General features: G+C 62.3%; 52 protein-coding genes, 1 pseudogene and 1 riboswitch (1 of these 54 running past the window's edge). Of the genes and pseudogenes, 25 read left to right on the top strand and 28 right to left on the bottom strand.

The genetic code is table 11. The annotated features are described in order from the left end of the window. The 5 genes from AC1DCM_RS24495 to AC1DCM_RS24475 form a co-directional block, all read right to left on the bottom strand. Positions 1-824: the beginning of a hypothetical protein gene (locus tag AC1DCM_RS24495; protein ID WP_477520066.1), read on the bottom strand. The gene continues 1,114 nt to the left of window position 1, outside the view; only the first 824 of its 1,938 coding nucleotides appear in the window; the start codon lies at positions 822-824; its stop codon lies beyond the left edge, outside the window. Positions 825-886: 62 nt separating this feature from the next. After that, positions 887-1,687 (bottom strand): hypothetical protein, encoded by an 801-nt coding sequence (locus AC1DCM_RS24490; RefSeq protein WP_477520065.1) that lies wholly within the window; start codon positions 1,685-1,687, stop codon positions 887-889. Between the two features lie 951 nt (positions 1,688-2,638). Beyond that, positions 2,639-2,878, bottom strand: a complete 240-nt coding sequence (locus AC1DCM_RS24485) for a hypothetical protein (protein WP_477520076.1) — start codon at positions 2,876-2,878, stop codon at positions 2,639-2,641. Then, positions 2,871-4,355: a flotillin family protein gene (locus AC1DCM_RS24480; protein ID WP_477520064.1), complete on the bottom strand. Its 1,485-nt coding sequence runs from the start codon at positions 4,353-4,355 to the stop codon at positions 2,871-2,873. The genes AC1DCM_RS24485 and AC1DCM_RS24480 overlap by 8 nt, the downstream gene beginning before the upstream one ends. A gap of 315 nt (positions 4,356-4,670) precedes the next feature. Further along, positions 4,671-5,141: a DUF4383 domain-containing protein gene (locus AC1DCM_RS24475; RefSeq protein ID WP_477520063.1), complete on the bottom strand. Its 471-nt coding sequence runs from the start codon at positions 5,139-5,141 to the stop codon at positions 4,671-4,673. Between the two features lie 130 nt (positions 5,142-5,271). On the opposite strand from AC1DCM_RS24475, the gene AC1DCM_RS24470 reads away from it, so the two are divergent. Beyond that, positions 5,272-6,603: a cell division protein PerM gene (locus tag AC1DCM_RS24470; RefSeq protein ID WP_477520062.1), complete on the top strand. Its 1,332-nt coding sequence runs from the start codon at positions 5,272-5,274 to the stop codon at positions 6,601-6,603. Positions 6,604-6,612: 9 nt separating this feature from the next. On the opposite strand, the gene AC1DCM_RS24465 is transcribed toward AC1DCM_RS24470, so the two are convergent. Next, positions 6,613-7,062, bottom strand: coding sequence for a hypothetical protein (locus AC1DCM_RS24465; protein WP_477520061.1), 450 nt, complete (start codon positions 7,060-7,062; stop codon positions 6,613-6,615). A gap of 11 nt (positions 7,063-7,073) precedes the next feature. On the opposite strand from AC1DCM_RS24465, the gene purN reads away from it, so the two are divergent. After that, on the top strand, positions 7,074-7,658 hold the full coding sequence (gene purN, locus AC1DCM_RS24460) for a phosphoribosylglycinamide formyltransferase (protein WP_477520060.1): 585 nt from the start codon (positions 7,074-7,076) through the stop codon (positions 7,656-7,658). Positions 7,659-7,729: 71 nt separating this feature from the next. Here purN and AC1DCM_RS24455 read toward each other — a convergent pair whose 3' ends face one another. From AC1DCM_RS24455 to AC1DCM_RS24445, 3 genes are read right to left on the bottom strand one after another with little or no spacing between them, the layout of a single operon-like run. Then, entirely contained in the window at positions 7,730-9,082 is a 1,353-nt protein-coding gene (locus AC1DCM_RS24455) for an MFS transporter (protein ID WP_477520059.1), read from the bottom strand. Between the two features lie 51 nt (positions 9,083-9,133). Further along, positions 9,134-10,093: an N-acetylmuramic acid 6-phosphate etherase gene (gene murQ, locus AC1DCM_RS24450; protein ID WP_477520058.1), complete on the bottom strand. Its 960-nt coding sequence runs from the start codon at positions 10,091-10,093 to the stop codon at positions 9,134-9,136. Continuing rightward, a complete protein-coding gene (locus AC1DCM_RS24445) occupies positions 10,068-11,015 on the bottom strand; it encodes an N-acetylglucosamine kinase (RefSeq protein ID WP_477520057.1) in 948 nt (315 codons plus the stop codon). Before AC1DCM_RS24445 ends, murQ begins: the two co-directional genes overlap by 26 nt. A gap of 121 nt (positions 11,016-11,136) precedes the next feature. Here AC1DCM_RS24445 and purH point away from each other — a divergent pair, with 121 nt between their 5' ends. Next, positions 11,137-12,807 carry a bifunctional phosphoribosylaminoimidazolecarboxamide formyltransferase/IMP cyclohydrolase gene (gene purH / locus AC1DCM_RS24440; RefSeq protein ID WP_477520056.1) on the top strand — a complete coding sequence of 557 codons (1,671 nt, stop codon included), beginning with the start codon at positions 11,137-11,139 and terminating at the stop codon, positions 12,805-12,807. A 120-nt stretch (positions 12,808-12,927) separates the two neighbouring features. Here purH and AC1DCM_RS24435 read toward each other — a convergent pair whose 3' ends face one another. The 3 genes from AC1DCM_RS24435 to AC1DCM_RS24425 all read right to left on the bottom strand — a co-directional run bounded on the left by AC1DCM_RS24435 (position 12,928) and on the right by AC1DCM_RS24425 (position 16,051). Next, positions 12,928-13,929: a trypsin-like serine peptidase gene (locus tag AC1DCM_RS24435; protein ID WP_477520055.1), complete on the bottom strand. Its 1,002-nt coding sequence runs from the start codon at positions 13,927-13,929 to the stop codon at positions 12,928-12,930. A 237-nt stretch (positions 13,930-14,166) separates the two neighbouring features. Next, on the bottom strand, positions 14,167-15,351 hold the full coding sequence (locus tag AC1DCM_RS24430; RefSeq protein ID WP_477520054.1) for a hypothetical protein: 1,185 nt from the start codon (positions 15,349-15,351) through the stop codon (positions 14,167-14,169). Positions 15,352-15,460: 109 nt separating this feature from the next. Beyond that, the gene (locus AC1DCM_RS24425; RefSeq protein ID WP_477520053.1) at positions 15,461-16,051 is read right to left on the bottom strand and encodes a cysteine hydrolase family protein; all 591 of its coding nucleotides are present in this window, start codon (positions 16,049-16,051) and stop codon (positions 15,461-15,463) included. 130 nt (positions 16,052-16,181) lie between these two features. Here AC1DCM_RS24425 and AC1DCM_RS24420 point away from each other — a divergent pair, with 130 nt between their 5' ends. Both AC1DCM_RS24420 and AC1DCM_RS24415 read left to right on the top strand, forming a co-directional pair. After that, entirely contained in the window at positions 16,182-17,159 is a 978-nt protein-coding gene (locus tag AC1DCM_RS24420) for a GlxA family transcriptional regulator (protein WP_477520052.1), read from the top strand. A 179-nt stretch (positions 17,160-17,338) separates the two neighbouring features. Next, positions 17,339-19,558, top strand: a complete 2,220-nt coding sequence (locus tag AC1DCM_RS24415) for an NADP-dependent isocitrate dehydrogenase (RefSeq protein WP_477520051.1) — start codon at positions 17,339-17,341, stop codon at positions 19,556-19,558. Positions 19,559-19,629: 71 nt separating this feature from the next. Here the strand turns inward: AC1DCM_RS24415 and AC1DCM_RS24410 are convergent, their stop codons facing one another. Further along, positions 19,630-20,769 (bottom strand): FAD-dependent oxidoreductase, encoded by a 1,140-nt coding sequence (locus AC1DCM_RS24410; RefSeq protein ID WP_477520050.1) that lies wholly within the window; start codon positions 20,767-20,769, stop codon positions 19,630-19,632. A 54-nt stretch (positions 20,770-20,823) separates the two neighbouring features. Between AC1DCM_RS24410 and AC1DCM_RS24405 the strand changes: the two genes are divergently transcribed. Then, the gene (locus tag AC1DCM_RS24405; protein WP_477520049.1) at positions 20,824-21,264 is read left to right on the top strand and encodes a DoxX family protein; all 441 of its coding nucleotides are present in this window, start codon (positions 20,824-20,826) and stop codon (positions 21,262-21,264) included. Positions 21,265-21,294: 30 nt separating this feature from the next. On the opposite strand, the gene AC1DCM_RS24400 is transcribed toward AC1DCM_RS24405, so the two are convergent. Together AC1DCM_RS24400 and AC1DCM_RS24395 are read right to left on the bottom strand one after the other, a co-directional pair. Further along, positions 21,295-22,365, bottom strand: coding sequence for a Gfo/Idh/MocA family protein (locus AC1DCM_RS24400; protein ID WP_477520048.1), 1,071 nt, complete (start codon positions 22,363-22,365; stop codon positions 21,295-21,297). A gap of 28 nt (positions 22,366-22,393) precedes the next feature. Next, entirely contained in the window at positions 22,394-23,323 is a 930-nt protein-coding gene (locus AC1DCM_RS24395; RefSeq protein WP_477520047.1) for a hypothetical protein, read from the bottom strand. A gap of 184 nt (positions 23,324-23,507) precedes the next feature. Here AC1DCM_RS24395 and AC1DCM_RS24390 point away from each other — a divergent pair, with 184 nt between their 5' ends. The 3 genes from AC1DCM_RS24390 to AC1DCM_RS24380 are packed head-to-tail and all read left to right on the top strand — an operon-like array spanning position 23,508 to position 26,535. After that, complete coding sequence (locus AC1DCM_RS24390) at positions 23,508-24,605, top strand: efflux RND transporter periplasmic adaptor subunit (RefSeq protein WP_477520046.1); 1,098 nt, start codon at positions 23,508-23,510, stop codon at positions 24,603-24,605. Positions 24,606-24,610: 5 nt separating this feature from the next. Beyond that, positions 24,611-25,357 (top strand): ABC transporter ATP-binding protein, encoded by a 747-nt coding sequence (locus AC1DCM_RS24385; protein ID WP_477520045.1) that lies wholly within the window; start codon positions 24,611-24,613, stop codon positions 25,355-25,357. Next, entirely contained in the window at positions 25,354-26,535 is a 1,182-nt protein-coding gene (locus tag AC1DCM_RS24380) for an ABC transporter permease (RefSeq protein ID WP_477520044.1), read from the top strand. Before AC1DCM_RS24385 ends, AC1DCM_RS24380 begins: the two co-directional genes overlap by 4 nt. Here the strand turns inward: AC1DCM_RS24380 and AC1DCM_RS24375 are convergent. From AC1DCM_RS24375 to AC1DCM_RS24345, 7 genes are all read right to left on the bottom strand, one after another. Next, positions 26,513-27,205, bottom strand: coding sequence for an ABC transporter ATP-binding protein (locus tag AC1DCM_RS24375; protein WP_442002593.1), 693 nt, complete (start codon positions 27,203-27,205; stop codon positions 26,513-26,515). The two genes, AC1DCM_RS24380 and AC1DCM_RS24375, sit on opposite strands and share 23 nt — an antisense overlap. Positions 27,206-27,207: 2 nt before the next feature. After that, a complete protein-coding gene (locus AC1DCM_RS24370; protein WP_477520043.1) occupies positions 27,208-28,632 on the bottom strand; it encodes an ABC transporter permease in 1,425 nt (474 codons plus the stop codon). 200 nt (positions 28,633-28,832) lie between these two features. Continuing rightward, the gene (locus AC1DCM_RS24365; RefSeq protein ID WP_477520042.1) at positions 28,833-30,242 is read right to left on the bottom strand and encodes an MFS transporter; all 1,410 of its coding nucleotides are present in this window, start codon (positions 30,240-30,242) and stop codon (positions 28,833-28,835) included. A gap of 394 nt (positions 30,243-30,636) precedes the next feature. Further along, positions 30,637-31,734 carry a substrate-binding domain-containing protein gene (locus AC1DCM_RS24360; protein ID WP_442002705.1) on the bottom strand — a complete coding sequence of 366 codons (1,098 nt, stop codon included), beginning with the start codon at positions 31,732-31,734 and terminating at the stop codon, positions 30,637-30,639. A gap of 52 nt (positions 31,735-31,786) precedes the next feature. Further along, a complete protein-coding gene (mmsB, locus tag AC1DCM_RS24355) occupies positions 31,787-33,055 on the bottom strand; it encodes a multiple monosaccharide ABC transporter permease (RefSeq protein WP_477520041.1) in 1,269 nt (422 codons plus the stop codon). 45 nt (positions 33,056-33,100) lie between these two features. Then, positions 33,101-34,660 (bottom strand): multiple monosaccharide ABC transporter ATP-binding protein, encoded by a 1,560-nt coding sequence (mmsA, locus tag AC1DCM_RS24350; RefSeq protein WP_477520040.1) that lies wholly within the window; start codon positions 34,658-34,660, stop codon positions 33,101-33,103. 129 nt (positions 34,661-34,789) lie between these two features. Then, the gene (locus AC1DCM_RS24345; RefSeq protein ID WP_477520039.1) at positions 34,790-35,980 is read right to left on the bottom strand and encodes an ROK family transcriptional regulator; all 1,191 of its coding nucleotides are present in this window, start codon (positions 35,978-35,980) and stop codon (positions 34,790-34,792) included. 253 nt (positions 35,981-36,233) lie between these two features. On the opposite strand from AC1DCM_RS24345, the gene AC1DCM_RS24340 reads away from it, so the two are divergent. Beyond that, complete coding sequence (locus AC1DCM_RS24340; protein WP_477520038.1) at positions 36,234-37,040, top strand: carbon-nitrogen hydrolase family protein; 807 nt, start codon at positions 36,234-36,236, stop codon at positions 37,038-37,040. Here AC1DCM_RS24340 and AC1DCM_RS24335 read toward each other — a convergent pair. Together AC1DCM_RS24335 and alr are read right to left on the bottom strand one after the other, a co-directional pair. After that, positions 37,037-38,656, bottom strand: a complete 1,620-nt coding sequence (locus AC1DCM_RS24335) for a PucR family transcriptional regulator (RefSeq protein ID WP_477520037.1) — start codon at positions 38,654-38,656, stop codon at positions 37,037-37,039. The genes AC1DCM_RS24340 and AC1DCM_RS24335 overlap by 4 nt on opposite strands. Then, positions 38,646-39,893, bottom strand: coding sequence for an alanine racemase (alr, locus tag AC1DCM_RS24330; RefSeq protein WP_477520036.1), 1,248 nt, complete (start codon positions 39,891-39,893; stop codon positions 38,646-38,648). Before alr ends, AC1DCM_RS24335 begins: the two co-directional genes overlap by 11 nt. 140 nt (positions 39,894-40,033) lie before the next feature. Here alr and AC1DCM_RS24325 point away from each other — a divergent pair, with 140 nt between their 5' ends. Together AC1DCM_RS24325 and AC1DCM_RS24320 are read left to right on the top strand one after the other, a co-directional pair. Beyond that, on the top strand, positions 40,034-41,515 hold the full coding sequence (locus tag AC1DCM_RS24325) for an amino acid permease (protein WP_477520075.1): 1,482 nt from the start codon (positions 40,034-40,036) through the stop codon (positions 41,513-41,515). Further along, on the top strand, positions 41,515-43,221 hold the full coding sequence (locus tag AC1DCM_RS24320) for a flavin monoamine oxidase family protein (protein WP_477520035.1): 1,707 nt from the start codon (positions 41,515-41,517) through the stop codon (positions 43,219-43,221). The genes AC1DCM_RS24325 and AC1DCM_RS24320 overlap by 1 nt, the downstream gene beginning before the upstream one ends. 120 nt (positions 43,222-43,341) lie before the next feature. Here AC1DCM_RS24320 and AC1DCM_RS24315 read toward each other — a convergent pair whose 3' ends face one another. From AC1DCM_RS24315 to purU, 3 genes are read right to left on the bottom strand one after another with little or no spacing between them, the layout of a single operon-like run. Continuing rightward, positions 43,342-43,863, bottom strand: coding sequence for a gamma carbonic anhydrase family protein (locus AC1DCM_RS24315; protein WP_477520034.1), 522 nt, complete (start codon positions 43,861-43,863; stop codon positions 43,342-43,344). A 9-nt stretch (positions 43,864-43,872) separates the two neighbouring features. Continuing rightward, positions 43,873-44,538 carry a class I SAM-dependent methyltransferase gene (locus AC1DCM_RS24310; RefSeq protein WP_477520033.1) on the bottom strand — a complete coding sequence of 222 codons (666 nt, stop codon included), beginning with the start codon at positions 44,536-44,538 and terminating at the stop codon, positions 43,873-43,875. A 21-nt stretch (positions 44,539-44,559) separates the two neighbouring features. Further along, entirely contained in the window at positions 44,560-45,411 is an 852-nt protein-coding gene (purU, locus tag AC1DCM_RS24305) for a formyltetrahydrofolate deformylase (RefSeq protein WP_477520032.1), read from the bottom strand. 35 nt (positions 45,412-45,446) lie between these two features. After that, a riboswitch (ZMP/ZTP riboswitch) is annotated at positions 45,447-45,532 on the top strand. A 115-nt stretch (positions 45,533-45,647) separates the two neighbouring features. Between purU and glyA the strand changes: the two genes are divergently transcribed. From glyA to AC1DCM_RS24240, 13 genes are all read left to right on the top strand, one after another. Then, a complete protein-coding gene (glyA, locus tag AC1DCM_RS24300; RefSeq protein WP_442002606.1) occupies positions 45,648-46,943 on the top strand; it encodes a serine hydroxymethyltransferase in 1,296 nt (431 codons plus the stop codon). A 122-nt stretch (positions 46,944-47,065) separates the two neighbouring features. After that, entirely contained in the window at positions 47,066-47,959 is an 894-nt protein-coding gene (locus tag AC1DCM_RS24295; protein ID WP_477520031.1) for a bifunctional methylenetetrahydrofolate dehydrogenase/methenyltetrahydrofolate cyclohydrolase, read from the top strand. A gap of 170 nt (positions 47,960-48,129) precedes the next feature. Further along, positions 48,130-49,293 carry a sensor histidine kinase gene (locus AC1DCM_RS24290; RefSeq protein WP_477520030.1) on the top strand — a complete coding sequence of 388 codons (1,164 nt, stop codon included), beginning with the start codon at positions 48,130-48,132 and terminating at the stop codon, positions 49,291-49,293. Continuing rightward, entirely contained in the window at positions 49,290-49,955 is a 666-nt protein-coding gene (locus AC1DCM_RS24285; RefSeq protein ID WP_477520029.1) for a response regulator transcription factor, read from the top strand. Before AC1DCM_RS24290 ends, AC1DCM_RS24285 begins: the two co-directional genes overlap by 4 nt. A gap of 150 nt (positions 49,956-50,105) precedes the next feature. Continuing rightward, positions 50,106-50,426, top strand: a complete 321-nt coding sequence (locus AC1DCM_RS24280) for an SHOCT domain-containing protein (protein ID WP_477520028.1) — start codon at positions 50,106-50,108, stop codon at positions 50,424-50,426. 149 nt (positions 50,427-50,575) lie between these two features. Next, positions 50,576-51,505, top strand: coding sequence for an ABC transporter ATP-binding protein (locus tag AC1DCM_RS24275; RefSeq protein ID WP_477520027.1), 930 nt, complete (start codon positions 50,576-50,578; stop codon positions 51,503-51,505). 4 nt (positions 51,506-51,509) lie between these two features. Further along, a complete protein-coding gene (locus AC1DCM_RS24270) occupies positions 51,510-52,361 on the top strand; it encodes an ABC transporter permease (RefSeq protein ID WP_477520074.1) in 852 nt (283 codons plus the stop codon). Beyond that, entirely contained in the window at positions 52,358-53,191 is an 834-nt protein-coding gene (locus AC1DCM_RS24265; protein ID WP_477520026.1) for an ABC transporter permease, read from the top strand. The genes AC1DCM_RS24270 and AC1DCM_RS24265 overlap by 4 nt, the downstream gene beginning before the upstream one ends. 62 nt (positions 53,192-53,253) lie before the next feature. Continuing rightward, entirely contained in the window at positions 53,254-53,820 is a 567-nt protein-coding gene (locus AC1DCM_RS24260) for a hypothetical protein (protein ID WP_477515258.1), read from the top strand. A 10-nt stretch (positions 53,821-53,830) separates the two neighbouring features. Continuing rightward, positions 53,831-54,664, top strand: a complete 834-nt coding sequence (locus AC1DCM_RS24255; RefSeq protein WP_477520025.1) for an exodeoxyribonuclease III — start codon at positions 53,831-53,833, stop codon at positions 54,662-54,664. A gap of 21 nt (positions 54,665-54,685) precedes the next feature. Then, on the top strand, positions 54,686-55,810 hold the full coding sequence (gene trpS, locus AC1DCM_RS24250; RefSeq protein WP_442002614.1) for a tryptophan--tRNA ligase: 1,125 nt from the start codon (positions 54,686-54,688) through the stop codon (positions 55,808-55,810). A 4-nt stretch (positions 55,811-55,814) separates the two neighbouring features. Beyond that, entirely contained in the window at positions 55,815-56,492 is a 678-nt protein-coding gene (locus AC1DCM_RS24245; RefSeq protein ID WP_442002615.1) for a 2'-5' RNA ligase family protein, read from the top strand. Continuing rightward, complete coding sequence (locus AC1DCM_RS24240; protein WP_477520024.1) at positions 56,419-57,504, top strand: YihY/virulence factor BrkB family protein; 1,086 nt, start codon at positions 56,419-56,421, stop codon at positions 57,502-57,504. Before AC1DCM_RS24245 ends, AC1DCM_RS24240 begins: the two co-directional genes overlap by 74 nt. Before the next feature lie 44 nt (positions 57,505-57,548). Here AC1DCM_RS24240 and AC1DCM_RS24235 read toward each other — a convergent pair. After that, a pseudogene (locus tag AC1DCM_RS24235) lies at positions 57,549-57,671 on the bottom strand (IS110 family transposase); the annotation flags it as partial.

Below are 57,671 nucleotides of genomic sequence, written 5' to 3'. Positions count from 1 at the left end.
TTGGCCTTGGCTCCAAGTGTCTGCTGCAGTTTGGCGTTCAGCGCTTCCAAGCCGTCAGCCGCGAAGCTGATCGTGGCCCCGTTGGAACGATCCTTACCCATGACGCCAGCTGTCAGAGTTGCACCTTCAGGTTTGGCCTTGGCGAAGAACTCATCCAGTTTTGCTTGTTGCACCGAACCGATGGGGTCATCTGATGCGTAGGACACAGAGGCTTGGAATCCACCGCTGGGTGTCATTGAGGTGGCTATTCCCACCTGATCAAATCCGTTGTCGACAACATCTGTTGCGGTGATCGCCTGAGAGGACTTATAGACCTTGCCCTTGTAGTGGACTTCGGACTCGCCGACTTCGAAAACGTTCGTCTTGTTCTCGTTCTTAACTACACCATCGGCCACGAGCCCGTCCGCCATCCAACCAAGCAAATCTACGGAACTGAAGTTCTCTTTGACGTTCAAACCCTGAACAAGACCGGATTCGTTGACGGAAAGGTCGATTTGCGGCTTGATGGTGCTGGCACTTGCTTTGAGCAGTGCCGAGACCTTGCTCGTGTACTCCTCAGCCGAACCAAAGGACAACTGGAACACGAGCTGAACCTTGCCGCCAGTTTCCTTGAGGCCTTGATAACTCAGCGACTCTGGAACGTTTTTCCGGATCGATGCCTCTACAGCGGCTGTTCCGCCGTTTAGATATTTTCCAGAATCCGCGGCGTCGATGGTGGCAGTCATGGTCCTGTTGCCCTTCGAGCCGCCATCCAGCGTGAGCAGAGTCGTGACTTTGGCCCCGCACGAGCTCAACGCCAGGGCAAGGACAACCAGGAAGGCCATGAACATCCCTGCTCGTCGCGCCCTACGGTTCGACCGCGTAACTATCTTCTCTTGCATCGTCGTCATGAGCCCAGAAGGCTCTCGGCGAAAATGGCGAACAAGGTGGCATAGACCACCGCGACCAGGACAAGCCACAGGGCGCTAAACAGGACGTGAGGCACTAGTACCGACTTCTCGAACGTAGTGACACGGTTGACGCCAACGTAGATGAGTAATTCCGCGGCGAAATTCAGCAGGGCGAGCAACGCTGCGGCAACTACCGTCACGACAGAGCCGAAGACGGCTCCGGGAACAAACATCAGCACAAAGGCTGCCACGTACACGGCGAGGTGGCCCGAGTAGGCGACAGCAAGTATGTTCGCGCCGACCGAATAAGATTGAGGGCGACGGCGGACAGCGAAGAGCCATTTCAGAGTTGCCGCGCGGAGAATGAAGGCTGCTCCGGCGAAGAGCATTCCGACAAGGACGATTCCTATCCACTGCCCAGGGCTCAACGAAACATACGAAGAACGATGAGCCCCGAATGTGGAGAACAATCCAGCTACTGCGGTGTTCGCAGCTGACACGGTACGGGTCACGGTTGTTGCCGCTGACAGCCCGAAGACCAACGCTGCCATGAGGAAAGATACGAGCCAGAAACGCGGGATCCGTCCCGACAATTGGAATGCCTCCAGCGGATAACCCCGCAATATCATCCTGAATGCGGCCCACTGCCCCAAAATGGCCGTGAGGACTCCATCCTTAGGCGCTCCACTCACGGAGACGTTGACTGCGACGGTTTCATCCGTTCCCTTGGTTGCACCTTCCCCAATCGGATCGTCGGTGTTTGTTGTAGCGGGTTCATCTGCACGAATGTCGTTCATATCTCTCCCCAATGGGTTGTCGTTTTGGCGGCCGCTTCAAGCGCATCACCGCGGTTGGTGGCCTCCGAGGAGGTGCCAGGATCGGAGTCAATGGCAGCGGGGCCCGCAAGAACATCCTCTGACCAGCCGCCAAAGCATGACGACAGCCACAGGCCCTTCCCCGTAACCGGTGGATAAGAAGTGCGTCGGGCGTTCCTAATCGGCCCGTGAGCGAGTCGGTTAAGTATTCGAAAAAGTGTCGACCACACCCAAGGTGCACCTTAGAAACCGTTAGATTTTCGAGGCAGTGGAAGTCGACGCCTCCATCTACGGGGACTCCGAAGGAAAGGCACTCCGCAAGAGCAGTGTCCCGGGAATCGGAATCGTGTTGCGGTTTTCAGAAAATTTCTGCATATCGGATGAGGTGTGGCACCGGCCGGTTTTTGGTCGCCGTCATGAAATGGCGCGTAGGCGGTGTTATAGGAGGTGCCGGCTGATGCCGCGGGCGTTTCAATCCAGACCGGCACACGGCTGAAGGAGAACTATTGAGTCAGTCAATCAACCACCTGGCTGCGCAGCCTGGCTGGTACGCGGATCCGTCAGGAGCGATGAGGCTTCAATGGTGGGATGGCGCTGCACGGTCAGGTACTTCGCCGACTGGCCTGCCCAAGGCCCGAAAAGTAGGCCCCTCCTGCCGCCTGGGACGCGGCGACGGAACGTGGGACAGGATCCTGGCCGGGCTGCTGAAGGTGGCGGATGCCCGCAGTGAAGTGGACTGGTCGATTTCGGTGGACTTAACGGTGAAACGCGCCCACCAGCATGGCACCAACCTTCCCCGCACCACAGGGGGCCCCGTCGAATTACATGAATCTGTTTGCTGCGGGCGGGGATGCGCCGATGTTCACCCACCTCCTTCGACAAAGAGGACTACAAAGCTCGGAACGTCGTCGAACGGAACTTCAACGTCCACGGTCAGAATTCCCGCAGCACATCCGGAAGCTCATCCACATAGACGGTTTGGGGCGGCTCAAAGTAGATCACCAGAACCTTTTCGCCCACAGGAAAGACGCTCGTCTTATCGAACGGGTAGGCAAAAAATGCGCTGGTACCGCCGTGGAAGGGGAGCATGACTTCGCCGATGGTGCCCGGAGCAATCGTCCCGGTTACCCTTCCGATCTTGCCGGTGAGGCTCCGATTGACCTCTCTATGCATCTGAGGCCGCATCTGACGCCTTCGACGGCGGCGACTTCACAGCAGTGGGCCGGGTTGGCTGTGCAGGTGGTCGGCCAGCTCCGTTCCCCTTCAATGCGGAAGCCAGGGAGGGCAGGAAGCTGCCGACCTGGGACAGGATCCCGCCCACCATGCTGTTCAATCCGTCGCCGCCATTGAGGACTGTCAGCTGGCCGATCCGTGAGAAGGGCTCTGCCGCGGCCGAAACGATGGCGGGCATGTTTTCCGCGATCTGTTGGTTGATGACGGCTTCCTGGTTTGTCTCCAACGCTTCACCACGGGCCCTGATACCTTCGGCCTCAGCCAACGCCTTGGCCTTCACTGCAGATGCTGCCGCATTACCGCGGGCAGTCGTTGCAGCTGCCTCGGCCTCGCCTGTCACACGCGTTGCGCCGGCCATTGCCGCCGCAGCTCCGGCGTTGGCTTGGGCCTCGAGTTCGACGCGCCGGGCGTTTGCCTGAGCGTCGAGTTCGATCCGCTTCGCGAGGGCCTCGGCGGCACTGATGTCAGCAGCCTTCTTTGCTTCGGCCTCGGTGCGTTGGGCGTACGCCTTGGCATCCGCGGGCTTGCGGATGGTGGTCTGCAGCTTCTGCTCTTCGCGGTCGGCCTCAAGCTTGGCTACCTCGGTCTCCTGGACCACCACTTGCTGCCGCGCAGTTGCATCGGCCAGCGGTCCGGCCTGAGCAGCGTTGGCACGGGCCTGTTCAGCATTCGCCTGCGCGGCAGATTGCTTGATGGCGGACAGGCTTTGGGCATCAGCAATCAGTGCTGCAGCTTCCGCTTCCTTCTCAGCCGCTTCACGGTTGCGAGTCGCCTCGGCGATGCGGGCCTCCATCTTGACCTGTGCGATGTGCGGCTTGGCGAGGTTCTGGATGTAGCCCGTCGGGTCCTGCAGGTCCTTGATCTGCAGGGAATCCACTACGAGGCCAAGCTTCTCCATCTCCACGCCGCTAGCACTGCGGACCAGGGAGGCGAGCTTGTCGCGCTCGCGGATGATCTCCTCAACAGTCATGCTGCCGATGATCGAACGGAGATGCCCTTCAAAGACGTTGTAGACCTGGCTCTCCATCTTCGGCTGCTGTCCCAGAAACCTTCGCGCTGCGTTCGCGATGAATGGGGGAGCGTCGCCGATCTTGTAAATCACCACGCCGTCGACAATCACTTGGATGCCCTGCGATGTCACGCACGAAACCTTGAGTTCCGTTTCATTCAGCGTCAGCGCAAGGGTTCGCACGGTCTGCAGCCCGGGCACTACCAAGGCGCCCTTGCCCGTGACGATCTTGAAATCCATGCCGTCGGTATTTTCGAGCGTGCCGCGGGTCAGCCCCGAGATGATCAGGGCCTCGTTCGGTTCCGCCACTTTCCACATCGCCTTGGTTGCCAACCAAACGAAGCCGATGACAACGATCACGCCAAGAATGCCGGCGATCAAGGGGAAAAATGCCGAGAGGTCGTCCATTGACCTTGTCCCTTCAGACGATGTGAACCGGCCTCATCCGTTGACCCCCATAGGCCATGTGCCTGTTCGTGTACACAGTCTCGTTGGGCTGCAGCAGGGAAGTCCAGCACATTTGTGCGTCATTTGTGCCACGACGCCGAGCCAAGCCGCGGGAGCCGTCCCACCCAACCCAGCCACCCGCCGTCGAGCATTAACAAAAGAAGGCTGGTGCAACCTTTGGAGAGAATCCGTAGGTGGCTGCACCAGCTGCTAGTACGACTTTCTGTTATTAGTTGTGACACCTGTTCATTGGCCGCTCCTAGTTCCCGGCTTCTATTATTTCCGGGCCTTTTTATCGTCTGTGAAGTACTGGGCGAACATCCAACCGGCGGCGATCATCAGGATGCCCAGCACCATGTGGGACCAGTTGTCCACGGAGTTCAGGGAGAGGAAGTTTGCTGCCGAGTCGACTCCGACGCTCAGTCCGTAGATGCTCAGCAGGATGTACAGGGCGCCGAAGCCCATCAGGAAGTTCCGCGCACCGTGTGCCGTGCGGGACATGGCCCAACCTGTCGCGCCGATAGCCAGCTGTACGAGGTTGAGCAGCATGGACACCTGGAACACGCCAAAGAGCATCGCGTGCGAGTTCGGGCCGAAGAATTGCAGCTCCGAATACTGCATGGTGATGCCCGGAATGAATCCCAGGACGCCAACCAGCGCGAGGACGGCACCCACACCCATGCCTACGACCTGGATGTCTTGCCGTCCGAAGTGGACACCGCGTGCATGTGAAGCAGACGTACTCATGTGCTCCTCCAGTCACCCCTTTGCGAACATCTCCCATTTTACGGCCGGTTCACCCAAAAAGCGCTGGAATTGGCGGTATTACAGGGCGCCTGCCGAAGGAGCGCCGCCTACCGTGGCACGATAGGACACGATGAAACTGCGCGCTGATCAGACCGGAAACCGTGGCCTCCCGATGCCCCTTTGGCTACAGGGTGGTTTGGAAGCAGCGCAGGCAGCCTTCATTTCGGCCATCGTTGTTGTGCTTCCGCTGGTGGGGGTGTGGGCCACTGACGGATTCCAGAACAGAAACGTGGACTTCCTGGCGCGCCTGGCCGGCCAAGCCTGGCTGCTGATCCACGGTGTTCCGCTGACCTTGGCACAGGTCAACCTTGGCACGGCCGGCCAGCCTGGAACGGGACTTCTTTCGCTGATTCCCCTGGGCCTGACGCTCATTCCGTTCCTGCTTGCATGGCGGGCGGGGCGACGACTTGCACGCGCTTCCTATACGGACCAGCTGTGGCAGGCCTTCATGGGCGCCTGCGTTGTATATGCCGCGTTCGGGACAGCCACAGGATTCGTGTGTCGCACACCCGAAGTGGTCATTAACCTGTGGTTCGCCATGACCATCCCGTTGATCTCGTTCGCGCTCGGCTTGGTGGTCGGCGCCCGACGCGAGGCCGGCTCCTGGAGCAGGCTCATCGGTGTGGACGCGGTCGCCTGGATTGCCAAGACAAGCCAGCATTCACGGTGGGCAGGCTCCTACGTCGGCTCGGGTTTGAAGGCCGGATTCGTTGCGACCATGGCCGCTGTTTGTCTCGCTGCAGTGCTGTTGGCCGTGGACATCGTCTGGCACTGGACGGACATCATCGCTGTTTACGAAGGTCTCCAGGCCGGAGCGTTGGGCGGGGCCGTCCTCACGATCGCGCAGCTCGGTTTCCTTCCCAACCTCGTGGTCTTTGCTTTGGCATGGTCTTCCGGGGCTGGCTTCTCGCTCGGAGTCGGCTCGCACGCCGGGCCGCTGGGCACCGCCGTCGGGCCTTTGCCTGCCGTCCCGATTTTCGGTGGGCTTCCCTCCGGACAACTCGACGCAGGGCCCATGGCTCTCGCCCTCCCCGTGGTTGCGGGGATCATGGCCGGCTGGTGGTTCCTCCGCGAAGGCGAAAACCACTTCGATGAGTGGCTCTCCATCAAAATCAAGGCCCGCTGGTTCACAGCGGCGGCGTCCACGTTGTTCCTGGGCGCGTTCATTGGAGCTGTCGCCGGGGTCTTGAGCGGTGCACTCGCATGGGTCGCACGTGGTTCAGCCGGTATCGGCCGGCTCACGGAAATCGGACCTCACCCGCTGTGGACGGCAGTCTGGCTGGCCGCCGAAGTGGGCATCGGCGTCGTGATCGGTTACGCAGTGGGGCCGTGGCTGGAACGCCGCCAGAAGCTGCGCGAGGCGAACTTGGATGAAGTAGCGTTCGACGACGAACACGCCTGAGCTTGTCCGTTAGCGGACCGGACCCGGCATCGAGTCCTCAAGCTGCGTGAGGCACTGTGTCTTGGCCGATTCCGTCAGGGCCGAGCGAGCGCAATCCTGATACGTGGTGACTTGTTTGAAGAAGAGCACAGACGTCAGAATCAGCAGGCACATGACCGCCGAAACCACGAGTCCTGAGATGGTGCCAAGCAGCACCAACCGGGGATGCTTGTACTTCACCGACCGGACCAGGACGACAATCCCGAGCACCAAACCTGCAATTGTCAGGATGGCGCTCAACCACACGTAGTTCACGTTCAGGGAGAACACGAAAAACGATCCCAAAGCCGACAAAAGGAAAGCGCGGAACAGGATCTGTGTCACGCCGAAAGCGGACTTTTCCGCGGCGGTGCGGGGTTGCTGGCTCGGCCTGGGACGGACGTCGGGATTCATGTTTTCCAGCCTACGCGAGCCGCCCATAAGCTAGTGCAATGCGCATTGTTGTCCTCGTGTCCGGTACTGGTTCCAATCTTCAGGCTGTCATCGACGCCGTGAAGTCGGGTGAACTGGATGTCGAGATCGCCGCTGTGGGTGCGGACCGGCCTGATACCTACGGTGTGGAGCGCTCCGATGAGGCCGGCATTGAGACCTTCGTGGTGAACTTCAACTCGTTCGAGACCCGCGCCGAATGGGACGCCGCCCTGCGCGACAAGGTCCTTTCCTATAACCCGGATGTGGTGGTGTCTTCCGGTTTCATGCGGATCGTGAGCGCCGACTTCATCGACGCCTTCAATGGCAAGTACGTCAACACACACCCGGCGCTGCTGCCGTCCTTCCCTGGCGCCCACGGTGTCCGCGATGCCATGGCTTACGGTGTGAAGGTCACGGGCTGCACGGTTCACTGGGCCGACGCCGGTATGGACACGGGCCCCATCATCGCCCAGGAAGCCGTGTCCGTCCTGCCGGACGATTCCGAGGAAACCCTTCATGAGCGCATCAAGGTAGTGGAGCGCCGCCTGCTGGTCCAAACGCTGGCGAACCTCGCCGCTGAGCTCGCCGACAGCCGCAACAAGTAGCTGGCAGTAGTGGTTGTTGCCAGCGCTGAGAACAACCACTACTGCGACCTAGTTGGGCGGGGCGGGGGCGGTTACTCGAGGACGCGCTGCTTCGTCTCCGGGGCGAAGAACGCCATCCACAAAACGGACAGCAGGACCAGCCCGCCGGCCATCGCAAAGGACTGGGCCAACCCGAACTCCGGCCAGAAGAACGAGGCGAACACCAAGGGCCCGAAGCCTGCGCCGACCCGGGAGAACGTCGATGCCCAGCCGAAGCCAGAGCCACGGAGTTCCGTGGGATACAGCTCGGACACGTAGGCGTACAGGACCGGGATTGCCACCTGGACCACGAAGCCGAACACCAGCAGCCAGAACACAGCCGCCGAAGGCACGTCCACCACAAATGCGACTATCACCAATGTCAGCGCGGAAAGCGGGCCGGTGACGGCGAGGATCCACTTACGGCCCACACGCTCCACCACCAGCGCGGCGGCTATCACGCCCAAAAGCCCGACGGCGGCCATCCCGGCCGTGGTGACGAAGGCTTTGTACTCCTCGAACCCGGCGCCAATGAGGATCCTGGGCATCCATGTGAGAGACACGTAGTAGACCAACAGGATGCTGAAGAACAGGGCCCAGGCGGCAGTCGTGATTTTCCAGTTGAACGTCCAGATCCTGCGCAGCTGTTCCCACGCACTGCCGGGGGAGAGCCTGGGGGCGGCTTGGGGTTCGGGCAGGCTGTACGCCCGGGGTGAAGCGCCGGTGGCCTCCACCAAAGAATCAATCACGGCTGCTGCCTCAGTCCGCCGGCCGGCCCGAATCAGGAACAACGGAGACTCGGGAACACTGCGGCGCACCCAGAAAACGAGGAGCGCAGGCAACACCATGATCAGCATGGTGAGCCGCCAGTCGCCGAAGGCAGCAACGAGGCCAGCCGAGATGAAGCCACAAAGCGCCGCACCCACGGGCCACCAGCCATCCATCGCAGTGAGGACTCGGCCCCGCTGCTTGCGCGGCGTGAACTCACCCACCAGCGCGTAGTCCACCGGGATGCAGCCGCCCAGCCCGAACCCGGCCATGAAGCGGAAGATGCAGAACCACACGATGTCCGGGGCGAAGGCGCCGAGCACGGTGAAGATGCTGAAGATCAGGAGGGTTGCCGTGAACGCCTTCTTGCGGCCGATGGTGTCGGCGATGGTTCCCCACGCGAACGCGCCCACGGCCATGCCGATCAAGTTGGCGGTGCCGATCCACGCAGCGTCAGCGGGCTGAAGGGACCAATGCTTGGACAGCAGCGGAATGAGGATGCCATTGAGCGTCACATCCCAGGCGTCGAACATGAATCCCAGGCCACCGATCACGAAGATCCTGCCTTGAACCTTCCACCGCCACGGCAGTTCCTGCACAACTTGCTCGCCGCTGGGCACGGCTGTGTATGTATTCATCTGCCCTCCTGCATGCAACTTTATGCGCTCGGGCCAACACCGCCGTCTGGGTTACTTCTGGTTTTCGATCGCCCTCCGCAGGAAACCGCCGGCTTCTTCCAGAGCACTCTTGGCCTGAGCTGGTTCGATGCTCGTCAGCAGCATCAGGATGGCTGCTTTGACAGAGCCGTTGACCGAGTCCAGTGCCGCCACGGCTTCATGCGCGTCCACGCCGGTCGCGTGCTGGACTGTCCTTTGCGAGCGGGCGAGGAGTTTCTCGTTGGTCGCACGCAGGTCAACCATCAGGTTCCCGTACGTCTTGCCGAGCTTCACCATCACCAGCGTGCTGATCATGTTCAGGACAAGTTTCTGCGCCGTCCCCGAGTTCAGTCGCGTGGAGCCTGCAATGAACTCCGGCCCCACAACCACCTCAATCGCCACGTCCGCCAGATGGCTGACGGCCGAGCCCTTATTACACGCCAGCGATGCCGTGAACGCACCCTTCTTCCGGGCCTCTTCCAGCGCGCCGATCACGTAAGGCGTTCGGCCGGACGCAGTAATACCCACGACGGCGTCCGCTTCCGTCACGTTAATATCGTGCAGGTCGCGCGCGCCTGCAGTCGCGTTATCCTCGGCATACTCCACCGGCTTCTGGATCGCTTGGACGCCACCTGCGATAAGTCCGACGACGAGTCCCGGCGGGGTGCCGAACGTCGGCGGGCACTCGCTCGCGTCGAGCACACCCAGACGCCCGGCCGTTCCAGCCCCCACATAAAGAAGGCGACCCCCACGCTGGAGTCGCTCCGCAACGGCGTCGACCGTTTGCGCGATCGCAGGGCTCGCCGCCTTAACCGCAGCGTGTACTCCTGCGCTGTGGGCAAGCATGGCCGCGACGAGTTCCTCCGTGCCCAGGATGTCCAGTTCGCTCAGGTTCTCGGCCGCGGCTTCCGTCTCCAACCCGGCGAGTTCAGTGCGCAGGCCCGCGAGCCTGTCCGCGTCAGTGGGGCTAGTCGGGCCAGTTTGTTCCGTCACGGTGGATGTACCTTTCCTGGATGAGCCCGCGGCGCGTCGCAGCGAGGGCAGCACCGTCCAAGCCATCGCCCAGCGGGGCCACCACCTCAATCCCAGCCGAAGCAAGGGACTTCCGCAAGAGCTCCGCGAAGAACCCGGAGCTGACCACTCCGCCCAGCAAAGCAACACGTTGTGAGCCGGCCGCATCGTCACCCGCAGCCAGCTGCACCGTCTTGGTCAGGATGAGGCAGGCCTCGTCCACAATGACATTCGCGACTGCGTCACCCGCCTCCGCTGCGTGCAGAACCAGCGGCGCGAATCGGGCCATCGCCCGGTACGGGTTTTCGGCGGACGCGAGCCAGCCCGGGAGCATTTCCGGGGAGTCGACCAGGGCCCCTGCTGCAGCCGAAAGCGAGGTGGCCGGGCCGCCGTCGTGCGCTTCCAAAACGGCTTGGAGCCCTCGCTGCCCGATCCATCGGCCGCTGCCACGATCGCCAAGATAAGGTCCCCAACCGTCTGCACGATGTAGGAGGCCGGCTTCGTCGAAACGGAAGGCAACTGCCCCCGTGCCAACGATCAGTGTTGTGCCCGGTGCCCCCTGGAGGGCTCCGAGTTGGGCTGCGGTCGCGTCCGAAAGCACTGCGGCGGGGACGCCGAAACGCTGGGACAACATGGTGGCGAGCTCGCGTGACTTCTCCGCAGAAGCTTCGACGCCGGCCACTGCCGCGCCGATCCCCGTCAACGTGCTCACAGGCAAGCCGGGCGGGAGCATCGAGATCGTCTCAAGGAGGAGGTCGAAAGCGATGGTGGGGCCGTTGTCCATGTGTACGCCGGGGAACCCGTGCTGGTCGGCTGCGCCCAGCAACTCCGTGCCCCTGCGCAGCTCCACTCGGCAACGGCTCTTCCCTACATCGGCGGCGATGACGACATCGGTGGCTTCCATGGATCAACCCTATGTTGTGAGGCCCGAAACGAGCGCGCCGAGGAAACACGATAAACTCTCCGTATCCCCACCACCCGCGACACCACCCGCGACATCTACGCGAACTAAGACGGAGACTTTTGTGAGCTTGACGCAGCTTGACCGTGTTCCCATCCGACGTGCACTGATCTCGGTTTACGACAAGACGGGACTGGAGGAGCTCGCGAAGGGCCTGCACGCAGCCGGCGTCGCTATCGTTTCCACCGGCTCCACCGCCAAGAAGATCGCCGCCGCAGGCATCCCGGTCAAGGAAGTCGAAGAAGTCACCGGCTCTCCGGAAATGCTGGACGGCCGCGTCAAGACCCTGCACCCGCGCGTGCATGGCGGCATCCTGGCCGACCGCCGCGTCCCGGCCCACATGGACACCCTTGCCGGTATGGAGATCGAGACTTTCGACCTCGTGGTGGTGAACCTGTACCCGTTCGTCGAGACCGTGAAGTCCGGCGCAGCACAGGATGACGTCGTGGAGCAGATCGACATCGGAGGCCCCGCCATGGTGCGGTCAGCCGCGAAGAACCATGCCGCCGTCGCCATTGTTACGGACCCCAACTTCTACGGCTCAGTGGTTGCCGCTGCACAAGAAGGCGGCTTCGACCTGAACACCCGTCGCCGCCTTGCCGCGAAGGCTTTCGCGCACACGGCCAGCTATGACAACGCTGTGGCAACCTGGACCGCCAGCCAGTTCCTGGATGAAGACGGCGACGGCATCATCGACTGGCCTGCCTACGCCGGCCTGTCCCTGGAGCGTTCCGAGGTCCTCCGCTACGGCGAAAACCCGCACCAGCAGGCGGCACTGTACGTGGACAAGGCTGCCCCGGCCGGCATCGCCCAGGCTGACCAGCTGCACGGCAAGGCCATGAGCTACAACAACTTCGTCGACGCCGATGCCGCCCTCCGCGCCGCGTTCGACTTCGCCGAGCCTGCTGTTGCGATCATCAAGCACGCCAACCCGTGTGGTGTCGCTGTTGGATCTGCCGAGTCCGCTGACCCGATCGCTGACGCCCACGCCAAGGCCCACGCTTGCGACCCCGTTTCCGCATTCGGTGGCGTGATCGCCGCCAACCGCACGGTGACTGCCGGCATGGCCCGCACGGTTGCCGACATCTTCACCGAGGTTGTCATCGCTCCGGACTTCGAGCCGGAAGCCGTTGAGATTCTCTCCAAGAAGAAGAACATCCGCCTGCTGGCGCTCCCCGAGGGCTACGGCCGCTACCCCTCTGAGATGCGCCAGGTTTCCGGTGGCGTCCTGGTCCAGATGAGCGACAAGGTGGACGCCGACGGCGACAACCCCGCCAACTGGACCCTCGCCGCAGGTGAAGCTGCCGACGATAAGACGCTCGCGGACCTCGCCTTCGCCTGGACCGCTTGCCGCGCCGCCAAGTCCAACGCCATCCTGATCGCAGATCACGGCGCCGCAGTCGGCATCGGCATGGGCCAGGTCAACCGCCTTGACTCCTGCCGCCTTGCCGTCGAGCGCGCCAACACGTTGGGCGTGCAGGTGGAGTCCGACGTCGAAGGTGCTGGCGGTGCCTCCAACGCCAGCGGCAGTGATGCACCCGAGCGTGCACGCGGTGCCGTGGCAGCTTCGGATGCGTTCTTCCCGTTCGCTGATGGCCTGCAGATCCTGATCGACGCCGGTGTCCGCGCAGTGGTCCAGCCGGGTGGCTCGGTCCGCGACGAAGAGGTCATTGCCGCAGCCAACGCTGCCGGCATCACGATGTACTTCACGGGCGCACGCCACTTCTTCCACTAGCAGGGACGGGCAACAGCCCAAAGCCAGTAGAAACGCAGCGGCGGCCGCCCCCCGGTAGGGGACGGCCGCCGTCGTCGTTAGCACGCACTTAACAGGGACGTGCCAGAAAAATCAGGACCGTTACGAAGCGGCCGCCGTGGTGTAGGTCGACTGGATGACGGAGCCCCAGTACGGGCCGTACATGGTGTTGGAGTTGCTGCCGTAGCCGTAGCTGTTGATCGAGTTCTGGTAGCCGCCGGAGCTGTTGCCGATGAACCACGGACCGCCCGAGGATCCACCGGTCATGTTGCAGGGGATGCCCTGGGTGGCGAACTGCGGGTTGTAGAGATCGTTGGTGGCGGTGCCGGAGCAGCTCTTGAGCGATTCGCCGTTGAACGGCGGGGCTGCCGGGTAGCCGAAGGACTTGTAGCTCAGGCCGCGGGCGGCGTTGAACTGGACACCGGAGGAGCCTACGACATCCGCAAGTCGCTGGCCGTTGAGGGTGTTGACCACGGCGAAGGCGGTGTCGTACTGCATATTGCCGTTGGATGCCCATTGGGTGGGGGAGTACAGCGCCCTTGCTGTCCACTTGCCATAGGGTGCGGAGCCGTTGAGGTAGGCGGGTACGAAGACGAAGTTGGTGGCGTAGGCGCCAGGTCCCTCGTTGACGCAGTGGCCGGCTGTGGAGACGGTGCTCTTGTTGGCTGCGGTTACGGAGTTGCCGGAGCAGACGTAGTTTGAGCCGCCCAGCGTGAAGAAGATCTTGCCGATGTGCTTGACCGGCGTTTCGCTCTGGTTGGCCTTGAGGTTGATGGCCTTGGAGTCGGTGGAGGCCTGCTGGCCTTCGACGCTGTTAAGGACGCCCGGGGCTTCGATGACCGGGGCTTTTCCGAGGTTCAGGAGCCGGCCGCGGTCCAGTGCCTTGATGGCGAGGATGTCGCCGGACTTGGCGTTTTTCATGCGCTCCGGGGTCCAGTAATCTGCGGCGCCGTTGTCCGACGCTACATGGCTGCTGACCGCAACGCCGCTGGGGTCTGTGGTGTTAACCGGAGCCGCATTGGCGCTGGTGGTTCCAACCAGGGCCAGGATTGCGGCAGCGGACAGACTCAGCAGGCTTGTGGCCAGGGTCTTGGTTTTTGTCACGTTGTTCCAACCTATCGAGGGAGTGGGGCGGCCAGTGATGGCGACCGCCGACTGACGGAATCGAAGCTACCCAACGTGTGACAAGTTTGTAAAGACTTGTTTCACATTTTGTGATATTTTGCTTTCACTTCCTTGTCGAGCGGCAGGGCTCCCTTGGTGACCCAATAGCTCAGGGGGCCAAGCCTCTTCCGGTGGAAGCGGCCTGGCCCCAGTGAACTAGTCGATCATTCCCGCCGACTACTTCTTGACAGGGCAGACTCCCTTGGTGGTGGTGTTGTAATCCGGCAGGGCAGTTCTTACGCGAGTGCCTGTTCCAAGTTGAACGAGGATTTCTTCCGAGAGTAGATCTTGCTTACCTTTAAGAGCGTCAGCAACGTTAGTGTCCTGGGAAAAGATGAGTTCCGCGGCAATGTTGTCTTGAACGATTCGGGCCAGATTATCCAGGGCCACTGCTACCGGATCGGCGGGCATTTCAAGTCCTGGAAGGTCAATGAGATGCGTATCGACCTTGGCTGGATTCATAAGATCCTTGATGATGATCGTGTTCTGATTCAACTCTGCGGTAGTCCATTGCGAGAGCACCACCGTGTACAAATCGGCCCAAGCTGATTCGCCGAGTTTTTTACGCCAGGTCCCCATCAAGGTCTTGACGCCCGCAATTTGAGCCTCTGAGGCGTATTTCATGTTCACTCGAATGTCCGGGTAAACGTTGCCGGCAAATGCCTGGAATGAAGTGATGCCGAATTTCTTGGTCTTTACCGAATCGGAAATGAAGTCGATGCCACCCGTGAGGATGTTGTAGCAGGATTTTTGTAGTTCTGGTACAAGGCCGGCTTCGGGCAGCACTCTCCGGGCAGTCTCGAGCTTGGACCCGAAGTCCTGAAGCGGGAGGATCCAGTCCTTGGAATGTTCGTCGTTGAATGCGACCAACTTGAGGTCGTGGGGGTCGATGCGGCTCTCGTTAGGTACTCCATGCACACTGTCGGCGAGGTATGAGGCGACAATGGAGTAGCACCCCAGGGGAACGTGAGCGATCGATTTCGCCAATTCGAACGCCTGAGGGACTGGCTCAACCGACTCTCGCGCTCCATTCGTGACGAGTGTGAATTTGCCCCCTGTTGCATTGTTCTGAACAACAATCAACGGCGAAAGATGCTGTACGAGGCCAGCCTTCAAAGCAGCATAATTGGACCTCATCCCGATATTGATGGCCAGAATGGCTTCCTTTGCCTTTGGAGTTGGAACTCCGGCGATTGTAGGAGTCGCCCGGGCTTGGGACAGAGGCATGGCGGAGGTGAGGAGGGCAGTTGCCCCAATGCTGGAAACGCCTCGGATAAATCCTCTGCGTGTGGTCATGTGAATCTTCCTTCGTGCTTCAAAGCACAGGCTGTGCCTTGATGGAGTATTGGCGCTGGTAAGCACCGGAAGATTGCGGGGACATTCTCCGGAGTTCTCTGGTTGAAATCGGCGGACAACTGGGGAGTGGCAGGGTGCTTGGGAGGGCGCCCTGACGACCGCCTCGGGTTGGGACTTAGGCGAGTTCCTCCTGAGTGGCGACTACCACGCCATAGAGATCGGCAATGGTGGCCAACGCCGAATAGTGGACCTGGCAGGCGTCCAGTTCGGTGCCGGCAACGGGCAACGAACGGGTTGCGCTTGCGTCAGCAACGACAGTAGGGCGGTTGCCTCGCAGAAATGCACCCTGAGCGGTGTATGCGACGCACATGTGGGTCATAAAGCCGGCAATGATGAGAGTCTCCCGTCCGGCGGCCTCAACATGTTCGGCCAGGTCGGTGTCCAGAAAAGCGTTAGGCGCCGTTTTTACGACGACTGGTTCACCTTCGACCGGAGCGACCTTTGGATGGATTTGACCAATCTCATTTCTAATGTCGTAGGGGGTTCCTTCTCCGCCATCGTTGATGACGTGAATGATCTTTGTGCCGGAGTTGCGGGCCCGTTGGAGCAACTCGCTGGCTTTTTCCAAGGCATTTTCCCATCCATCCAGTTCCATCACACCGGTGGTGTACGTGTTCTGAAAATCGATCAGAATTAGAGTTGAATCACCAAGTTGCGCTGGCGTTTCATCCAAGCCGTTTAGCTGGCGGAGTGTAGTTCTCGGCATTATTTTCTCCCTAGTGACCAGTTTGCATCCAGAAAATGGACCATTTGATACGCTAACTTCGCATGCGGGATGTCGGCAATGTCGCACAACATGCAAAAACAGACATGACCGCCGAAGTGAAAGAATCCTGATGATCAAAAAGCTCGTAGTTATGGTCCTTTTCGACAACATTGATTTGCTCGACGTCACGGGACCCCCTGAAGTCTTTGCGCTTGCAAGACGGGAGAACGATGAAGCCGCCAACTATGAAGTAGTGCTTGCCGCTGAATCGTTGGCGCCGGTAACCACGGGAGCCGGTGTAAGAGTGGTCCCCGATGTGACTTTCGAGGACCTCGGCACCAGGCGCATCCACACGCTGATCGTCCCTGGCGCTGTTGAAGTCGACGAGAACCGGCAGATCCGCCCTGTGGTCCACGCAGATGTTGTAGATCGCGTAAAGCAGCTCACCACGAGGTCCGATCGCGTGGCGTCAATTTGTGTTGGCGCGCATATCCTGGCCGCCGCGGGGGTGTTGGATGGCAAACGCGCAACTACGCACTGGTCCACTGCGGAGCAGCTGGCTGCGGACCACCCCTTGGTCACTGTCGATCCAGATCCGATTTTCATCCGCGAAGGCAACGTATGGACCGGTGCAGGCATTAGCGCCTGCTTGGATTTGACGCTCGCACTCGTAGCCGAAGACCTGGGGGAGGATACTGCGTTGAGAGTTGCTCGCCAGCTCGTCATGTATCTGAATCGTCCTAGCGGCCAGAGCCAGTTCAGCGTTCCATTGTCGAGGACCTCCACCAATCGGCGAATCGAAGATCTTCGTCACTACATCCTTCGCAATGTTCACGAGACTCTTACCATCGGGAAACTCGCAGACGAGGCCAATATCAGCGAGAGACAATTGACCCGYATTTTCAAGAGCGAACTCGGTATGACACCGCACAGCTACATAGAGTCCGTCAGGGTGGAAGTGGCGCGCAGTCACCTTGAATCTACCGACGCCACGTTGGAGCGCGTCGCTTCAGTCTCCGGGCTCGGTTCGGTCGATACCCTCGTTAGGGCCTTTCGACGACGCCTTGACGCAACACCTACCGAGTACCGGCTCAGATTCCAGATTTAGTCCCAGGAATCTACGACGCCGGTCGCCGGCTTCGGCGGTAAGGCCCGCCGTCGGGCGTGAATCGTTTTCTTGAACAGGTAACGAACACGTGATCCCGGACACGAAGGGCGGCCAATCCGGCCTGCTCGGGTAAGTTTAGAGATGTTGAAATCTGCAGACTTTCAGGGAGAACCCCGCCAATGGCCAAGATTATCTATACCCACACAGACGAAGCGCCGATGCTGGCTACCTACTCATTCCTGCCGATTGTGGAAGCTTATGCCTCGACCGCAGGTGTGGAGGTCGAGACCCGCGATATTTCGCTGGCAGGCCGCATCATCGCCGTTTTCGGCGATTTCCTCACTGAAGAGCAGCGCACGGGCAACGCCCTGGCTGAACTTGGCGAACTGGCAAAGCAGCCGGAAGCCAACATCATCAAGCTGCCCAACATCAGCGCCTCCGTGCCGCAGCTCAAGGCTGCCATCGCCGAGCTCCAGTCCCAGGGCTTCGCCCTCCCGGACTACCCGGACAACCCTTCCTCGGACACCGAGACGGACATCCGCTCGCGCTACGACAAAATCAAGGGCTCCGCTGTGAACCCGGTGCTGCGTGAAGGCAACTCTGACCGCCGCGCACCCCTGTCGGTGAAGAACTACGCCCGTCAGAACCCGCACTCCATGGGTGCCTGGTCTGCCGATTCGAAGACCAACGTTGCCACCATGGGCCAGAACGATTTCCGCTCCAATGAGAAATCCGTTGTGCTCAAGGCTGACGATTCCCTCAGCATCCAGCTGGTCCGCGAAGACGGCACGATCAAGGTCCTCAAGAAGGACTTCCCCGTCCTGGCCGGCGAAGTTGTGGACGCTACCGTCCTCCGCGCAGACGCCCTGGACGAGTTCCTCAAGGCGCAGGTTGCCCGTGCCAAGGAAGAGGGCATCCTCTTCTCCGCACACCTGAAGGCCACCATGATGAAGGTCTCGGACCCCATCATCTTCGGCCACGTGGTCAAGGCTTACTTCTCCGAGCTGTTCGATACCTACGGCAAGCAGCTCGCAGCCGCAGGCATCAGCCCGAACAACGGCCTCGCTGCCATCCTCAGCGGCCTTGAAGACCTGCCGGAAGACGTCCGCGAAGGCGTTAAGGCAGCCATCACCAAGGGCCTCGAAGACGGTCCGGCCCTGGCAATGGTGGACTCGGACAAGGGCATCACCAGCCTGCACGTTCCGTCGGACATCATCGTCGACGCCTCCATGCCGGCCATGATTCGTTCCTCCGGCCACATGTGGGGCCCGGACGGCAAGGAAGCTGACACCCTCGCCGTCATCCCGGACAGCTCCTACGCCGGTGTCTACCAGGTTGTCCTGGACGACTGCCGTGCCAACGGCGCGTTCGATCCCACCACCATGGGCACCGTTCCCAACGTGGGCCTCATGGCGCAGGCAGCCGAGGAATACGGCAGCCACGACAAAACCTTCGAAGTCCAGGCAGCCGGCACGCTCCAGCTCGTAGACAGCAAGGGCAATGTCCTCGCCGAGCACCAGGTATCCCCGGGTGACATCTGGCGCGCATGCCAGACCAAGGATGTCCCGATCCGCGACTGGGTCAAGCTTGCCGTCAACCGCGCCCGCGCTTCCCAGACCCCGACCGTTTTCTGGCTGGACAAGGGCCGTGCGCACGACGCCAACCTCATCGCCAAGGTCAACGAGTACCTCAAGGAACACGACACCGAGGGCCTGCAGATCGAGATCATGTCCCCGGAGGAGGCCACAGCCTTCACCCTGGATCGCATCCGTAAGGGCGAGGACACCATCTCCGTCACCGGTAACGTCCTCCGCGACTACCTCACGGACCTCTTCCCGATCCTCGAGCTCGGCAYCAGCGCCAAAATGCTTTCCATCGTTCCGTTGATCAACGGTGGTGGCCTCTTCGAGACCGGCGCAGGTGGATCCGCTCCCAAGCACGTCCAGCAGCTGGTCAAGGAAAACCACCTTCGCTGGGACAGCCTGGGTGAATTCCTCGCCCTGGCCGTCAGCTTCGAGCACCTTGCCACCACCACTGACAACGCCCGCGCCCAGGTCCTTGCCGACACGCTGGACCGCGCCACGGGTACGTTCCTGCTGGAAAACAAGTCCCCGCGCCGCAGCGTTGGCGAGCTGGACAACCGCGGAAGCCACTTCTACCTGGCCATGTACTGGGCACAGGAACTGGCCAAGCAGACCGAGGATGCAGAGCTTGCCAAGGACTTCGCTGCCATCGCAGACGCCCTGACCTCAAACGAGGAAGTCATCGTCGGCGAGCTGAACGCAGTCCAGGGTCCCGGCGTCGATCTGGGCGGCTACTACCGTCCGGACGCTGCCAAGGCCGCTGAAATCATGCGTCCGTCGGCTACGTTCAACAAGATCGTCGCGACGCTTAGCTAGTTCCCAAACTGACTCGCAGTTGTGGTTGATATGAGAGCTCATAACAACCACAACTGCGGGTCAGTTGCTGTTTAACGGTCGGCCAGGAACCGCTGAGGTGCCACGCCGCCGTCGACGATGTCTTTCAGTACCCGGCCAATAGCCGGCGTGAACTTGAAGCCGTGCCCGGAGAACCCTGCGCCCACCACCAACGGTCCAAAGCGATCCAGCACGAAGTCCTCCGTCGGCGTGGTGGTGTAGGTGCAGCTGATGGGAACCGCGGTTGAAGGGTCGACGCCGGGAAGCCACTCCTGCGCGTATCGCACCAAGGCATCGAGCTGCTCCGGTATGGGCTGGAACGTGCGCTCGTCCGGGTCCATGACGGGGCCGACGCCATGCCATCCGGCTTTGACGCCTTCGCCAGGTGTGAGCATCCCGTAGACGGGGCTGTACCAGTATTCGTAGGCAGGATCGTCCACGTCGGGGCTGTGGTTGAAGCTTGGCCACACGAGTGTGTTGTCCACGGGTGTGAAGTGGGCGGGCTGCTCCTGCGTGACAACCAACGGCGGTAGCTTCGCGTGTTCGCCAAGGACCTTGTTCGTCCACGCGCCGGCGGCGACTACAACGCGGTTGGCTGTGTACTCCGTTTCGTCCGTCACGACGACCACCGTTTCGGCGCCGTCGACGCGGATGTCGTGGACCGGCGTCGAGTATTTGAAGATGGCGCCGTGGGACTCGGCAGCCTTTCGAAGTGCCACCAGCGCGTTGGCCGAACGGATGCGTCCGGACCCCGGAACGAAGAGGACATCGGTGGCGAAGTTCATGCCTTGCCAGCGGTCCATGGCCTCGTCTGCTGAGATGAAGTAGCTCTCGATACCGCGTTCCTGGTGGGCTGCGCGAATGGTCCGGAGTCGCTCGACGTTGCCGTGGTTCGCCAGCCCCACCAAGTCCAGCAGCGGCGCCCCGGTTTCCGCAGCAAGCTCATCCCAGAGGGTCTTGGCTTCGGCGAGGAGGTCCAGGTAGTCGGCCTCGGCGTAGGCGGTGTTGAAGTTGCGGGTAGCGCCGTGAGAGGCCACGATGTGATGACCGGCCTCGAACTGCTCCAACAGGACCACGGACTTACCGCTCCGGGCCAACTGCCAAGCGGCGGCCGATCCCATTGCTCCTCCGCCAACAACGACGACGTCCACCATGCCCGCTCCATCCACCGTTGGCCCACTATCAGGTTCCATTGTGCCCCCTAGTTGGGTTGGCACTTGGTGGGAAGGCATGGAAGATTGGGACGGGTGAAATTCCTTCACCCGTCTCCCAAGTCCTCTGCCCGCGGCGTCACGATCCTGCGCGTGGTGTTCGGCGCACTGATCATGGTGCACGGCATCCAAAAGTTCATGGCCGGGCACGCCGCCTTCGCTGCCTCGGTTGCTGCCATGGGCGTGCAGAAGCCCGAGATCGTTGCTTGGCTGGTGATCGCAGGTGAAATTGGGCTGGGACTGCTCCTGGTCCTCGGCGCTTTGACCAGGGTGGCGGGCTTCCTTGCTGCAATCATGTTCGCGGGCATTTGGTTCGTGACGGAAGCAGGCAAACCGCTCCTCACTGACAAGTCCGGGGTCACAGCGGAGCTTCTGATCGTCTACGTTGCCATTTCTGTGGCGTTTGTGTTCCTGGGTCCGGGCGCGTGGTCACTGGACCGGAAGTTGGCCAGGCAGCCGGTCGGCCAGCGGCGTTAATACAGTCGGGTTAACTCCCGACGGCGGCACTCACCGCGCGTCGTTCGGGTACCGGATGCCCAACTGTGACCGCACGCCGTCGAACAAGCGCATGACGTTGACGGAGTCCTCCAGCGGCATCACGGGGCTCTCCGTCAGGCCTTGTTGGATGCAGCGGGTCACTTCGCGGAGTTCGTAGGTGTAGCCCATGCCCACCACATCGAACCGTTCGTGCCGCGGCTCGTCCCAACCGACACGAATCAGTAGTTCGCGTGGATTGTTCACGGAACCAACGGTCTGCAGATACCCGAGCCCGCCGGCCACTGTTGCAGTCCTGGGTCCATGGGCGGTCAGGGACGACGTCAGCTGCGCCTGGGCGCCGCTGGCGTAACCGAGTGTCAGCGCATTCTGGGTGTCAACGCCGTCCTCGTTCAGGGTGCCGATCGCGGTAACAGACTGTGGGAAGCCCAATGTTCCCAGGGCCCAGAGCAGCGGGTAGACGGTGATGTCCAGAAGCGCGCCGCCGCCATCGTTAAGTGCCCAGATGCGTGCGGACGGATCGTAGGGTGCAGGGAATCCGAGGTCCGCGCTGACCCACTGGGTGTGCCCGATTTCCCCTGATGCGGCGATGGAAAAGGCGCGCTGCATACTGGGCAGGAACCGGCTCCAGACGGCCTCCATGAAGAAGACCTTGTGCTCGCGGGCCAACTTCACCAGCTCACTGGCTTCGCGGGCGTTGATGGTGAGGGCCTTCTCGCACAGGACATGCTTGCCGGCCCGGAGTGCGGCTGCCGCAATCTGGAAGTGCTGGGCGTGGGGTGTCGCCACGTAGACCACGTCCACGGCGGGATCGTCGAACAACCGCTGGTAGCCGAGGACACCGGCGTCGTTCCCGTAGGCCTTGGCGAAACCAAGTGTGTGCGCAAAAGCGTCCGCGGCAGCCTGGGTCCTTGAGCTCACCGCGTAGAGTTCTGCATCCTCCAGCAGGGAGAGGTCCTGGGAAACGCTGTTGGCGATGTTGCCGGTGGACACCACTCCCCAGCGCAAGCGGCGGCCGGTGGCAGCCCGGGGATCCTGGTTGGTCTGGCTGGACAGCCACGGTTTGGCGATAGGGAGGGTCATGACTGCCATCCTCTCATTCGCGGCCCAGCTAGCTGGGGAGTTGCAGCTGCTCCAAGTCTGCGATGGTTCCGTTGGATTCGAAGGTGAGCTTCACGTTAACCACATAGGCGCCGGCTTTCTTGAGGTCGGGCACCCAGATTTCAGCAACCCCGGCGTCATGCTCTGTTGTCGCCTGGATTCTGTAGGCGAGGTTATCCGCCTTCCAACTATCGGAGACGTCAACGCCGTCCAAGGACCACGTCAGCAGCATGGGGACGCGGGCCAGCCCCATCAGATCGACCCTCACGGCTATCGTCCAACCACGGGGATCCTTACCCTGGGTGCTGTCGATGATGATTACTTCCTCCATTGCCTTCACGAGTTCCGCTGCCGCTTGGTCGGCTGGAAGCAGTTCGCCATTCTGGTTGACAGTCACTGGGGGAAGGAGGGCCGGGAGGATGATCAGGGCATCGGGGACATAGCCCTCGAGTACTTTTTGTTCCTTCACAGCGGCGCGATACGCCTGCGACGGAGGTCGGGGGATATTCTTGTTCACCACCGTGGCGGAACCGGTAGAGGTGGCGGTGGTCGTGGCGGGCGTGGTGGAAGTAGTCGGGGTAACCGTCGGGGTTGTGGGCGGACTGGTGGTTGGATGGGCTGTGGTCGGAGTGGGCTTTGTAGTTCCCGAAGAGCCAGCCAAATTCGCGCTGTAGTCGGGTAGGTTCAGACCAACCGCGGCCGCAGGACTCAGGTTGAGGTCCTTGCCGAGGTCCGCCGGGGCAAAGGCAGCCAAAGACGTCTGCTTGACGATGGTGACGGACTCGATGTTTGCCACGTCTTCGATGTTGGGCGGGAACAGCCGGTCCCACAGGGCGAAGATACTGATGAGGGCCGCCGCCAAGGCTCCCGCCGTAATGACGAGTGCCTTGCCGCTTCGGTACCAGGGAGTGACTCTGCCTGGTTCACGGTGTTGGGGCACGCACACCACCTCCTACGCCTGCTCACAGAATGCTCCGCGTCCAGAAGCGCGTCAACCCGCACTCGCACTCAGTTCCCGAACGTGTCAAGTCATACGAATGGCAGGCGCACCAAAGATCCTCGCCTAGGCTGAGGTGATCATCCCTCGCAGAGGTTCTGTGGGGAGTTACCGAAATGGAGCAGGGATGGGTATTTTTCGGCGCGTCATTTTGCCGGTTGCCTGGCTAGTGGTTTTCGCAATAATTGCGGTGGCTTTGGTCAAGATCGCTTTCGTAGATGGCCTCAAGCCCTCTGATTCCGGGCCGGCGCCCTTGGCGCAAGTGGACATTCCGGTGGTCCCGGCCACGCGAGCTACGGTCACCAATACTGTGGAAATCAAGGGCACCGTCCAGAGCGATGCAGCCGATCCGGTCCGGAGCACGTCCGCGGGCAAGGTCATCAAGGTTTTCGTCGAACAAGGCGCCACAGTGGCCAAGGGCGATGCCCTGTTCCAGGTCAAGGCCGAGCGCGCAGTGACATTCACGCAGCCGTCCAAGGATGGAATGTCCTCGGCACCGAAGCCCGTCTATGACTACTTCGACATCCTTGCCCCCAGCGGCGGTACGCTGCAGTCCCTGACCACGCTGATCGACCAACAAGTGAGCGTCGGGGAAAGCGTTGGGAAGATCGACCCCGGCACCTACACCGTGGCCGGCTCAGTAACCGCCGCCCAGCAGTACCGTCTGCTCGGCAAGCCGGGCCCGGCGGAGATCGCTTTGGTGGGTGGACCGGCGCCGTTCCAGTGCACCGAAGTGACACTGAAGAACAACGCTTCCGACGACGGCGGAGGCGGCTCGGGTGGTTTGTCGTCCACAGGCGGAGGTGCTGGGATGGGCGTCGGCGGGGCAGTGGCAATCCCGGGTGGAGGCGGTGGCCAGTCGCAGGAAGGTGGCACGCCCACGGGAACGCTTAGTTGCGCAATCCCTGCTGGGCATGAGGTCTTCGCAGGCCTTGGAGCGACCATGACCGTCAGCGCTGGAGTCGCCGCTGATGTGGTGACGGTTCCTTTGACCTCGGTGAAGGGCAGCGTGAAGGACGGTATCGTCTGGATAGCGGGCGCAGCCGGGAGCGGCGCAGCGCCCGAGCAGCGCACGGTCCAGCTGGGCCTGAATGATGGTGCGTTGGTTGAAGTGGTTTCAGGGCTGGCCGAGGGCGAGCAAGTGCTTGAGTTCGTGCCCGGGGCTCCAGCTGTCCCAGGTCCCATGATGGGGCCGGGACAAGCCGTCTACGGACCGGCAGGCTGAAGCGCATGACGGGAACAGCAGAGGCAGTAGAAAGCAACAAGGAAACCCTTGTCAGTCTCCGGTCAGTCACCCGTTCCGTGACGCTGCCGGATGAGCAGCAACTGCACATTCTCCGCGGCATCGATCTTGAGGTCCAGAGCGGTGATCACACGGCCATTGTTGGCCGTTCAGGATGCGGAAAATCGACGCTGCTCAACCTCTTGGGCCTCCTGGATGTCCCCACCTCCGGTGAGCTGGAATTCCTCGGCAACCCTGCCGAGCGGCTGAGCAGCAACGCCCGTGCCCGCCTGCGTGGATCAACCGTGGGTTTCGTGTTCCAGCAATTCAACCTGTTGCCGGGCCGCAATGCCCTGGACAACGTCATCACGCCGCTCTTTTACGCCAAAGGCCGCGAGTTCTGGCGCCGGCGTGAACTGGCCATGGACATGCTGGACCGCGTGGGCCTGGCAGCGCGGGCCAACACCATGCCGAACATGCTTTCCGGTGGGGAGCAGCAGCGTGTGGCGATCGCCCGGGCGTTGGTCCGCAGGCCACGGCTAATTCTGGCGGATGAACCAACAGGCGCCTTGGACGTGGAAACCGGACAGGCTGTCATGGCATTGTTGGACACCGTGGCCACGGAAACCGCGGCCGCACTGGTGACCATCACGCACGATACCAATGTGGCCGCCCTGGCACRCGCCTGCTATCGATTGGACGCCGGAGTGCTCACGCCGCTGACAGTTGCCGAAACAGCAGGAGTCAGCGCATGACCGGCTTCATGTCCACGATGGTGGAAGCATGGCAGGAACTCCGGATCAATAAAGTGCGCATCCTCTTGGCCCTCCTCGGCGTGGCCCTTTCCGTGGCAGCGTTGACCTCGGTGGCAGGAATCGGCAGCCTGGTCCGAGAAGGGATCAAGGTGCAGTCCGAACGCAACGGTGGCCGCGTAGCCACCCTGGCATTGAGCGTGAACGGCCCATCTTCGCCTGACGCTGCGAAGCTGGAGAAGGTCTACGAAGGCATTCAACAGCGCTTCGGCATCACCACGTCCACCCATGTGGGCAGGACCCAGGCGGGCTTCCAGTTTCCGCGTGGCGTGACCAACGTTGACGTGACCATCGTGGACATTGGATACGGCATCATCCACCGCGTTCCGCTAACTCAGGGAACCTGGTTCGCCGCCGACGACAACCAACGGCTCGCACCCGCCGTCGTCGTCTCCGAAGCTTTCTACAACCAGGCGGGAATGCCCAACCTGACCACCAGCCCAACGGTGACCATCCCGGGGGATCACCCTGCCACTGCGGTGATTATCGGCGTCGTGCCTGATGCCTATCCGCAGCAACCTCCGGCCGCTTTCATCCTCACCGCCGGTGCCGCAATGACCGGAATGGAATCCCAAATGTCCGAGTTCAAGATGTGGGTGGGCGAGGACMAGGCCGATTCCCTGGCCGCTGCTATTTCCGCGGATCTCCAAGGTCAATTTCCCGGGTATTACGCCCAAGCCAGCCGAATGGACTTCGCCGCCTACGGTGACCCGCTCGGACCGGCCCAGTGGATCGTGGGCGGCGTAGCCGGATTGGTGCTCCTGCTCGGGGCAGTGGGAATGCTCAACATCTCCATGGTCACCGTGCGCTACAGGGTAAGGGAAATCGGCATCCGGCGAAGCTTCGGCGCAACCTCCGGCCGCATCTTCTTCGGCGTCATGATGGAATCCGTCGTAGCCACCGCGGTCGCCGGCCTGGTGGGCGTCATGCTGGCGGTAGCAGTGGTGAAGAATCCCTGGATCGAATCAAAGGTAGCGCCGGGATTGACCGAATACCCGTCCTTCCCCGTCGATGCCGCGCTCCTGGGCTTTGGCGCGGCTGTCCTTGTGGGCGCACTCGCCGGAGCCATTCCTGCGCTCGTGGCGGTGCGCGTCAAGGTCATCGATGCGATCCGCTTTTGACCTCCTCGGTGAGCCGGCCCTGCTGAAGACGGAAGCAGCGGTCCGCTTTCTGCGCCAGGCTGCGGTCGTGGGTGACTACCAGGATGGTGGTGTTGTGGTCGCGGCTCAGTGAGCTCAGCAGTTCGATGATGTGCTCGCCGGTCTGCTCATCCAGGTTTCCCGTGGGCTCATCGGCCAGGATCAGCTTGGGCTCGTTGGCCAGCGCCCTCGCGATCGCGACGCGCTGCTGCTCGCCACCGGACAGGCGATTGATCCGGCGGGACTGCTTTTCCGGATCCAACTGCACCTGCTCCAGCAGTTCCTTGGCCCGCTTCAGCCGTGCAGCCTTGCGGACACCGGCGAACTCCATAGGCAGCATGACGTTGTCCACGGCGCTGAGGTTCGGGATCAGGTTGAACTGTTGGAACACGAAGCCGATATCGCGGCGGCGGTACTCGGTCAGCTTGCTCTCCGGCAGCCCCGCCAAGCTCACGCCATCCACGACGACGTCGCCACTGGTTGGTTTGTCCAGTGCACCCAGGAGGGACAACAGCGTGCTTTTGCCGCTTCCGCTCTTGCCCACGATCGACGCCAGAGATCCCTTCTCCAGCTGGAAACTCACACCATTGACAGGCTTGATGGTCCTGTCACCGGACTTGAACTGACGGACCAGGTCCTTAACTTCAATCACGGCTATTCTCCTCGGAGTACTTCGATGGGACGGATGCGCGCGGTCAGCAAGGCCGGGACCAATGCGCCGATGATGGCCACTGCGAAGACCGCGGCGATGCCTGCAGCGATGACGCCGGGGGAGGCGCTCGCCGTGACGGACGTGAGCAGTTGGGAGGCACCGCCAAATGGACCGCCCTGCCCTCCGGCGAAGCCGCCGCCGGCAAAGCCACCCCCGCCAAAGCCGGCTCCGCGCTGGGTGGTCGGGGCCGCCGTCGTGGTGGTGTTTGAACTGATCAGCGCTGACGCGATACCGCCGCTGGCGAGCGACGCAATAGCCGCACCCACCACGCTGCCCAAGGCCACGAGGACCAGCGATTCAAGGACAAACTGCAGGCCGATAGTGCGGTTCCGGGCACCGATGGCCTTCAACACGCCAATTTCGCGGCGGCGCTCGCGGACCAGCATCACCATGATCAGGAGGATGATCAGTCCGGCTGTAGCCAGTGCTGCAATGAACGCGACCAGGGAGATGTTCTTGACGCTGTCCAAGGAGCTGACCGCGGTTTCGAGGTTGCGCTGGCCTTGGGTGACGTCGGCCTTCCCGGTTCCCAAGGCGGACTGGACTGCCGTCTTGGTGCTGTCGACGTTCTCCATGCTGTTGACCGTGACGATCATCGTGGAGAGTTCGTCGGGAGTTCCCGCCAGGGTTTGGGCTTCCGGAAGGGTGACGTAGACGGCGTTGTTTCCGAAGGCGGTTCCGGCGTCGAAGATGCCTGCAACGGTGAACGTCTTGTCCTGGATGGTGAAGGTGGAACCGGCGGTGAGGTTGTTCTTTTGCGCCAGCGTCGTTCCCACCAGAGCCTTTGCCGCCGCCGAGGTGTAGTCGCCCAGGCCGGTGCCGCTGGTGATGTCCAGGGCCTTGCCAGCGCTGTCAACCTCGGCGCCGATACCCGTGGCCGTAATGGGAAGGGTGCGAACTCGTTGGGCGGTGCCTGTGCCCCCAGTGTTACCCGTGGAGCCGTTGCGGTTGCCGAGGGTGCCGGCATCGATGGCTGCCGTGAGGTTGGTGGTGACCGAAGGTTGCTGCCCACCGGGACCGAAACCACCTTGAGCGGCCTGGGTGGTGCTTGTTTCTGCGGTCGCTGTCTGCAACCGCAGAGCCTTAGTGCCGACCACGGACGTTACGTTACTGACGGCGGCGGCCGTCTGAGCTTGAGCAGCGGTGAGCGGTTCGCCACCACCTTCGAAGCCCTGCCCGCCAGCCGGATTCACCGTCAGGGTGGTGCCCACGGAAGCGTTCAGCTCCTGGACCTTGGCACCCACGGCCTGGTTGGCCACAAGCATGGCCAATGCCAGGCCGATCGCTACGGCAAGCACGGCGACTACCGCGGCCGTTCTGATTTTGTTGCGGAAGGCATTGCCTACGCTTCGGGCAAGGACGCTCACGTTTCTCCTTTGGACCTGCTGAGTTCCGCAGACCGCTGGCGCGCGGGCTGCAGGTCCAACACTGCTGAGCGCTGCTGTGCGGAAAGCCTGCCGAAGCTATGCGTGGGCTGTGAAAAGTGGCGGGCTCATCAAGGAGCCAAAAAACCCGTGCCGGGCTCAGAATCCTGAGCCCGGCACGGGTTCACCGTGCAGTCCCGGTGTCAGTGGGAGAAGTTTGCTGAGATTTCGGCGAGGGTGCGCCCCTTGGTCTCAGGCGCGAGCCATTGCGAGAGGACTGCGCCAAGCAATGCGACGGCGGCGGCTACGACCATGCTTGGGCCCAGGCCGATGTTGCTGATCGCCCATGGCAGGGCGAAGGTGCCCAGTGCGGCTCCGATGCGGCTGAAGGCCGCGGCAAAGCCCATGCCGATACCGCGCAGGTCGCCGGGGAATACCTCGGCCGGATAGACCTGGGTCATCGTGGTGTAGCCGGCATTGAAGAAGGAGAAGGCGAGAAACAGTACGAGCACGATGATCGCTGGTGCGTCCGCCCAGACTCCGATGATCAGCAGGATGCCTGCGCAGAGCCACTGCCCGGGCACAGTGAGGATTCGGCGGCCGAGCTTGTCAATCAGAAGTACGGTGATGACAACACCTGCGGCCGCAAGTGCGGACAGGCCGACTCCACCGGTCCAGCCGCCGAAGCCGAATTGGTCGAGCACGTCGTCGGCGAAGGTCGCGATCGCGAAGTACGGAGTGACCGCGCAGAACCAAAACCCTGAGGTGAAGAGGGTGGCGCGCCAGTTCTGCTTCGAGAACAGCATTCCGAAGGAGGCGCCCTTGATTTTGGTCCTGCTCTTCGCGGCTTGGGCCTCCTGGATCATCCTCAGATCGATCTCACCGGTGATGCTGTCGTGCATTTGGGGCGATTCGACATATCTGTGTGCGATCGCGAGTGCTTCCTTGTGCCGTCCCTTCGTAATGAGCCAGCTCGGCGATTCAGGGAGGCCCATGCGGGCGAGGAACAGCACCAATGCGAGTATCGTGCTGGTGCCAATGACCAGGCGCCAGGGGGTGCCGGCGTCGTGCAGGAGCGTGCCGATGATGAATGCCATCATGAAACCGACGTACCAGGCGATCAGAGTCAGCCCCAGCAATCGCCCGCGCAGCTTCGGAGGGGAGAACTCTGAGAGCAATGGCCCACCGATTGAGTACTCGCCGCCGATCGCGACGCCCATGAGGAACCGGATGACGGCCAGCTGGATCACGGCCCCGTCTCCGGAGGTTACGAAGAACTGGGCCGCTGAAGCGACCAGGAACAGTCCCATGTCCACGAGGAACATGGGCTTGCGTCCGAACTTGTCAGTAGCCCAACCGGCCAGCGGGGAGCCGACGAAGATACCGACCAGCGGGCCCGCGGCGATCATGCCCAGAGATAGTGCGTCGAGCTGGAGCTCTGACCGCATGAGTCCGGTGACGGGGCCGATAATTCCGAGGATGTAACCGTCGAGGAACATCCCACCGATGAAGACAGCGACGAGCCGCACCATAAAGCGGCGTTTGAACTTGGAGCTGGTCTCTTTTGATGTGGAGGTGTCGACGGAGTCCGTCGTCCTGGTCGGATGGATCATTGAGATTTGTTCCCTTCTGGCTTCAGCGCGAACCGTTGACGGCACCAGAGCGCCGTTTCATGGATGCACGGACAGCCGAAGCCCTTAGCGACCGGTGGACGATGCCGACTGACTTGATGCCAGCCGATATGGCCGCGCAGGACTTGCGAGATGATTTCGGGGTCGGCCACATGTGACATATGACTCATATATCAGAACTCTAAGGGTGCGATCCGCCCCGGTCAAGAGCTTGACAAGTTAATTGGTTGTATGTTGCCGCGCCGCAAACTTCGGGATTGACGGACACGGAAGCATCGCGGAAAACGGTTCGGGCAAGCGAAAGCCCCGGCCCGCCGGCTGAATGCTGGCGGACCGGGGCTTGCTGTTGCTTGCTACTGCTTGGTGCTAAGCGGTGTTACTTGGTGATCGGCCCGAGTACCGGATCGTCCACGTAAGCCGTCTTGACGTTGGCTGCCGTCACGATCTGCGGCGGGAGCAGGTAAGCCGGAACAGTCTTGACACCGTTCTTGTAGGAATCCTTGTCGTTGATTTCCAGCTGCTTGCCGGCCTGCAGGTCCTTCACCATGGTGATGGCGTGCTCAACCAGCTTGCGGGTGTCCTTGTTGATGGTGGAGTACTGCTCGCCAGCCATGATCGACTTGACGGACTCAACCTCGGAGTCCTGGCCTGTTACCACGGGGAGCGGCTTGCCGGCGGCCTTGACGGACGTCAGCACTGCACGGGCCAGGGTGTCGTTCGGGGAGAGAACGCCATCCAGGGATGCGGTTCCGTAGCTGCCGGTGAGCAGGGTGTCAGCACGACGCTGGGCGTTTTCAGCCTTCCAGCCCTGGGTAACAGCCTGCTCGAAAGCAGTCTGGCCGGAGAGGACCTTGAGCGTTCCGTCGTCGATCTTCGGCTTCAGCACGCTCATGGCACCGTCGAAGAACACCTTGGCGTTGGCATCATCCGGTGAACCGGCGAAGAGCTCGATGTTGTACGGGCCGGAGGGCTTTTTGGCCTTCAATCCGTCCAGCAGGGCCTGGCCCTGCAGCACGCCGACCTTGAAGTTGTCGTACGCCACGTAGTAGTCCACGTTCTCCGTGTTCAGGAGCAGACGGTCGTAAGCAATGACCGTCGCGCCGGAGTCCTTGGCCTGCTTGAGCTGCGTACCCAGCTGCGCGCCGTCGATTGCGCCAACGATGATGACCTTGGCACCCTTGGTGACCATGGCGCTGATCTGGTTCTGCTGCTCGGACACGCCGCCGTTGGCGAACTGGACGTCGGCCTTGAAGCCGGCACCCTTGAGGCCATCGTTGAACAGCTTCTCCGCGAGGACCCAGTTCTCACTGGTCTTCTGCGGAAGGGCGACGCCGATCAGCGAGTCCTTGGGGAACGCTTCCCCGCCAGCAGTGCTGCTGCTTGAGCCGCTGTCAGAGCGGCCGCAGGCTGTCAGCGCCAGTGCCGCGATGGCAGCTACTGCTGCTGCCTTTCCTGCTTTACCAAACATTCGCATATCTTGGTTCACTTTCTGTGTGGTGGGGTGGAGCGAGTCAGGCGGAAACCGGTCAGGCTTCCTTGGAGATGACCTCTTTGGTGGACGTGGTTTCGTCCGGCTTGAGTTCGTTGTTGCGCTGGAAATTCTTCAGCAGCAGGCCAGTGATGGAGCGCTTGCCCTGGGTCTTGTTGTAGACGTCGAAGGCAACAGCGATCAGCAGTACCAGGCCCTTGATGATCTGCGTGAGGTCGGCGCCTACGCCCAGGAGTTGGAGGCCGTTGTTCAGCACAGCCATCACCAGGCCACCGACGATAGAGCCGATCACGGTACCAACGCCGCCGGTAACAGCGGCGCCACCGATGAACACGGCTGCGATTGCGTCCAGTTCCCAACCGACACCGTCAAAGGGACCGGATGCGGTGGAGCGGCCAACGAAGATCATGCCGGCGAGGCCTGCAAGGACGGACATGTTGAGCATGACCATGAAGTTGACCTTCTTGGACTGAACGCCGGACAGTTCTGCTGCGTGCCGGTTACCACCCACGGCGTAGACGTGGCGGCCCAGGACGGTCTTGTCAGCGATGAAACCGTAGATCAGGACCAGCACGGCCAGGATCAAACCGGGGATGGGGAAGGACGTTCCGGGGCGGCCGGTAGCGAACAGGTACGTGGCGTAGAGGATGGCACCGCAGATCAGGACCAGCTTGGTGACCTCAACCCAGAGCTCGGGGACATCTGCGCCCAGGGCCTTGTTGGTGGCGCGAGCCCGCAGGGACATGAGGACAACGAATGCCGCAGCCAGGATGCCCAGCAACAAGGTGAGATTGTTGAAGCCCGTGGTCGGGCCAATTTCAGGCAGGTAGCCCGAACCCAGGTACTGGAAGTCGCTGGGGACGGGGATGGTGTTGGATTTGCCCACGAACTGGTTGAAACCGCGGAACAGGAGCATGCCTGCCAGCGTCACGATGAAGGCAGGGATGCCCACATACGCTGTCCAGAATCCTTGCCAAGCCCCGATGATCGCACCGAGTACAAGCCCGAAGAGCACGCCCATGTACCAGGGAATACCCCAGTCGCGGATTGCGAGGGCCACGGAGACACCCACAAATGCGGCTACCGAGCCCACAGAGAGGTCGATGTGGCCGGCAATGATGACCAGGACCATGCCGATGGCCAGGATCAGGATGTAGGAGTTGCCGTTGAACAGGTTGATCACGTTGCCCGGGGTCAGCGTCCGGCCCTCGGTGAAGATCTGGAAGAAGACGATAAGTGCCACCAGGGCGAAGATCATGCCGAACTGGCGGGTATTGCCACCAAATAGCTTCTTGAGCGCGTTCATTGTTTTGGTCCTTGTGTCAGGAAGGGGTGAGTCTGGGCCAACAGGTCAGGCGGCCTTGCGGGAGGACGTCATGAGTTTCATGAGGCTTTCCTGGCTTGCTTCGTTTTTGTCCAGGACACCTGTGATGGCGCCCTCGAAGATGGTGTAGATGCGGTCGGACAGGCCCAGGAGTTCGGGGAGCTCCGAGGAAATGACAATCACTCCCTTGCCCTGGTTCGCCAGCCTCTGGATGATGCCGTAGATCTCGTACTTGGCGCCCACGTCGATCCCTCGGGTGGGTTCATCCAAAATCAGGAGATCCGGATCGGTGAACATCCATTTGGCCAGCACGACTTTCTGCTGGTTTCCGCCGGAGAGTTTGGCCACGCCTTCCTCCACCGACGGGGTCTTGGTCCGCAGGGATTTTCGGTACTCCTCGGCAACCGAGAACTCCTTGCGCTCGTCCACCACCGTGTACTTGCTGATCGCGCGGAGGTTTGCCGCAACCGTGGTGGCCTTGATGTCGTCCAGCAGGTTCAGGCCGAGGGATTTCCGGTCTTCAGTGACGTAGCCCAGTCCGGCGTCGATGGCCGCACGGACGCTGCGAAGGTTGACAGGCTTGCCGTCCTTGTAAACCTGTCCCTTGATGTAGCGGCCATAGGAGTGACCGAAGAGCGAGCGGGCAAGTTCCGTGCGGCCGGCTCCCATCAGTCCCGCGAAGCCCACGATTTCACCGCGTCGTACGTAGAAGTTGGAGCCCTTGCAGATCAGGCGATCCTGGATCTGCGGGTGAGCCACGGTCCAGTCCTTGACTTCGAAGAAGACGTCACCGATTTTCGGTTCATGGTCCGGGAAACGGGACTCGAGCGTCCGGCCCACCATGCCTTTGATAATCCGGTCCTCATCGACGCCGTCCCGCTTGACGTTCAACGTTTCGATCGACTTGCCATCGCGAATGATGGTGATCTCGTCGGCAATCTGTTCGATCTCGTTGAGCTTGTGGGAAATGATGATCGAGGTGATGCCCTTGCCCTTCAGCCCCAGGATCAGGTCCAGCAGGTGCTGGGAGTCGGATTCGTTCAGGGCAGCCGTGGGCTCGTCCAGGATCAGCAGGCGGACGGATTTGTTCAGTGCCTTGGCGATTTCCACCAACTGCTGCTTGCCGACGCCAATTTCTTTGATGGGGGTGTCCGGGTCTTCACGGAGTCCAACCCTGGCCAGCAGTTCAATGGAACGCTTCCGGGCCTCTGCCCAGTCGATGACACCCCATTTGGTTGGCTCGTTGCCCAGGAAGATGTTTTCCATGATGGACAGTTCCGGGATCAACGCCAGCTCCTGGTGGATGATGACGATGCCCGCGGCTTCGCTTGCGCGGATGTCCTTGAATTGCTGCGTCTCGGCCATGTACACGATGTCGCCGGTGTAGCTGCCGTGCGGGTACACGCCGGAAAGGACCTTCATCAGGGTGGATTTTCCAGCACCGTTTTCGCCGCAGATTGCGTGGATCTCGCCGGCCTTTACGCGCAGGCTCACATTCGACAAGGCCTTCACGCCGGGGAATTCCTTCGTGATCGAGCGCATCTCCAAGAGGATGGGTTCGTCTTGCGTGTCAGGGGTTGTTGTCATTAGCCCTTACGCCTCCAATGCATGACTTCGTTGTCGCTCCCCAAACGGCGGAGCTGTCTGATGAAAAAGTAAACTGGATCACCTATCTTGTCGTCAAGACTTGAACACAAGATCCAGCTAACGATTTCGTTACCTACCAGTAATTCCAGCGTGTTGGAACACTAAAGCAGCTGCTCCAAGTGCTTCCGCACGCGCTCCCAAGGACGACATTGCGAGGTGTGTTGTTTCGCCTACAACGGGCACAGCGTGACGAACGAGCCCCCTTCGAATGGGGTCCAGGAGGAGGCTGCCGAGGCCCGCCAATGGTCCACCCACGACGATCACTTCAGGGTTGATCAAGTTGGCGACGTTGCCCAGTGCGCGCCCCACGGCAAGGCCTGCGTCATCCACGACGCGCTGGGTTGCGGAGTCACCTGCGAGGCAATTCCGGACGATGTCCTGGGGCGTTAGTGATGTCTCCTTGCCGCGGCCCAGCAACTCAATCATGGTGGTGGTGGAGGCGATGGTTTCGAGGCAGCCGCGGTTCCCACATCGGCACACCAGCCCGTGCTCATGGATGGTCGCGTGGCCGATTTCGCCCGTGATACCCACATTCCCGTAGTAGGGCACGCCGTTGAGAATCAGGCCGGAACCGATACCGGATCCGATCTTCAGGAACATCAGGTTGGATACGCCGCTGTGGGGTCCCCACGTCACCTCCGACAAGGCTCCGAGATTGGCGTCGTTGTCAACAAATACGGGGCAACTCAGGGCTTCTTCGAGCCTGTGGAGGATGTCTATTCCCACCCATTCGGGCAGGATGGCGCCTTGGGCAACGGTCCCTGTTCGGCGGTCAATCGGCCCGGGAATACCCGCGCCTGCGCCAACCACCGCGCTCGGATCGATGCCATTTTCTGCCAGCAATCGCCCCAGTAACCGGACTGCGGCCGCGATGCCTTCCTCCGCATGATGGCCCAAGGGAAGTTCAATGAAATCCTCGGCGATGACGTGGTAACCGAGTGATGCCAGGACCACCCTCAGGTGGCGTCGGCCGAAATCAATCCCGACGGCGACCGCACCGTTGCTGTTCAACCTCACGTTGGTTGCCCGGCGTCCGGAACTGGTGGTTGGCTCGGTGGAAACGAGGCCTGCGTCCTGCATGATTTTCACGATGTTGGACACCGTGGCGGTGGAGAGTCCGGTCTGCCTGGAAAGCTCGGCTTGCGTTGACGGCCCGCTCAGCAAGCACTCGATAATCCGTTGCTGGTTCAGGTGCCGGAGCGCGGATTGCGAGCCGGGTTTTCGTGGTTGGCTCTTCGTTGAGCGCTGCATAGCGGACATGACAAGAAGATTGCCCCAAAAGCAACCTTGTAGTCAAGAAGTGAACACAACGCGACAAGCTTTCCCGACATACTCCAACGCAAGTTGCCCTCAATCCTCCCGGTGCGGGGGCCTGCTTTGCGTGCAATGCGTCCCGGTTCGCACGCCTCCGGGTCCAAATGCCCCGGTCCACTTGTCAGACCACGGGCCTACTCTGGAAACAAGAAGACTTCCGGCCCTCTGCGGTCCGGTACCCGGTGCAACCAAGGTGGTAATGATGCTGCTATCCGTCCTGCAGGCCAACGCTTCCGTCCTGGACGTTGAGGCGAACCTGCGCACGATCGACGACGCCGCCCGGCGCGCCTCACAGGCGGGGGCCGGGTTGCTCCTCACCCCGGAGCTCTTTCCGGTGGGCTACGCCCCGCTGCGGCTTCACGCCGAATTGGATCCGGCAACGCTTCCGGGCATCCGCGAACGGCTTTCCGGCATCGCCCGCCAGCACAACATCGGACTCGTGTACAGCCTCCCCGCGCCGGCTCCCGAGGACAACGGCTGGCACATCACCGCCACCCTCGTGAACGCCAACGGCACGGAACTCCTCCACTATGCCAAGGTCCACCTCTTTGGCGGGGAGGAGCGCAAGGCGTTCGTCGGCGCCCAAGAACCTCCCGCCGTCGTGGATTTCAACGGGATCCGCACGTCGATGTTGATTTGCTATGACGTTGAGTTCCCGGAGGCAGTCCGGGCAGCGGCAACTCGTGGGGCTGAACTCCTGTTGGTCCCCACGGCGTTGTCAGTGGGGTTCGACAACGTGCCGCAGGTGCTCATCCGTGCCCGCGCGGTGGAGAGCCAGCTCAATGTGGCGTACGCCAACCACAGTGGACATGAGGACATCTACAACTTCCTCGGCGGCAGCGTTGTTGCCGGCCCCGATGGCTCGTTGCTCGCGGCGGCGGGGGAGTCGGCGGCGCTCTTGTTCGCGGAAGTGGGCACGGAGACGGTGAAAGCGGCACGTGACGAAGTCCCGTACTTGCGCGAGCGACGCCCTGAGCTCTACCGAAAATGGGAAGAGAGCGTTTAGACCCCCTCGGACCCGGACAACCCGGCAACAAGCTCGTCCGCATACTGCAGGGCGATCCACAGTTCGGCCCGGACCTGCGCCTGGTTCAGGTCCATGTCGAGCAGCTCGCCGAGGACGCCGATTTGCCGACGGACGCTGTTGCGGTGCAGGCCCAGCACCTTGGCGGAACCGTCCCAGCTGCCGTTTTCGCTGAGCCAGCCGCGCAGTACTGACAACAGCGGGTCGCGGCGATCAGGTTCCAAGGACAACACTGGGGCCAGGAGTCGCTCGGCCAGCATGGTCCCTGCCTCACGTCCCAGAAGACCAGTGACCGACCACTGCACTTCCTCCACTCGCACACTCTTTCCGCTGGACAACACCCGGCTCCGCAGCGAACTCACCCGCTGATAGGCCGCCGCAAGCCCGGTGAGTTCAGTCGGCTCGCCGATCGCCAGCCTCCACCCAAGCTTCTCGACGTCGGCAAGTAGCGCGTCATCCACCTTCAATCGGGTGATGGCAGCGAAACCGTAGTCGGTAATTTCCACGAGCTTCGTATCGAACAGCCTCCGCCACTGCAGCAGTTCACGGACGGGTCCGTCACCGGCAGGCCAGTCAGGCGAGTCCGACTTGATGCCCTGCACCACGCGCATTTGGCCCGAGCGGGTGGAGGAGAGGCTTTGCGCCAGCAGGTCCTTGAGACCATTGACGTGTTTGGTGCCGCCTGTGGCCAACGTGTCCGGATGCAGGAGCAGGGCGGTGGCAAGCTGGCTCGGAGCAAGTGACCCGCTTGTTCGTTGCCGGACCAGCAACTCCAGCAAACCCACCGCCGACTGCACCACATTGTTCTGCGCGGGCGTCAGCGGAGCATCCGAGCCAAGAATCAGCGCCCCGAGGTTCGCGTCCTTCGTACTGCGCAGAGGATGACCAAACACCAGGGCAGACCCGGGCTGCTCGAAACCATCCATCTCAACGCGCGGTCCGCTACCGGTCAGCAAACGTTCCAGCAGTGGCGCCAACAAGGAATGCTCGACGCCGGTGCTTCCGCCGGCATTGTGCCCACGCGCCCGCACCCGTCCGTCCGCCCCGACCAGCAGCGCCCACACGGGCACACGCTGGACCAGGGCTGCCAGTAATTCGTGCTCCGGCCTGGGGGAGAGGACTGCCCGCATGAGTTGGCGGTTGGTTTCGGCCAATTGCCGGAATACGCGGGCGTTGTCCGATTCCAGGAGCTGGGAGAACTCCAAACCAATCGCGGCGAAGGGCACGGACTCCGGGACCTCAAACAGGGTGAGGTTGTGCGTGCGGCAGGCGTCGAGGAGGACGTCGGGGACGGCGTCGAAATAGGGCCTGATGCCGAATCCGAGCGCCGCCACCTTCGCACCCACCAGCCGCCGCACATAGGCGTCCACGCTGGCCGCCGAGCCGCCCTTCCCCAGGAAAGGCAGCCCGGCGGTCAGCAGGAACTCGCCCTCCGGAAGATACGGTGTCGGGTCCTCCAGCTCACTGGGTTCCACCCAGCGCAGCAGCGAGGCGCCGCTGCCGCCGTCGTGAAGCATTTTCAACTCGGGCGGCAGCTGCTCCAGGAACTGCTCAAGCGTGACGAAACTCAGCCGGGCGGTGGCGGGCTCAGGCAACATTGTCCTGCCCGGCGGCTGCCGGCTCCTGGTAATCGGGGCACTCGTAGGCGGCGTCTTCTTCTGTCCCGGAGGTGTATACGCGCGGCAATCGCGGCGCAATCCTGTTGATGATTTCATCCCCGTGGCTGCCGATTGCAGCGCCCCAATCGTCGGCGCTCGCGGCACCGGTGGCCGGGTCGCCGAACAACACCGCAGTGTCGCCGACGTCGATCCCGGTCGCGTCAGGCCCGAGGTCCACCATGAATTGGTCCATGCAGACCTTGCCGATAACCGGGACGCTGCGGCCTCCGATATTCACCACCGAGCGGCCGCTGATGCCTTTCGGGATGCCGTCCGCGTAGCCAAGGGGAATGAGGCCCAGATAGCGGGGTTCGTAGGTGATGGCCTGGTGCTCGTAACTGACGCCCGTGCCGGCGGGGACCTTTTTGACCATCACCAAGGGGGCGGTGACGCTGAGGGCGGGCCGCAATCCGAAGTCGGTCGGGTTGAGGTGGTCTGCGGGAGCGAGGCCGTAGATTGCGAGTCCGGCCCGGACCATGTCGAAGTGGAATTCCGGGCGGTCCAGGATGTTTGCTGAGCTGGAAACGTGCCTCAGTTCGGGTTTGAGTCCGGCGGCGCGTGCCTCGCGGACGGCGTCCTCGAACTCCGCAACAGCGCTGGCGTTCCCAGGATGCGCGGGCACATCGGCCCACGCCAAGTGGGTCCAGATGCCGCGGACCAGCACGGTGCCGTCCACTTCCGCTTGACGGGCATGCGCCACGAGTTCGGCCCAATCCTCCCTGCGCGCCCCGCCCCGGCTGAGCCCGCTGTCCAGTTCAAGATGTACGACGGCGGGGCGGCCGAGGCGTTCGGCAATGCCTGCCAGCACCTGGAGTTGGTGGACGCTTCCGAGGGAGACATCGATGTTGTTTTCGAGTGCTTCCAGGATGGTGTCGCTGGTCTGGGATGCCAGATACAGCCACGAAAGGATCGGTTCTGTGATGCCGGCTTTGCGCAGGGCGATGGCCTCGGTGAGCTGCGCGGTTCCGAGCCAGTCAGCGCCGGATTCAACGGCCGTACGGGCTACTTCCACTAGCCCGTGACCGTAGGCGTTGCCCTTCACCACGGCCATGAAGAAGGGTGCGTCGGTGCGGCGCTTCAGGGCCTTGATGTTGTCTGAAATGGCGGACAGGTCCACTCTGACCTGACCGGAGAGGGCCAGCGAGCCACCCTCTTGGTACTGTGCAATACGTCTCATGGTTGAACACTATAGGTCATTTTGCACCGTGGTGAGAGGTGGCTCACATGCCAGTCTTGTGGAGGGGAAATCGAAACTACTTTGAAGGGACGTCAAGGGTGACTGTGCCTGTGAACACTCAAACATCAACGGCAGCGAGCATGGCCAGGCCAAGCCTCGGTGCCCAACTCCTGCGCCGCAAGCCGATCGGGCAGATGGCCGACGAGGCCGGAACCGGCGAAGGCGGCACCCCGCTGGTGCGCAGCTTCGGGGTACTCCAGCTGACCATGATCAGCGTCGGTGCAACGCTGGGTACCGGGATCCTGGTGATCCTTGGCGAGTCTGTGCCGCTGGCAGGCCCGGCCATCTGGATCTCCTTCGTGATCGCTGGTTTGGCTGCTCTCTTCTCGGCAGTGTCCTACGCAGAGATGGCCGGGCTCGTCCCGGTGGCAGGTTCCAGCTACTCATACTCCTACGCCACCATGGGCGAGGGCATGGCCTGGATCTGCGGTTGGTGCCTGGTACTGGAATACGCGGTCTCCGTGGCAGCCGTTGCAGTGGGCGCGGGCCAGTACGTGAACGAGACCCTGGCTGCGTTTGGACAGGTCCTGCCCGACGCCATGAGCCAGCCGCCGGGTGATGGTGGGGTGGTAAATGTTCCCGCCATGGTGATCGTGGTCCTTGCCATGATCCTCCTGGTTCGGGGCGCCCGTGAAAGTGCATGGATCAACACCGCTATCGTCATCATCAAAGTAGCCATCCTGATCTTCTTCTGCGCGGTAGCTTTCACCGCTTTCAACGCCGGTAACTTCGAGCCCCTCATGCCGATGGGCGCCGCCGGTGTCTCCGCGGCCGCATCAAGCGTTTTCTTCTCCTACATCGGATTCGATGCCGCCTCCACCGCCGGCGAAGAAGCCAGGAACCCCAAGCGGGACTTGCCACGCGCTATCTTGCTCTCCATGGTGATTGTCACCAGCATCTACGTCCTGGTGTCCGTTGCCGCAATCGGTGCCCGTCCGTGGGGCTGGTTCGATGGCACGGAAGCTGCCCTGGTCCAGATCCTGCATGAGATCACCGGACAGCCGTGGATCGCCCTCGTCTTCTCCGCCGGTGCCGTGCTTGCCATTGCCAGCATCGTGCTGACTGTCCTTTACGGCCAGACGCGCATCCTGCTCTCGATGTCCCGCGATGGCATGGTGCCCAAAGTTTTCGGCCGCGTTTCGCCCCGCACCGGAACGCCAGTCGCCGGGACCCTGATAGTCGGAACCGCCGTCGCCCTTACCGCTGGCTTGGTCCCGCTGGGTGCCTTGGCTGACGCAACGAGCATCGGTACGCTCTTCGCCTTCGCATTGGTCAACGTCGCCGTGATCTATCTCCGCCGCAACCGCCCCGACCTTGACCGCAGTTTCCGGGTTCCGCTGTACCCGATCACCCCGATCCTGGGCACGCTGATGTGTGCCTTCCTGATGCTCAACCTCGGCGCTGACACCTGGATCACCTTCGGTGTTTGGATGCTGGTGGGCATCGCCATCTACTTCGGCTATGGACGCCGGAACTCCAAGGTAGCCGCGCTCAGCGATGAGGACTACCGTGAACTGACAACCAGGGCCGTGAGCCCGGAAACTGTGAAAGCCGCAAACTGATGACAATCGCTACCGAACTTCCCACAGCCGACGTCGACGCTTCCGCGGCGGAGGCAGGCGAAGCCCCCATCACCATGCTGAACCCGGACTTTCCCTTCAGCTATGACCATTACCTGGCGCACCCGGACGGACTCGGAAGCATTCCGGAAGAGCTGTACGGCACGGAAGTAGCCGTCATCGGCGCTGGCCTGTCAGGGCTGGTCACGGCCTACGAGCTCATGAAGCTCGGCCTTAAGCCCGTGATGTACGAGGCCGACCAGATCGGTGGCCGTCTTCGCACGGCGAGCTTCCCCTCGGCGCCCGGCGTCGTAGCTGATCTTGGTGGCATGCGCTTCCCGGTCTCCGGCAAGGCTTTCTATCACTACGTGGACCTTCTTGGTTTGGAAACGCAGGACTTCCCCAACCCGATGGCCCCGGCAACATCCAGCACAGTGATCGAACTCGCCGGCAAGAAGCACTACGCCACCACGGCCGACGAGCTACCGGAATTTTTCCGTGAAGTGGCCGATGCGTGGAAGGCGGCCGTCAACGATGGCGCTGCTTTCAATGAAATGCAGGAAGCCATCAAGGCCCGCGATACCAAGCGGATCAAGGAACTCTGGAACGCACTCCTGCCCGAATTGGACGAGCAAACGTTCTACGGATTCATCGCAGCCAGCAAGTCCTTCAAGGAAGCCGGCTTCGCGCACCGCGAAGCTTTCGGCCAGGTGGGCTTCGGCACGGGCGGCTGGGACACCGATTTCCCCAACTCCATCCTGGAGATCCTCCGGGTTGTCTACACCGACGCAGACGACCAGCACCGGCTCATTTCGGGAGGAGCGCAAAGGCTCCCCGAGGCGCTGTGGAACCACGCGCCGTCGGACCTTAAATACTGGCCGCAAGGCACGTCACTGTCGTCGCTGCACTCCGGCTCGCCGCGCGGAGCCGTGGACAACATCCGCCGCGCGGACAACGGGGACCTGGTAGTCCGCGAAAACTGGGGACGCGAAGCCACGTACCAGGCGGTGGTAACCACGTGCCAGTCATGGCTGCTGTCCACGCGCATCCACACTGAGGAGGCGCTGTTCCCGGCCGAGCTGTGGACGGCGATCGAGCGCTCGCACTACATGCAGTCGTCCAAGACGTTCGTGATGGTGGACCGGCCCTTCTGGAAGGACATCGATCCGGAAACCGGACGCGAAGTCTTGTCCATGACACTCACCGACCGCCTCAACCGGGCCACATACTTGCTCGACGACGGCCCTGACAAGCCCGCCGTCATCCTCTTGTCCTACACATGGAACGATGACGCCCTGAAGTGGCTTGCCCTCACTGCCGAAGAACGCGTCAAGCTGATGCTGCACTCGCTGGAACAGATCTACCCGGGCGTGGACATCGCCAGCCACATCGTCGGGCAGCCGATCACCGTGTCCTGGGAAGCGGACCCCAACTTCATGGGTGCCTTCAAAGCCAACCTGCCGGGCCATTACCGGTACCAGCAGCGGCTCTTCACCCACTTCAAGCAGGATCAGCTACCGGAAAGCCAGCGCGGCATCTTCCTCGCCGGTGACGACGTGTCCTTCACCGCAGGCTGGGCCGAGGGCGCCGTGACCACAGGCCTGAACGCCGTGTGGGGCGTAGTGAACCACTTGGGCGGATCCTCTGTTGTCGGCAATCCGGGTCCGGGGGATCTGCTGGAGGAGTTCGGCCCAATTTCCCTGGACTAGTTGCGTTGCGGGGCCTGCTCTGCGTCCTAAACCAATCGCAGGGCCCACACCGCCCGGGTTCCCTGGCTGAGCTTGCGAAGTCAGGGAGGCGGTGGGGATGCAGAGCAGGCCTCGCATTGCTTAAGAAGCGTGCATTTCCCTGTGTGCCGCGGCGAGTTCCTTGTAGTGGGCGGCGTTGTGCTTGACGCCCTCAAACTCCTCGTCGGTCAATTCGCGGCGCACCTTTGCGGGGACGCCCGCCACGAGTGAGCGCGGCGGAATGACCGTGCCTTCAAGGACCACGGCGCCGGCTGCAATGAGCGAGCCCGTCCCAATGACTGCACCATTGAGGATGGTGGCGCTCATACCGATGAGGCAGTCGTCCTCCACAGTGCAGCCGTGGACCACTGCGCTGTGCCCAACGGAGACGCGCTCGCCGACGGTGCAGGGGAATCCGGGGTCGGCGTGGAGGACGACGTTGTCCTGGAGGTTGGAGCCTGCACCGACGCTGATGGCAGCCGTATCGGCACGGACCGAAACCCCGTAAAAGGCGCTGGAGTCCTCGGCCAAAGTCGCTTTGCCGATGATGGAAGCGGTGGGCGCGACGAACGCAGATTCATGGATGGCCGGGGTGTCCCCGGCGAAAGTGTAAGAGGGAGCCATGAGCCCAGCCTAGTTGGGTGCGGGGGTGCGCAGGACCAGGAACTGGTAGTGCTGCGTCCAGCTGCCCGCTCCCGGCCCGGACTCCACGCCGATACCCTCCGGCCAGGTCCGGAAATGCTCAATCGAGCCGTGCTCCCCGAAGATCCGCCGCACTGAGTCGTCGCTTCGGCGGCTGAAGAAACGTCGGGGTTCCTCCAGGTCCTCGGGGTTGAGGACCTCTTCATCCTCACCTGACCAAAGCCCGACGGCGATCGGCGCACCAGCCGCGCTGACCCGCACAAGTTCGCTGACGACGTCGTGAATCCTGTTGTTGGGGACGTGCAGGAGCGTGCTCATGGTCCACACGGCGGAGAAGACTGAATCGGGAAACGGCAGCTCACGACCACTCGCAACCGAGCAGTCCAACCCGGCCGAGCGGGCCACGTGAACGCTCTCCGAGGACAGGTCCACACCGGTGTAATGCAGGCCTGCACGGACAAACTCCAGGCCTTCCACCCCGGTCCCGCTGCCCAGTTCGAACACGGAGTGCCGGTGCTCATCCTTCAGGAGGCGGATGAACCAATCCCGGCACTCGACCCGGTGCGGGGTGAGGGCGCGCGTGTTCCGGACGGGTGCTTGGCGGTCGTAGAAAACTGCGAGGTCAGCTTCGTGGTCAGCTTCGGGGATGCCCTGCATACCCCCAGCTTAGGAGTGGCGCTAGTTGAATACCACGGTGCGGGTGCCGTCCAAAAGAACGCGGTGTTCAGCATGCCACTGCACTGCCTGGGCCAGGGTGCGCCCCTCCACGTCGCGGCCCATCTGGACAAACTGGGCAGCCGTGCGCGCGTGGTCAACGCGGATGACTTCCTGCTCGATGATCGGGCCTTCATCGAGGTCGGCGGTCACGTAGTGGGCCGTTGCACCGATGATCTTCACACCGCGGGCGTGGGCCTGGTGGTACGGCTTGGCGCCTTTGAAGGAGGGCAGGAATGAGTGGTGGATGTTGATTGCCTTGCCGTTCAACTCACTGCAGAGCTCGTTGGACAGGACCTGCATGTACCGGGCCAGGACCGTCAACTCGACGTCGTGCTCGGCAATCAGTTTCAGGAGTTCGGCCTCGGCCTGCTGCTTGGTCTCAGGTGTCACGGGAATGTGGTGGAACGGGATGCCGTAGAACTCCGCCAGCGACTCAAGGTCGCGGTGGTTGGACACGATGGCCGGAACGTCAATGGGCAAGGTGCCGGTCCGCTGCTGAAACAGGAGGTCGTTGAGGCAGTGCGCGTCCTTGGAGCACAGGATGATGGTGCGGACCTTTTCGCCGACAGGGTTGATCTGCCAGGTCATGCCGAAGGATTCGGCTACAGGCCGCAGGGCAGTGGCCAGTTCGTCCTGCGAGGACGCTGTGGTTGCCTCCACGCGCATGAAGAAGTTGCCGGTGCTGGGGCTTCCGTACTGCTGGGAGTCGGCGATATTGCAGCCGGCCTCAAGGAGGGCGCCGGCTACCGCATGGACGATGCCGGGGCGGTCCGGGCAGGAGAGTGTTACAACGAAAGCGGTGGAGTCAGTCACACGATCAAGCCTACCTGTGCTGCCTTGTTGTACTGTTAACGGGTCGCAACTGGCGTTGGGTGGACTACCACCAGGGAGCGGCAATCACGAAGACCACGGATCGTACGCCTGGGCCGAGGGTCATGTCTTGCCGCTGCACGCACGTGACCGATCCCTCCGTAATCAAGGGGACGCGGGAATGCTGCTGCCGGTAGCCTGACCTGTAGCACCACCCGTTGCCTAGCCAGGAGATCTCCGTGCCTACCACCACCACTTCCGCGTCTGTCAGCAACCAGTCGCTCGCTGAGCTCGATCCCGAGATCGCAGCAGTCCTCGACCAGGAACTCGGCCGCCAGCGCGGCACCCTGGAAATGATCGCCTCCGAAAACTTCGCCCCCCGCGCAGTCATGGAAGCACAGGGCTCCGTCCTGACCAACAAGTACGCCGAGGGTTACCCGGGCCGCCGCTACTACGGCGGGTGTGAATACGTCGACGTCGCGGAGCAGCTTGCGATCGACCGCGTCAAGGAACTCTTCGGCGCCGAGTACGCCAACGTCCAGCCGCACTCCGGTGCCCAGGCAAACGCCGCAGCACTGTCTGCCATGATCACCCCGGGCGACAAGATCCTCGGCCTCTCCCTGGCACACGGTGGCCACCTGACCCACGGCATGAAGCTGAACTTCTCCGGCAAGCTCTACAACGTAGCTGCTTACCAGGTTGAAGAAGACACCTTCCGCGTGGACATGGACAAGCTTCGCGAGCAGGCCATCGCCGAGAAGCCGCAGGTCATCATCGCCGGCTGGTCCGCTTACCCGCGCCACCTCGACTTCGCTGCCTTCCGCTCCATCGCCGACGAAGTTGGCGCACTCCTCTGGACGGACATGGCACACTTCGCCGGACTGGTTGCAGCAGGCCTGCACCCGAGCCCGGTCCCGTACTCCGACGTCGTCACCTCCACCGTGCACAAGACCCTCGCAGGTCCCCGTTCCGGTGTGATCCTTGCGAAGCAGGAGTGGGCCAAGAAGCTGAACTCCAACGTCTTCCCGGGCCAGCAGGGCGGCCCGCTGATGCACGTCATCGCCGCCAAGGCTGTTGCCTTCAAGATCGCCGGCAGCGAAGAATTCAAGGAGCGCCAGGAGCGCGTGCTCGAGGGTGCCAAGATCATCGCTGATCGCCTGAACCAGTCCGACGTCGCCGAAGCCGGCGTCTCGGTCCTCACCGGCGGCACCGACGTCCACCTGGTCCTGGTGGATCTGCGTAACTCGCAGCTGGACGGCCAGCAGGCTGAAGACCTCCTGCACTCGGTGGGCATCACAGTGAACCGCAACGCCGTTCCGTTCGACCCCCGCCCGCCGATGGTCACCTCCGGCCTCCGCATCGGTACGCCTGCACTGGCTACCCGCGGATTCGGTGCCACCGAGTTCACTGAGGTTGCCGAGATCATCGCCACGGCCCTGAAGGCTGGCTCCGCTACAGACGTTGAGGCCCTTCAGGCCCGCGTGGACAAGCTTGCCGCCGACTTCCCGCTGTACCCGCAGCACGAGCAGTGGTAACCCGCCGCACATAAGCATCACCCGGGCGCTGGCCCGGAGCTAACGGGATCCGCCGCCACACCTTCGGCGGCGGGTCCCGTTGGCATGAGCCAACAGGTCACCCTCCAGAAAGAGCAGATGGAATGACACAGTCCACCGCACAGATCCTTGACGGCAAGGCCACCGCCGCAGCCATCAAGGCAGAACTGACCGAACGCGTTTCCGTCCTCGCAGCAAAGGGCATCGTCCCCGGCCTGGGCACCATCCTGGTGGGTTCGGACCCCGGCAGCACTTGGTATGTCGGCGGCAAGCACAAGGACTGCGCCGAGGTGGGCATCCAGTCCATCCGCCGGGACCTGCCCGAGGACATCACCCAGGAAGACCTCCTGAAGGTTGTCCGCGAGCTCAACGAGAACCCGGAATGCACGGGCTACATCGTTCAGTTGCCGCTGCCCAAGCACATTGACCAGGACGTGATCCTGGAAGCCATGGATCCGAACAAGGACGCCGATGGCCTGCACCCCATGAACCTCGGCCGCCTGGTGGCCAACGTCAGTGGCGAAATGAAGTCCCCGCTTCCCTGCACACCCAAGGGCTGCGTGGAACTGATGCGCCGGCACGGCATCCAGCTCAACGGCAAGCGCGTCCTTGTAGTGGGCCGCGGCGTCACCATCGGCCGCCCCATCGGCCTCCTGCTCACCCGCAGGGAAGTCAACGCAACGGTCATCCTGGCCCACACGGGAACTGTTGACCTACCCGCGGAACTCAAGCAGGCCGACGTCGTGATTGCCGCTGCAGGCGTGCCGCACATGATCAAGGCGGAAAACCTGAAGCCGGGCGCAATAGTGCTCGACGTCGGCGTCAGCCGCGTGGAGGACGCTAACGGCAAGGCTGTGGTCACCGGAGACGTGGACCCGGCAGCTGCCGACGTCGCCGCCTGGTTGTCCCCGAACCCGGGCGGCGTGGGTCCGATGACCCGCGCCATGCTGCTCGCCAACGTCGTGGAGAGTGCTGAGCGCGCAGCTGGCATCGCCTAGGTTCCTGCGACCACAGCAAGGCCCATTACGGGGCTAAGCTGCCGAAGATGCCGTGCGCACGGCATCTTCGGCAGGGAACCCTCGAAATGGCCTCGCGTACTCCTCCGGGAGTAGGCACCCTGCTCCGTTAACCCGACGACGAACACCCGGAGCAAAGCTAGGCTCGGAGTATGCAGCCCCGTTTCGCTGGACCTCAGAGATACGCAGGTCCGCGCCGTTTCGCGGGCCCACCCACGAGCTTCATCGTTATCACGGTGGCCCTCATCCAGGTAGCGGGGACGCTGTTTTCTGCGGGCCATCAGGACGCTTCACGGCCCTTGGACGGGCTTGCGATCCTGTTGCTGTTGGCCGGGCCTGCAGGACTGGCGTTCCGCAGGCGGGCGCCTGTAGTCATGCTTCCCGTCGCCCTCGTGGCAACGGGCGCCTATGTTGGCCTTGGCTACGCCTGGGGTCCCATTGCGCTCTCGCTGGCGTTGGCAATCGTGTTGACGTCGTCTGCGGGTTTGCGGTGGCAGGCGTGGGCGGGGGCCGGTATCGCCGCTGCCGCAGTGGTGTTCGCGGCCGCACTCAGCGGCGATCCCAACTGGCCGCTTCGCGCTTCCGCAGGGGTGGGATGGGCAGCCATTTTGGTGCTGATAGGACAGGGATTTCGACGCCGAAGCGAGCGGTTCGCGGAATACCGGCGTCGCCGTGAGGCCGCCCAGAAGGCTGAGCGCGATGAGTACCGGCTCACACTGGCCCGCGACATCCACGATGTCGTGGCTCACTCCTTGTCCATGATCAATGTGCAGGCATCCGTGGCGCTGCACGTGGGCTCGGATGATCCCCAGAAGCTCCGGCCGGCACTGGAAGCCATCAAGGCGGCCAGCAAGGAATCCCTCACGGAAGTCCGGCAACTCCTGGGCGTGTTGCGGGAGGACGTCCCGCTCGCCCCGGCGGCCCGGCCTACGCTGGCCAGAATTCCCGAACTTGTGAAGAACGCGGAGCTGGGCGGCTTGCAGGTGCGCTTCGAGGACCACTCGAACCATGAGCTCGTCGGACCGGCGCAGCAGGAAGCGGCGTACCGGATCATCCAGGAAGCGCTGACCAACGTCGGCAGGCACTCAGGTGCCCAATCCGCCGTCGTGCATCTTGCCCAGACCGAGGACGCGCTTACTGTACGGATAGACGACGACGGCGCGGGCATGGGCGGGGCGCTCCCGGGCAACGGCCTCACGGGGATGCGCGAGAGGGCGGTCGCCTTGGGCGGGACGCTCACGCTGCATGAACTCCAGCCAGGGCTCCGGGTCGAAGTGGTCCTGCCCAGCCAACCATCAGAAGGAGCCCTTCAGTGATCCGCATCCTCCTCGCCGATGACCAGACCCTCATCCGGGCAGGATTCCGCGCGCTCCTGGATGCTGAACCGGACATGGAAGTAGTGGCCGAGGCCGGCACTGGCAGGGACGCAGTGAGGCTGGCGGCGCGCGACAAACCGGACGTCATCCTCATGGACATCCGGATGCCGGACGACGACGGCCTCACCGCCACCCGCAGAATTCTTGCGGACCCGGCCCTCGCCGGCACGCGCATCATCATCCTGACTACCTTCGAGCTCGACGAGTACATCGCTGAGGCCGTCCGTGCGGGCGCAGCTGGTTTCCTCGTGAAGGACACCGAACCTGCAGAGCTCATCCGCGCCGTCCGGGTGGTCCACGACGGCGACGCGCTGCTCTCGCCCTCGGTGACCCGGCGGATCATGGCACAGCTGGCGTCCCAGAGCCGGGCGGCAGGAAAGGTAATTCCCCTGGAGCAGGTGACGGAACGCGAACGCGAGGTCCTGGCCTTGGTGGGGGAGGGACTGAACAATGCCGAGATCGCCGAACGCCTGTTCATCACGCCGCTAACCGCGAAGACCCATGTATCGCGCATCATGACCAAACTGATGGTCCGCGACCGCTCCCAACTCGTGGTCCTTGCGTACGAATCAGGGCTCGTAAGGCCAGGCTGGAGCAGCTGACAGGCTGCCGCCGACTCCCAAGGGAGTATGGCGGTACCTGCAGGTGACTCCCGACGGCGGACGTCCAGGCGGCCGTCCACGGGCAGACTCAAACCAGAGCCGAAAGACGGTTCGCGCCGGGAATCGGCGGAGAGAGTTTGGATCACTGACATGTTCACCGCATTGACTTCAATCGTCGGGGAGACCACCACGCTCGGGGGAGCGCTGGCACAACTGCCGGCCACCGTCGTCGCGCACGGTCCCTGGGGTGACGGCACGTTCTGGCCGTTCTTCCTCCTGTTCCCGCTGTTCTGGATCCTCGTGATCTTCCTGTTCATTTTCGTGGGCCGGCGGGCGTGGCGCCGCAACGATCACTGGGCGGCAACCCAAGGTGCTGAGGGCGTACTGCGCGAACGCTATGCCCGGGGCGAGATTGATGAGACCGAGTTCCGGCAGCGGCTGGAGGTACTGCGCTCGCAGCCACCGTCGTGACCTGACCGAGGGAAAAACCGAGAGGGCTCTTGCAAAAATATCTGCAAGAGCCCTTTCACATATTCGTTGGCGCTACTAGTCTGCTGAGGGTGCACAATGAAGCAACCGGCTCTGCAACACACTCCGAATCGTGGCAAACCAGCTTCGACATGAACCCACCCACCGTCATCAGCGCGCGGAACCTCACCAAGACCTATGGCGAGCTCACAGCCGTGGACAACATCTCCTTCGATGTTCCGGCGGGGGAGTCCTTTGGGCTGCTCGGCCCCAACGGCGCGGGCAAATCCACCACCATGAAAATGATCGGCGGAGTATCCCAGCGCACTTCAGGAACACTGAACATCATGGGTCTGGATCCGGAATCCCACGGACCGGAGGTCAGGGCACACCTGGGGGTCGTTCCGCAGCAGGACAACCTTGACGAAGAACTGAAGGTCCGCGAGAACCTGATCGTCTACGGCCGCTACTTCGGCCTGCCGCTGAGCTACCTGCGACCCAAAGCGGACGAGCTCCTGGAATTCGCGCAGCTCACGGACAAGGCCAATTCCAAGGTGGATGCGCTGTCCGGGGGAATGAAGCGGCGGCTCACCATCGCCCGGTCGCTCATCAACGAACCCCGCATCCTCCTGCTCGATGAGCCCACCACCGGCCTTGACCCGCAAGCCCGGCACATCCTCTGGGACCGGCTGTTCCGGCTCAAGGAAAACGGCGTCACACTGATCCTGACCACCCACTACATGGACGAGGCCGAGCAGCTCTGCGACCGCCTGATCGTGGTGGACAAGGGCAAGATCATGGCCGAGGGATCCCCGGCCAGCTTGATCCGCGAGCACTCCTCCCGCGAAGTACTTGAACTCAGGTTCGGGTCCGAGCGGAACTCTAGTATCGGCGTCGAGCTTCAGGGCATTGGCGAGCGGCTCGAGACCCTGCCTGACCGCGTGCTGATCTACGCGCACGACGGCGAGGCCGCGCTGGAGCAGGTCACTGCCCGAGGGCTGCGCCCTATGACGTCCCTGGTGCGCCGTTCCTCGCTGGAGGACGTGTTCCTGCGGCTTACCGGTAGGAGCCTCGTTGACTGAGTCGGTGAACAAACCAATCACGACGGCGGAGCAGCCGTTGCGGGCACACCCGCCTGCCGTTTCGGCTGCCAGGGCGCGGCGTTGGGGTTCCTTTTTCTATGCGGAACAAGTGCTACGCGTCATGCGAAATTACGGCTGGTCCGTGGTTCTCTACAGCGTGGGGCAACCCGTGGCCTACTTGTTCGCCATGGGAGTGGGGCTGGCAAGCCTTGTTGATGCGAATAGCGAATCCATATTCGGCGGCGTCAGCTACTTGGAATTTGTTGCACCTGCGCTGCTGGTCTCCGCGGCGGTCATGACGGCTTCCGGAGAGTTCTCCTACCCCATCATGGATGGCTTCAAATGGCGGCGGGTGTTCTACGGGCCGCACGCTTCGCCTTTGGTACCGCAACAAATAGCGAGCGGCCACATCATGGCAAGCACGCTCAGGTTCCTGCTGCAGTCGGTGGTCTACTTTGCGGTGGTGGCCATGTTCGGGGCTTCGCCGAGTCCGTGGGGATGGGTGTCCGCATTGGTTGCCACGGTCGCGGCGCTGTCCTTCGGCCTGCCACTCATGGCCTATGCCGCCAGCATTACCCAGGACAAGGGACAGTTCGCTTTGGTGCAGCGGTTCATTGTCATGCCACTGTTTCTGTTCTCCGGGACGTTCTTTCCCCTGGACACGCTGCCGTGGGCTGTCCGTTGGATCGGCTGGATATCGCCTGTGTGGCACGGAACGGAGCTGGGGCGGGTCTTCACTTATGGCATGGACGAGAACCCTGTCTTGACCATTACGCATGTGGTGTTCCTGCTGGGAACGGCCACGGCCGGCTGGCTGTTGGTCCGGCGCCAGTTCGTGAAGAGGATGGGCTCATGAGTATCCTGACCGGCGGCCACAGCGCCACGGATATCGCCCGGGAACGGAAGTTCGGCCCCCTCTACTCACGAAATGCCAAGGCCGTGGTTGCCCGTGGCCTCATGGCGGCCAAGTCCAGTACCTGGCTGGTGTTGTTGTCCGGGTTCTTCGAGCCTGTGCTCTTCCTGTTGGCCATGGGCGTAGGGATGGGCTCGATTGTGGGCACCGTCCAAGGGCCCGGCGGCGAGGAGATCAGCTACGCGGCCTATATAGCGCCAGCACTCCTGGCGGTCTCAGCCATGAATGGTGCCATCTACGATTCCACCTGGAACGTCTTCTTCAAGATGAACTTCGCCAAGCTGTACCAGGGGATGCTTTACACATCCCTCGGGCCATTGGACGTTGCCATGGGCGAAATCTTCCTGGCGCTGTTGCGGGGCCTTCTCTATGCCACGGGGTTCACCGCTTTGATGGGGGTCATGGGCTTGCTGACGACCTGGTGGGCCATCCTGGTCATCCCTGCCTCAGTACTGATTGCCTTCGGCTTCGCGAGCTTCGGCATGGGCATCACCAGCTTCATGAAGACGTTCCAGCAGATGGACTGGATCAACTTCTTCCTGTTGCCCATGTTCCTGTTCAGTGCCACGTTCTATCCGCTCAGCGTCTACCCCCAGGTCATCCAGTGGTTCATCCAGGCCATGCCCCTGTGGCACGGGGTTGAACTGCTGCGGCAGATCAGCGTGGGCTCGTTCAGTCCTGCCACAGCCATCCACGTTGGTTACTACCTGGTGATGATCGCACTGGGAATCATGCTGACAACGGGACGGCTGCGCCAACTGTTCCTGAAGTGACTCCATGTTCGCCATCCGTGGAAGCGGCGCAGGCACCTTCGGGGGTTTGCGACAATTGACTCATGCAATCTCTCGGCGACCCGCACCCGTCCACGTCCTCGTCCGGTAAAGGCCTTTTCAAGGGCTTCCGCATCGGCGGCCTGGGGATGACCGTAGTCATCATCGCCTTCGTGGTGGCCGTTATTTTCGCGGCCAACCAGAACGATTTTGTGGGTTGGGTAGTTGCGGTGGTCGCGTTTGGCTGGCTCGCGCTCGCCACCTTCGTGGTGTTCAGCATTCGAAGGGCCGCGCGGCGCGCCGGAGCAAAATTGAGCGAAGCGCAAGCCGCTTTCAACTCGGCAACCGGCCGCGCGCCGTCGTCGTCCTCGGCTGACAGCGGCGGCACCCGCGTGGTCGCCGAACGCAGCCAGGCCGATGAGGTCCGAGACCTCAAGCTGGACCATTCCTTCAAGATTGTCCAGGTGCAGGTACGCGTTGTGGACGAAGAACGTGCCAAAGGCGCAGCGGCAAACCAGGACACCATCAACCGCGCGTTGGAAACCATCGCGATCACGGCTACCAATGCCCGGGACATGATCAAGTCCTCAGGTGGCTCGGACGAGCCCGTGGCCGGCACCATCATCGACTAGAGTAGACCGGGTGAGTACGGCATTGAAGAAGGACTTCCTTCGCATCGCATCGGTCAACGTCAATGGCCTTCGGGCTGCCTACAAGAACGGCATGGCGGAATGGCTGGAGCCACGCGAGGTAGACATCCTCTGCCTGCAGGAAGTCCGTGCTCCTGATGCGATTGTGAACGCGCTGATCGGCGAAGGCTGGTACATCCTCCACGCTGAGGCTGAGGCAAAGGGCCGCGCAGGAGTTGCCATTGCATCACGCGAGGAACCCACCGGCACACGGATCGGGATCGGCGATGACTACTTCGCCACCGCTGGCCGCTGGGTTGAAGCGGATTTCACCGTCAGGAACACAGCCGGTGAATCCTCCACGTTGTCCGTGGTCAGCGCCTACGTTCACTCCGGTGAGGCAGGCACGCCCAAGCAGGAGGACAAGTACCGCTTCCTGGACGCCATGACCACGCGCCTCCCCGAGCTCGCCAAGCACAGCGATCACGCGCTGGTAGTTGGCGACCTCAATGTCGGACACACCGAACTGGACATCAAGAACTGGAAGGGCAACGTTAAGCGTGCCGGTTTCCTGCCAGAGGAGCGCGCGTATTTTGACCGCTTCCTGGGTGAAGAAATCGGATGGAGGGATGTCCACAGGGGCCTGGCAGGAAATGTCGCCGGCCCCTACACCTGGTGGTCCCAGCGCGGAAAGGCCTTTGACACTGACACAGGCTGGCGCATCGACTACCACCTGGCGACTCCCGGACTTGCATCGGCCGCGTTCTCGGCTGTCGTGGATCGGGCGCCTTCGTGGGACACCCGCTTCTCTGACCACGCACCGCTGGTAGTGGACTACCGGCTCTAAGCTTCACGAAAGTATTGCTCAATGACTAGCTCCATCACGACTGAAACCGGCACCCCAGCCGCCACACTGCCCAGCGGGAGTACCGTGACCTCCACCAAGCTTGCCGTTGGCGCCAAGCAGCGCGTCCTTTCAGGCATGCAGCCCTCCGCTGACTCCCTGCATCTTGGCAACTACCTTGGCGCTTTGGTCAACTGGGTTCGCATGCAGGACGAGTACGACGCCGTCTTCTTCATTCCGGATCTGCACGCCATCACCGTTCCGCAGGATCCCGCCGAGCTCGCCCGCCGCACCAGGGTCACGGCGGCCCAGTACATCGCTGGCGGCGTGGACGTGGAGAAGTGCACACTGTTCGTGCAATCGCAGGTCCCCGAGCACGCCCAGCTTGCGTGGGTACTGAACTGCATCACGGGCATGGGTGAAGCCGGCCGCATGACCCAGTTCAAGGACAAGGCACAGAAGCAGGGCTCGGACCACGCCAGCGTCGGCCTGTTCACCTACCCCATCCTGCAGGCAGCAGACATCCTCCTCTATCAGCCGCACGGCGTACCCGTCGGCGAAGATCAGCGCCAGCACGTTGAGCTCAGCCGCGACCTCGCCAACCGCTTCAACAGTCGTTTCGGCGAGACGTTCCAAGTGCCCGAGCCCTTCATTCAGAAGGAATCGGCAAAGATTTACGATCTCCAGAACCCTACGGCCAAGATGTCCAAGTCTGCCGAATCACCCGCGGGCCTCATCAACCTGTTGGATGACCCCAAGACCGTGGCCAAGCGCATCAAATCCGCTGTTACGGACACTGAGACCGAGATCCGCTACGACCGCGAAAACAAGCCGGGCGTCTCCAACTTGCTGACTATCTACTCGGCTATCAGTGGTACCCCAGTTGAGAAGATCGTGGCTGATTACCAGGGCAAGATGTACGGCCACCTCAAGGTGGATCTCGCCGAACTCGTCTCCGGACGTCTTGCTCCCATCCGTGAGCGGGCCAACGAACTTCTGGCGGACCCGGCAGAGCTGGACCGTCTCCTGGCTCACGGTGCAGACAAAGCCCGCGAGATCGCGTCCGCAACGCTCGCCGACGTCTACTCCAAGGTGGGCTTCCTGCCTTACCGCGGGGATGCCTACCGCACCGAGCAAGGAGTCCGCTAAGTTCATGTGCGCAGCTGGCCAGCTCAACGTCAAGACCGATACCCCTCAAGGCGTCGGTCCGGACGAATCGCGCCGGCCTGCTGTCACCGGCACCGATTGCGGTGCCGGTGACACCATGTGCGTTGGCGTGATCCTCGGCTTCCCGCCGGAGATCGCTCAGGAATTGCAGGCTTGGCGCGCATCCTTTGGCGATCCCATGGCCGAAGTCATCCCCGCCCACATCACACTCATCACCACTACGCCCACTCAGGACTGGGCAGCCACCCGGGACCACGTGCGCGAGGTCGCCCGCTCACAGGAACCGTTCACCATCACCATTTCCGGCACTGGTTCCTTCCGGCCCGTTTCGCCCGTGGTTTTCGTCAACGTCGAAGAGGGCTTTGAAGAGTGTGTGCAACTGCACGAAAAGCTCCAGACGGGTCCGCTTGAGCGTTTGCTTCCCTTCCCATACCACCCGCATGTCACCGTGGCCCATGATGTCGCCGAGGAAAATCTGGACGAGGCCGAAACGGTTCTGAGAGATTACCGGGCAACCTTCCCAGTGGTTAGCATGGGACTTTACGAGCACGACACCAATGGAATTTGGCAGCTACGGGAAGAGCTCGACTTTGGCGGCGACACTGACGAAACGCAGCAGGCGGAATCAACATCCACCGGCGGGAAGTCCTCCGCTGCCAACTGAGCTGGCAAAGCTAAAACTTCAACTTCTTCACAAGCGGCAGGACTGGGGCCACGCCAAGCGTGCCGGAGAAGGCCTGCCCAAGAGGGCCAGCGCCCTTCTCGCGCTCCTGCTCGCAAGGCTGAACACCAACCGGGCCATGCGGTCCTTCCAGAACTACACCCGGCAGCATGGGCCGCTTCTGAGTGCCGGCATCGGCTTCAACATGTTCTTCTCCGTCACGGGCCTCCTCACTACGGGTTTCGCCATCGCGGGAATCGTCCTGGGCGGCAACCCGGTCCTCGAAAACGCCGTGATTCGCAGCGTGGCCTCTGCAGCTCCCGGACTCCTCCAGGTCAATGGCGGTGAGGGACTGGTTGATCCGCAAACGCTGCTCAATCCCTCAGGTCTTGGATGGACCGCCGTCATCGCAGCAGCGGTAACCATCTTCACGTCCCTTGGTTGGATAGCCAGTGTCAGGGAAGGCCTGCGGGGTGTGACGGCTGCTGATCCGCTCCAGCGCAGCCCCATTCTGCAGAAACTGGTGGACGCCGGTACCCTCCTGCTCCTTGGTGTGATCCTCGTGGTCAGTGCCGGTGCATCCCTCATCTTTGGCACGGCTGCCGCCTGGATCTTCGACCTCCTCCGTTTGGACGAAGCAGTCGCGGCGCCCGTGGCCGCCGTCGTCAAGGTCGTCGTCCCCCTCCTGCTGAACTGCGCGACGGCGGCCGTGTTGTTCCGCATTGCAGGTGGCCTCAAGCTGGGGCGTCGGGCATTCATCGAAGGCGTCGCGCTGGCTGGCATTGGCACCACGGTTCTTCAACTCTTCAGCACCGAACTTCTCGCCCGGGCAGGACAGAACCCTGTCCTCGCCTCGTTTGCCATCATCATCGGCCTTCTGATCTGGTTCAACCTCGTGAGCCAGGTGTACCTCGTGTCCGCTTCGTGGGCGGCTATCCGCGAGGCTGACCTGCAGGCGGGGGAGACCCCGCGCAAGAAGGTCCTCGGTTCACGCCGCGCAACGCCCCAGACGTAGGGGTCGCTTTCTTATAGGGCAACGCGGGGATCCTTCTATGGTTGTCAAGCGTGGCAAGGGCCGGGGTTTGGGGCGTTGAGGGTTCGGTAGATCCGCCGGGCGAGGTAGCGTTTCACGCACCGGCGGATCTCCTTTGTGGTTCGTCCCTCGGCTTTGCGTTTGCGGAC

This window comes from Paenarthrobacter sp. 10N417 (assembly GCF_056394745.1).
The sequence above is the reverse complement of the archived record's forward strand: the minus strand, read 5'-3'. Positions and strand labels throughout refer to the sequence as shown.

Excerpts from the sequence above, each read along its gene's own strand:
- AC1DCM_RS24490 (WP_477520065.1), bottom strand. The coding sequence starts at position 1,687 with ATGAACGACATTCGTGCAGATGAACCCGCTACAACAAACACCGACGAT.
- AC1DCM_RS24485 (WP_477520076.1), bottom strand. The coding sequence starts at position 2,878 with ATGCATAGAGAGGTCAATCGGAGCCTCACCGGCAAGATCGGAAGGGTA.
- AC1DCM_RS24480 (WP_477520064.1), bottom strand. The coding sequence starts at position 4,355 with ATGGACGACCTCTCGGCATTTTTCCCCTTGATCGCCGGCATTCTTGGC.
- AC1DCM_RS24475 (WP_477520063.1), bottom strand. The coding sequence starts at position 5,141 with ATGAGTACGTCTGCTTCACATGCACGCGGTGTCCACTTCGGACGGCAA.
- AC1DCM_RS24470 (WP_477520062.1), top strand. The coding sequence starts at position 5,272 with ATGAAACTGCGCGCTGATCAGACCGGAAACCGTGGCCTCCCGATGCCC.
- AC1DCM_RS24465 (WP_477520061.1), bottom strand. The coding sequence starts at position 7,062 with ATGGGCGGCTCGCGTAGGCTGGAAAACATGAATCCCGACGTCCGTCCC.
- purN (WP_477520060.1), top strand. The coding sequence starts at position 7,074 with ATGCGCATTGTTGTCCTCGTGTCCGGTACTGGTTCCAATCTTCAGGCT.
- AC1DCM_RS24455 (WP_477520059.1), bottom strand. The coding sequence starts at position 9,082 with ATGAATACATACACAGCCGTGCCCAGCGGCGAGCAAGTTGTGCAGGAA.
- AC1DCM_RS24445 (WP_477520057.1), bottom strand. The coding sequence starts at position 11,015 with ATGGAAGCCACCGATGTCGTCATCGCCGCCGATGTAGGGAAGAGCCGT.
- AC1DCM_RS24425 (WP_477520053.1), bottom strand. The coding sequence starts at position 16,051 with ATGCCGAGAACTACACTCCGCCAGCTAAACGGCTTGGATGAAACGCCA.
- AC1DCM_RS24410 (WP_477520050.1), bottom strand. The coding sequence starts at position 20,769 with ATGGAACCTGATAGTGGGCCAACGGTGGATGGAGCGGGCATGGTGGAC.
- AC1DCM_RS24400 (WP_477520048.1), bottom strand. The coding sequence starts at position 22,365 with ATGACCCTCCCTATCGCCAAACCGTGGCTGTCCAGCCAGACCAACCAG.
- AC1DCM_RS24390 (WP_477520046.1), top strand. The coding sequence starts at position 23,508 with ATGGGTATTTTTCGGCGCGTCATTTTGCCGGTTGCCTGGCTAGTGGTT.
- AC1DCM_RS24365 (WP_477520042.1), bottom strand. The coding sequence starts at position 30,242 with ATGATCCATCCGACCAGGACGACGGACTCCGTCGACACCTCCACATCA.
- AC1DCM_RS24360 (WP_442002705.1), bottom strand. The coding sequence starts at position 31,734 with ATGCGAATGTTTGGTAAAGCAGGAAAGGCAGCAGCAGTAGCTGCCATC.
- mmsB (WP_477520041.1), bottom strand. The coding sequence starts at position 33,055 with ATGAACGCGCTCAAGAAGCTATTTGGTGGCAATACCCGCCAGTTCGGC.
- mmsA (WP_477520040.1), bottom strand. The coding sequence starts at position 34,660 with ATGACAACAACCCCTGACACGCAAGACGAACCCATCCTCTTGGAGATG.
- AC1DCM_RS24345 (WP_477520039.1), bottom strand. The coding sequence starts at position 35,980 with ATGTCCGCTATGCAGCGCTCAACGAAGAGCCAACCACGAAAACCCGGC.
- AC1DCM_RS24340 (WP_477520038.1), top strand. The coding sequence starts at position 36,234 with ATGATGCTGCTATCCGTCCTGCAGGCCAACGCTTCCGTCCTGGACGTT.
- AC1DCM_RS24335 (WP_477520037.1), bottom strand. The coding sequence starts at position 38,656 with ATGTTGCCTGAGCCCGCCACCGCCCGGCTGAGTTTCGTCACGCTTGAG.
- alr (WP_477520036.1), bottom strand. The coding sequence starts at position 39,893 with ATGAGACGTATTGCACAGTACCAAGAGGGTGGCTCGCTGGCCCTCTCC.
- AC1DCM_RS24325 (WP_477520075.1), top strand. The coding sequence starts at position 40,034 with ATGGCCAGGCCAAGCCTCGGTGCCCAACTCCTGCGCCGCAAGCCGATC.
- AC1DCM_RS24320 (WP_477520035.1), top strand. The coding sequence starts at position 41,515 with ATGACAATCGCTACCGAACTTCCCACAGCCGACGTCGACGCTTCCGCG.
- AC1DCM_RS24315 (WP_477520034.1), bottom strand. The coding sequence starts at position 43,863 with ATGGCTCCCTCTTACACTTTCGCCGGGGACACCCCGGCCATCCATGAA.
- AC1DCM_RS24310 (WP_477520033.1), bottom strand. The coding sequence starts at position 44,538 with ATGCAGGGCATCCCCGAAGCTGACCACGAAGCTGACCTCGCAGTTTTC.
- AC1DCM_RS24295 (WP_477520031.1), top strand. The coding sequence starts at position 47,066 with ATGACACAGTCCACCGCACAGATCCTTGACGGCAAGGCCACCGCCGCA.
- AC1DCM_RS24290 (WP_477520030.1), top strand. The coding sequence starts at position 48,130 with ATGCAGCCCCGTTTCGCTGGACCTCAGAGATACGCAGGTCCGCGCCGT.
- AC1DCM_RS24280 (WP_477520028.1), top strand. The coding sequence starts at position 50,106 with ATGTTCACCGCATTGACTTCAATCGTCGGGGAGACCACCACGCTCGGG.
- AC1DCM_RS24275 (WP_477520027.1), top strand. The coding sequence starts at position 50,576 with ATGAACCCACCCACCGTCATCAGCGCGCGGAACCTCACCAAGACCTAT.
- AC1DCM_RS24265 (WP_477520026.1), top strand. The coding sequence starts at position 52,358 with ATGAGTATCCTGACCGGCGGCCACAGCGCCACGGATATCGCCCGGGAA.
- AC1DCM_RS24260 (WP_477515258.1), top strand. The coding sequence starts at position 53,254 with ATGCAATCTCTCGGCGACCCGCACCCGTCCACGTCCTCGTCCGGTAAA.
- trpS (WP_442002614.1), top strand. The coding sequence starts at position 54,686 with ATGACTAGCTCCATCACGACTGAAACCGGCACCCCAGCCGCCACACTG.
- AC1DCM_RS24245 (WP_442002615.1), top strand. The coding sequence starts at position 55,815 with ATGTGCGCAGCTGGCCAGCTCAACGTCAAGACCGATACCCCTCAAGGC.